This window comes from Actinomadura sp. 21ATH (assembly GCF_041951345.1).
Taxonomy (GTDB): Bacteria; Actinomycetota; Actinomycetes; order Streptosporangiales; family Streptosporangiaceae; genus Spirillospora.
This window is the reverse complement of record NZ_JBGNUR010000007.1, coordinates 55,376-111,992: the sequence shown is the minus strand read 5'-3', so window position 1 is coordinate 111,992 and position 56,617 is coordinate 55,376. Positions and strand designations below refer to the sequence as shown.

Annotated in this window: 50 protein-coding genes (2 of these 50 cut by a window edge); 28 read left to right on the top strand and 22 right to left on the bottom strand. The window is 74.4% G+C overall.

The features are described 5' to 3' along the window. The 4 genes in view from ACA361_RS21910 to ACA361_RS21895 are tightly spaced (each overlapping or abutting the next) and all read left to right on the top strand, a layout consistent with a single transcriptional unit that may run on beyond the window. On the top strand, positions 1 to 1,199 hold the 3' portion of the coding sequence (locus ACA361_RS21910) for a spermidine/putrescine ABC transporter substrate-binding protein (RefSeq protein ID WP_375014446.1). Its footprint begins 130 nt before the window's first position; the window shows 1,199 of its 1,329 coding nt (coding positions 131-1,329); its start codon lies off the left edge, out of view; it ends in the stop codon at positions 1,197 to 1,199. Beyond that, entirely contained in the window at positions 1,199 to 2,062 is an 864-nt protein-coding gene (locus ACA361_RS21905) for an ABC transporter permease (RefSeq protein ID WP_375014444.1), read from the top strand. Before ACA361_RS21910 ends, ACA361_RS21905 begins: the two co-directional genes overlap by 1 nt. Further along, the gene (locus ACA361_RS21900; RefSeq protein ID WP_375014442.1) at positions 2,059 to 2,868 is read left to right on the top strand and encodes an ABC transporter permease; all 810 of its coding nucleotides are present in this window, start codon (positions 2,059 to 2,061) and stop codon (positions 2,866 to 2,868) included. The genes ACA361_RS21905 and ACA361_RS21900 overlap by 4 nt, the downstream gene beginning before the upstream one ends. Then, the gene (locus ACA361_RS21895; RefSeq protein ID WP_375014440.1) at positions 2,865 to 4,262 is read left to right on the top strand and encodes an NAD(P)/FAD-dependent oxidoreductase; all 1,398 of its coding nucleotides are present in this window, start codon (positions 2,865 to 2,867) and stop codon (positions 4,260 to 4,262) included. Before ACA361_RS21900 ends, ACA361_RS21895 begins: the two co-directional genes overlap by 4 nt. A gap of 4 nt (positions 4,263 to 4,266) precedes the next feature. Here ACA361_RS21895 and ACA361_RS21890 read toward each other — a convergent pair whose 3' ends face one another. Continuing rightward, on the bottom strand, positions 4,267 to 4,875 hold the full coding sequence (locus ACA361_RS21890) for a DUF6461 domain-containing protein (RefSeq protein ID WP_375014438.1): 609 nt from the start codon (positions 4,873 to 4,875) through the stop codon (positions 4,267 to 4,269). Positions 4,876 to 4,996: 121 nt separating this feature from the next. Between ACA361_RS21890 and ACA361_RS21885 the strand changes: the two genes are divergently transcribed. Both ACA361_RS21885 and ACA361_RS21880 read left to right on the top strand, forming a co-directional pair. Next, positions 4,997 to 5,677, top strand: coding sequence for a hypothetical protein (locus ACA361_RS21885; protein WP_375014436.1), 681 nt, complete (start codon positions 4,997 to 4,999; stop codon positions 5,675 to 5,677). Beyond that, positions 5,674 to 6,813, top strand: a complete 1,140-nt coding sequence (locus ACA361_RS21880) for an XRE family transcriptional regulator (RefSeq protein ID WP_375014434.1) — start codon at positions 5,674 to 5,676, stop codon at positions 6,811 to 6,813. Before ACA361_RS21885 ends, ACA361_RS21880 begins: the two co-directional genes overlap by 4 nt. 40 nt (positions 6,814 to 6,853) lie before the next feature. Here the strand turns inward: ACA361_RS21880 and ACA361_RS21875 are convergent, their stop codons facing one another. Beyond that, the gene (locus tag ACA361_RS21875) at positions 6,854 to 8,053 is read right to left on the bottom strand and encodes a serine hydrolase domain-containing protein (RefSeq protein ID WP_375014433.1); all 1,200 of its coding nucleotides are present in this window, start codon (positions 8,051 to 8,053) and stop codon (positions 6,854 to 6,856) included. Between the two features lie 90 nt (positions 8,054 to 8,143). Next, a complete protein-coding gene (locus tag ACA361_RS21870) occupies positions 8,144 to 8,662 on the bottom strand; it encodes a PH domain-containing protein (protein WP_375014431.1) in 519 nt (172 codons plus the stop codon). Between the two features lie 169 nt (positions 8,663 to 8,831). On the opposite strand from ACA361_RS21870, the gene ACA361_RS21865 reads away from it, so the two are divergent. After that, entirely contained in the window at positions 8,832 to 9,545 is a 714-nt protein-coding gene (locus ACA361_RS21865) for a hypothetical protein (protein WP_375014429.1), read from the top strand. Here the strand turns inward: ACA361_RS21865 and ACA361_RS21860 are convergent. From ACA361_RS21860 to ACA361_RS21825, 8 genes are all read right to left on the bottom strand, one after another. After that, positions 9,503 to 10,687: a hypothetical protein gene (locus ACA361_RS21860; RefSeq protein WP_375014427.1), complete on the bottom strand. Its 1,185-nt coding sequence runs from the start codon at positions 10,685 to 10,687 to the stop codon at positions 9,503 to 9,505. The genes ACA361_RS21865 and ACA361_RS21860 overlap by 43 nt on opposite strands. Positions 10,688 to 10,813: 126 nt before the next feature. Beyond that, the gene (locus tag ACA361_RS21855; RefSeq protein WP_375014888.1) at positions 10,814 to 11,647 is read right to left on the bottom strand and encodes a glutamate ABC transporter substrate-binding protein; all 834 of its coding nucleotides are present in this window, start codon (positions 11,645 to 11,647) and stop codon (positions 10,814 to 10,816) included. A 65-nt stretch (positions 11,648 to 11,712) separates the two neighbouring features. Next, entirely contained in the window at positions 11,713 to 13,149 is a 1,437-nt protein-coding gene (locus ACA361_RS21850) for a hypothetical protein (protein WP_375014425.1), read from the bottom strand. Positions 13,150 to 13,250: 101 nt separating this feature from the next. Further along, positions 13,251 to 13,997 (bottom strand): FHA domain-containing protein, encoded by a 747-nt coding sequence (locus tag ACA361_RS21845; protein ID WP_375014423.1) that lies wholly within the window; start codon positions 13,995 to 13,997, stop codon positions 13,251 to 13,253. A 2-nt stretch (positions 13,998 to 13,999) separates the two neighbouring features. After that, a complete protein-coding gene (locus tag ACA361_RS21840; RefSeq protein WP_375014421.1) occupies positions 14,000 to 15,340 on the bottom strand; it encodes a VWA domain-containing protein in 1,341 nt (446 codons plus the stop codon). Further along, entirely contained in the window at positions 15,337 to 16,536 is a 1,200-nt protein-coding gene (locus ACA361_RS21835; protein WP_375014419.1) for a protein phosphatase 2C domain-containing protein, read from the bottom strand. Before ACA361_RS21835 ends, ACA361_RS21840 begins: the two co-directional genes overlap by 4 nt. Further along, positions 16,533 to 19,046, bottom strand: a complete 2,514-nt coding sequence (locus tag ACA361_RS21830; RefSeq protein WP_375014417.1) for a tetratricopeptide repeat protein — start codon at positions 19,044 to 19,046, stop codon at positions 16,533 to 16,535. The genes ACA361_RS21835 and ACA361_RS21830 overlap by 4 nt, the downstream gene beginning before the upstream one ends. Then, complete coding sequence (locus ACA361_RS21825; RefSeq protein ID WP_375014415.1) at positions 19,043 to 20,224, bottom strand: hypothetical protein; 1,182 nt, start codon at positions 20,222 to 20,224, stop codon at positions 19,043 to 19,045. The genes ACA361_RS21830 and ACA361_RS21825 overlap by 4 nt, the downstream gene beginning before the upstream one ends. A gap of 149 nt (positions 20,225 to 20,373) precedes the next feature. Between ACA361_RS21825 and ACA361_RS21820 the strand changes: the two genes are divergently transcribed. Then, entirely contained in the window at positions 20,374 to 20,859 is a 486-nt protein-coding gene (locus ACA361_RS21820; protein ID WP_375014411.1) for a helix-turn-helix transcriptional regulator, read from the top strand. 217 nt (positions 20,860 to 21,076) lie between these two features. Here the strand turns inward: ACA361_RS21820 and ACA361_RS21815 are convergent, their stop codons facing one another. From ACA361_RS21815 to ACA361_RS21805, 3 genes are read right to left on the bottom strand one after another with little or no spacing between them, the layout of a single operon-like run. Next, positions 21,077 to 21,961 carry a lysophospholipid acyltransferase family protein gene (locus tag ACA361_RS21815; RefSeq protein WP_375014408.1) on the bottom strand — a complete coding sequence of 295 codons (885 nt, stop codon included), beginning with the start codon at positions 21,959 to 21,961 and terminating at the stop codon, positions 21,077 to 21,079. 25 nt (positions 21,962 to 21,986) lie between these two features. Beyond that, positions 21,987 to 22,730, bottom strand: a complete 744-nt coding sequence (locus ACA361_RS21810; RefSeq protein ID WP_375014406.1) for an SDR family oxidoreductase — start codon at positions 22,728 to 22,730, stop codon at positions 21,987 to 21,989. Positions 22,731 to 22,740: 10 nt separating this feature from the next. Then, positions 22,741 to 23,391, bottom strand: coding sequence for a class I SAM-dependent methyltransferase (locus tag ACA361_RS21805; RefSeq protein WP_375014404.1), 651 nt, complete (start codon positions 23,389 to 23,391; stop codon positions 22,741 to 22,743). Between the two features lie 31 nt (positions 23,392 to 23,422). Here ACA361_RS21805 and ACA361_RS21800 point away from each other — a divergent pair, with 31 nt between their 5' ends. Beyond that, the gene (locus ACA361_RS21800) at positions 23,423 to 24,226 is read left to right on the top strand and encodes a TrmB family transcriptional regulator (RefSeq protein WP_375014402.1); all 804 of its coding nucleotides are present in this window, start codon (positions 23,423 to 23,425) and stop codon (positions 24,224 to 24,226) included. Positions 24,227 to 24,270: 44 nt separating this feature from the next. Here the strand turns inward: ACA361_RS21800 and ACA361_RS21795 are convergent, their stop codons facing one another. From ACA361_RS21795 to ACA361_RS21785, 3 genes are read right to left on the bottom strand one after another with little or no spacing between them, the layout of a single operon-like run. Further along, positions 24,271 to 25,389, bottom strand: a complete 1,119-nt coding sequence (locus ACA361_RS21795) for a glutamate--cysteine ligase (protein WP_375014400.1) — start codon at positions 25,387 to 25,389, stop codon at positions 24,271 to 24,273. A 28-nt stretch (positions 25,390 to 25,417) separates the two neighbouring features. After that, positions 25,418 to 26,326, bottom strand: coding sequence for an aminoglycoside phosphotransferase family protein (locus ACA361_RS21790; protein ID WP_375014886.1), 909 nt, complete (start codon positions 26,324 to 26,326; stop codon positions 25,418 to 25,420). A gap of 35 nt (positions 26,327 to 26,361) precedes the next feature. Further along, complete coding sequence (locus ACA361_RS21785; protein WP_375014398.1) at positions 26,362 to 27,963, bottom strand: PucR family transcriptional regulator; 1,602 nt, start codon at positions 27,961 to 27,963, stop codon at positions 26,362 to 26,364. A 100-nt stretch (positions 27,964 to 28,063) separates the two neighbouring features. Here ACA361_RS21785 and ACA361_RS21780 point away from each other — a divergent pair, with 100 nt between their 5' ends. Next, positions 28,064 to 29,335: an aspartate aminotransferase family protein gene (locus ACA361_RS21780; RefSeq protein ID WP_375014396.1), complete on the top strand. Its 1,272-nt coding sequence runs from the start codon at positions 28,064 to 28,066 to the stop codon at positions 29,333 to 29,335. After that, the gene (locus tag ACA361_RS21775; protein ID WP_375014394.1) at positions 29,332 to 30,822 is read left to right on the top strand and encodes a CoA-acylating methylmalonate-semialdehyde dehydrogenase; all 1,491 of its coding nucleotides are present in this window, start codon (positions 29,332 to 29,334) and stop codon (positions 30,820 to 30,822) included. Before ACA361_RS21780 ends, ACA361_RS21775 begins: the two co-directional genes overlap by 4 nt. Here ACA361_RS21775 and ACA361_RS21770 read toward each other — a convergent pair. Further along, entirely contained in the window at positions 30,758 to 32,230 is a 1,473-nt protein-coding gene (locus tag ACA361_RS21770) for a phospholipid carrier-dependent glycosyltransferase (protein WP_375014392.1), read from the bottom strand. The two genes, ACA361_RS21775 and ACA361_RS21770, sit on opposite strands and share 65 nt — an antisense overlap. A 422-nt stretch (positions 32,231 to 32,652) precedes the next feature. Here ACA361_RS21770 and ACA361_RS21765 point away from each other — a divergent pair, with 422 nt between their 5' ends. The 3 genes from ACA361_RS21765 (at position 32,653) to ACA361_RS21755 (ending at position 36,488) form a co-directional block, all read left to right on the top strand. Further along, positions 32,653 to 33,024, top strand: coding sequence for a hypothetical protein (locus ACA361_RS21765; protein WP_375014390.1), 372 nt, complete (start codon positions 32,653 to 32,655; stop codon positions 33,022 to 33,024). Positions 33,025 to 33,396: 372 nt separating this feature from the next. After that, entirely contained in the window at positions 33,397 to 34,674 is a 1,278-nt protein-coding gene (locus ACA361_RS21760) for an ABC transporter substrate-binding protein (protein ID WP_375014388.1), read from the top strand. 659 nt (positions 34,675 to 35,333) lie between these two features. Then, complete coding sequence (locus tag ACA361_RS21755; RefSeq protein WP_375014387.1) at positions 35,334 to 36,488, top strand: sensor histidine kinase; 1,155 nt, start codon at positions 35,334 to 35,336, stop codon at positions 36,486 to 36,488. Positions 36,489 to 36,539: 51 nt separating this feature from the next. Here ACA361_RS21755 and ACA361_RS21750 read toward each other — a convergent pair whose 3' ends face one another. Further along, a complete protein-coding gene (locus ACA361_RS21750) occupies positions 36,540 to 37,520 on the bottom strand; it encodes a trypsin-like serine peptidase (RefSeq protein ID WP_375014385.1) in 981 nt (326 codons plus the stop codon). A 193-nt stretch (positions 37,521 to 37,713) separates the two neighbouring features. On the opposite strand from ACA361_RS21750, the gene dxr reads away from it, so the two are divergent. The 8 genes from dxr (at position 37,714) to ACA361_RS21710 (ending at position 48,139) form a co-directional block, all read left to right on the top strand. Continuing rightward, positions 37,714 to 38,961 carry a 1-deoxy-D-xylulose-5-phosphate reductoisomerase gene (gene dxr / locus ACA361_RS21745; RefSeq protein ID WP_375014383.1) on the top strand — a complete coding sequence of 416 codons (1,248 nt, stop codon included), beginning with the start codon at positions 37,714 to 37,716 and terminating at the stop codon, positions 38,959 to 38,961. 43 nt (positions 38,962 to 39,004) lie between these two features. After that, positions 39,005 to 40,210: an RIP metalloprotease gene (locus ACA361_RS21740; protein ID WP_375014381.1), complete on the top strand. Its 1,206-nt coding sequence runs from the start codon at positions 39,005 to 39,007 to the stop codon at positions 40,208 to 40,210. 114 nt (positions 40,211 to 40,324) lie between these two features. Next, positions 40,325 to 41,518 carry a flavodoxin-dependent (E)-4-hydroxy-3-methylbut-2-enyl-diphosphate synthase gene (gene ispG, locus ACA361_RS21735; protein WP_375014379.1) on the top strand — a complete coding sequence of 398 codons (1,194 nt, stop codon included), beginning with the start codon at positions 40,325 to 40,327 and terminating at the stop codon, positions 41,516 to 41,518. 318 nt (positions 41,519 to 41,836) lie between these two features. Next, positions 41,837 to 43,429, top strand: a complete 1,593-nt coding sequence (locus ACA361_RS21730) for an alpha/beta fold hydrolase (RefSeq protein ID WP_375014377.1) — start codon at positions 41,837 to 41,839, stop codon at positions 43,427 to 43,429. A gap of 163 nt (positions 43,430 to 43,592) precedes the next feature. Beyond that, the gene (locus ACA361_RS21725; protein WP_375014375.1) at positions 43,593 to 45,218 is read left to right on the top strand and encodes an alpha/beta hydrolase; all 1,626 of its coding nucleotides are present in this window, start codon (positions 43,593 to 43,595) and stop codon (positions 45,216 to 45,218) included. Positions 45,219 to 45,331: 113 nt separating this feature from the next. After that, positions 45,332 to 46,174, top strand: coding sequence for a GNAT family N-acetyltransferase (locus ACA361_RS21720; protein WP_375014373.1), 843 nt, complete (start codon positions 45,332 to 45,334; stop codon positions 46,172 to 46,174). A gap of 23 nt (positions 46,175 to 46,197) precedes the next feature. Next, a complete protein-coding gene (locus ACA361_RS21715; RefSeq protein WP_375014371.1) occupies positions 46,198 to 47,088 on the top strand; it encodes a hypothetical protein in 891 nt (296 codons plus the stop codon). Between the two features lie 142 nt (positions 47,089 to 47,230). Next, on the top strand, positions 47,231 to 48,139 hold the full coding sequence (locus ACA361_RS21710; protein ID WP_375014369.1) for a hypothetical protein: 909 nt from the start codon (positions 47,231 to 47,233) through the stop codon (positions 48,137 to 48,139). A 21-nt stretch (positions 48,140 to 48,160) separates the two neighbouring features. Here ACA361_RS21710 and ACA361_RS21705 read toward each other — a convergent pair whose 3' ends face one another. After that, positions 48,161 to 48,583 (bottom strand): DUF3037 domain-containing protein, encoded by a 423-nt coding sequence (locus ACA361_RS21705; RefSeq protein WP_375014367.1) that lies wholly within the window; start codon positions 48,581 to 48,583, stop codon positions 48,161 to 48,163. A 17-nt stretch (positions 48,584 to 48,600) separates the two neighbouring features. Beyond that, entirely contained in the window at positions 48,601 to 49,428 is an 828-nt protein-coding gene (locus ACA361_RS21700; RefSeq protein WP_375014365.1) for a HipA family kinase, read from the bottom strand. A 45-nt stretch (positions 49,429 to 49,473) separates the two neighbouring features. On the opposite strand from ACA361_RS21700, the gene ACA361_RS21695 reads away from it, so the two are divergent. Further along, a complete protein-coding gene (locus tag ACA361_RS21695) occupies positions 49,474 to 50,136 on the top strand; it encodes a cyclase family protein (RefSeq protein WP_375014363.1) in 663 nt (220 codons plus the stop codon). A 29-nt stretch (positions 50,137 to 50,165) separates the two neighbouring features. Then, positions 50,166 to 50,999: a TIGR03619 family F420-dependent LLM class oxidoreductase gene (locus ACA361_RS21690; protein ID WP_375014361.1), complete on the top strand. Its 834-nt coding sequence runs from the start codon at positions 50,166 to 50,168 to the stop codon at positions 50,997 to 50,999. Here the strand turns inward: ACA361_RS21690 and ACA361_RS21685 are convergent. Next, a complete protein-coding gene (locus tag ACA361_RS21685; protein ID WP_375014359.1) occupies positions 50,992 to 51,570 on the bottom strand; it encodes a DUF4870 domain-containing protein in 579 nt (192 codons plus the stop codon). The genes ACA361_RS21690 and ACA361_RS21685 overlap by 8 nt on opposite strands. Positions 51,571 to 51,817: 247 nt before the next feature. On the opposite strand from ACA361_RS21685, the gene ACA361_RS21680 reads away from it, so the two are divergent. The 4 genes from ACA361_RS21680 to ACA361_RS21665 all read left to right on the top strand — a co-directional run. Further along, on the top strand, positions 51,818 to 52,702 hold the full coding sequence (locus ACA361_RS21680; protein WP_375014357.1) for an alpha/beta fold hydrolase: 885 nt from the start codon (positions 51,818 to 51,820) through the stop codon (positions 52,700 to 52,702). A 102-nt stretch (positions 52,703 to 52,804) separates the two neighbouring features. Further along, positions 52,805 to 54,901, top strand: a complete 2,097-nt coding sequence (locus ACA361_RS21675; RefSeq protein ID WP_375014355.1) for a tetratricopeptide repeat protein — start codon at positions 52,805 to 52,807, stop codon at positions 54,899 to 54,901. Between the two features lie 58 nt (positions 54,902 to 54,959). After that, positions 54,960 to 55,958: a hypothetical protein gene (locus ACA361_RS21670; RefSeq protein WP_375014353.1), complete on the top strand. Its 999-nt coding sequence runs from the start codon at positions 54,960 to 54,962 to the stop codon at positions 55,956 to 55,958. A gap of 155 nt (positions 55,959 to 56,113) precedes the next feature. Continuing rightward, a protein-coding gene (locus tag ACA361_RS21665) for a PaaI family thioesterase (RefSeq protein WP_375014351.1) crosses the window boundary here: on the top strand, positions 56,114 to 56,617 show its 5' portion. The gene runs 141 nt beyond the window's last position; 504 of the gene's 645 nt are visible here — the first part of the coding sequence; it begins with the start codon at positions 56,114 to 56,116; its stop codon lies beyond the right edge, outside the window.

Genomic DNA, 56,617 nt, shown 5'->3' with positions numbered 1-56,617 from the left:
CGCCCGGCCCGCATGCCGCCGCGCGGCGGGACTTCCTCCGCCTGGCGGGGCTGGCCGGCGCCGGCGCGGCGCTGGCGGCCTGCGGCGTCGAGGGGCAGGGCGGCAAGCAGAAGGTCACCACGTCGGACGTGCAGAAGTACTGGTCGGGGAAGGCCCGGACCGGCACGCTGCGCTGGGCGAACTGGCCGGGCTACATCGAGGACGACCGGGCGACGCTCAAGGCGTTCGAGAAGGCCACCGGCATCAAGGTGACCTACCGCGAGGTCATCCAGGAGACCGCGCAGTGGTTCGGGCGCATTCAGGCGCCGTTGTCGGCCGGCCAGTCGATCGGTTTCGACCTGATGGTCATGACCAATGGAATCCAGCTGGAGAAGCTGCGGCAGCTCGGCCATCTGGCGCCGCTCGACCATTCCCGGCTGCCGGCGTTCGCGGCCAATGCGGGCGCCGAGTACAAGAACCCGTCGTACGATCCGGGCAACGCGTTCACGATCCCCTACATGTCGGGGATCACGGGAATCGCGTACAACACCAGGTACGTCAAGGACGAGATCACCAGCATCGCCCAGCTCTTCGATCCCAAATACAAGGGCCGCGTCGGGATGATGCGCGATTCGCAGGAGCTCGGCAGTTTCGGGATGTTCCTGCTCGGCGTCGATCCCGAGAGGTCGGGCCCCGCGGACTGGCGGCGGGCGGCCGATCGGCTGCGGCGGCAGCGCGACGCCGGGATCGTGCGCAAGTACTACGAGCAGGATTACGTCGACGCCGTCAGCAAGGGCGACGTGTGGCTGACGATGGCCTGGTCGGGGGACGTCTACAGCCTCGCCGGACCGGACGTGGAGTTCGTGGTGCCCGAGGAGGGCGGCACGCTGTGGACCGACAACCTGTGCATCCCGCGGACGGCCGAGAACCCGGTCGACGCGCTCGTCCTCATGGACTACCTGTACAAGCCGGAGAACAACGCGCCGCTGACCGAGTTCATCAACTACATCACGCCCGTACCGGCGGTCAGGCCGCTCATCGAGGCGCACGCGCGCGAGGCCGCGGGCGAGGAGAAGGCGGACCTGGAACGGCTCGGCAGCAGCCCGCTGGTCTTTCCGGCCGAGGCCGACCTGAAGCGGCTGCGCCATTACCGGCGGCTCACGCAGCCGGAGGAGGCCGAGTACCAGAAGCTGTTCGAGCCCATTCCCAAGGGATCGTGATGGCGGGCCGCTCCCGCCGGCTCGCCCCGTACCTGCTGGTCCTGCCGAGCTGGCTGTGGCTGCTGGCGCTCTTCGCCGTCCCGCTCGCCCTCATGGTCTCCCTCTCGCTGCAGACCGGGAATCTCGTCGACGGGTTCCGGCAGACGTTCCGGTGGCAGAACTACACCGACGGGCTGCACACGTACGGCGACGCGTTCATCAGGTCGCTCTGGTACGGGCTGCTGGCCACGGCCCTGTGCGCCGCGCTCTCCTATCCGGCGGCGTACTGGATCGCGTTCCGCGGCGGGCGGCGGAAGACGATGTACCTGCTCCTTCTCCTGCTGCCCTATTTCGTCTCCTACATCCTGCGGACGGTGTCCTGGAAGCTCGTGCTGACCGACAACGGGCCGGTCCTGGGGCCGCTGCGCGGCGCGGGCCTGCTCCCGGACGGCTTCCACGTGCTCGACACCGGCGCCGCCGTGGTCACCGGCCTGGTGTACGCCTTCCTGCCGTTCATGGCGCTGCCGATCTACGTGGCGCTGGAGCGGATGGACCCGCGGGTCGTGGAAGCGGCGTACGACCTGTACGCCTCGCGCGTCCAGGCGTTCCTGCGGGTGATCCTGCCGATCTCGCTGCCGGGCGTGCTGGCGGGTGTGATCATGACGTTCGTGCCCGCGTCCGCCGACTACGTCAACGCCGAGGTGCTGGGCGGCCCCGGCGACACCATGATCGGTAACGTGATCCAGTCCGAGTACTTCGACACCGGCGCGTACCCGACGGCCTCGGCGCTGTCGTTCACGCTGATGGCGATCCTGCTGCTCGGGATCTTCGCGTACGCGCGCGCCCTGGGCACCCGGGACGTCCTGGAGGCGGCGCGCCGATGAGACGCGGACGAGCGGCGCGGCCGGGGCCGGCCGCGGGCGGCGGCGGCCGGATCCTGCGGATCTACACCTGGCTGCTGATCGGCTGGCTGGCGCTGCCGGTCGCCGTCATGATCCTGTTCGGGTTCAACGACACGAGCGGCAAGCAGAACTTCCGCTGGGAGGGCTTCACGCTGCGCTGGTACGCGGAGCTCTTCGACCGCCCGGACCTGACGACGGCACTGGTCAACTCGCTGACGATCGCGCTGCTCAGCACCGCGGCCAGCACCGTGCTCGGCACGCTGGCCGGGCTGGCGCTGGGCCGCTACCGGTTCCGCGGCCGGGGCGCGACCACGCTGCTGATGTTCATGGCGATCTCCTGCCCGGAACTGGTGATGGGCGCGTCGCTGCTGTCGATGTTCGTGACGTTCGGCCTGCCGCGCGGGTACGGGACGATCCTCGCCGCGCACGTGATGTTCTCGATCGCGTTCGTCGCGGTGACGGTGCGGGCGCGGGTGAGCGTGCTGGATCCGGCCGTGGAGGAGGCGGCGCGCGACCTGGGCGCCGGGCCGTGGACGCGGTTCCGGCTGGTCACGCTGCCGATGATCAGGCCCGGGGTGGTGTCGGGGGCGCTGCTGGCGTTCGTGCTGTCGGTCGACGACTTCGTGATCACCGACTTCACCAGCGGCGGCACGCTCACGTTCCCGCTGTGGGTGTACGGCTCGACGCGCACCGGCACGCCCCCGCAGGTGAACGTCATGGGCACGCTGATCTTCGCCGCCGGGATCCTGGTCGCGATCCTGTCCGCCCGCCGGGGGAGGCGCGCGTGAACGCCCGGAAAGCGGTCGCCGGCGCGCTGCACGAGCCGTACTGGCTCGGCGACCCCGCGCGCCCCGAACCGGAGCCCGCGCTGCACGGGACCGACGCCTGCGACCTCGCGGTCGTCGGCGGCGGCTACAGCGGCCTGTGGACGGCGCTGCGCGCGAAGGAGCGCGATCCGTCCCTGGACGTGGCCGTCCTGGAGGGCGGCCGGATCGGCGGCGCCGCGTCCGGGCGCAACGGCGGCTTCTGCGCGGCCAGCCTGACCCACGGGATCCGGAACGGGGCGGACCGCTGGCCGGACGAGCTCCACGAGCTGGAACGGCTCGGCTGGGAGAACTTCCGGGCCATCGCGGAGACGCTCGTCCGGTACGGGATCGACGCGGAATGGGAGGCGGCCGGCGAACTCCACGTCGCCACCGCCGAATGGCAGCTGGAAGGGCTCGCGGAGGACGCCGAACTCGCGTTCGAGCACGGCTGGGAGCCCATGCTGATGAGCGCGGAGGCCGTCCGCGCCGAAGTCGACTCGCCCACCTATCTCGGCGGCCTTTGGGATCCCGACGGGGTCGCACTGGTGAATCCCGCGAAGCTGGCCTGGGGATTGGCGGACGCGTGCCGTTCCCTGGGCGTCCGTATCTACGAGCGGTCGCCGGTGACGGGCCTCGACGAGGACGTTCCGCTGCGCCTCTCCACGCGGAACGGCCGGCTCGCGGCCCGCCGGGTGGCGCTCGGGACCGGCGCGTTCCCGCCGCTGCTGAAGCGGATGCGGCGCTACGTGGTGCCCGTGTACGACTACGCGATGGCGACCGAGCCGCTTTCCGCCGCCCGGCTGGAATCGCTCGGCTGGAAGCACCGCCAAGGCATCGGGGATCGCGCGAACCTCTTCCATTACTACCGGCTGACCGCCGATGACAGGATCGTTTGGGGCGGCTCCGACGCCGTCTACCATTTCGGCGGCCGGATCGGTGACGGGCTGGAGCGGCGCGGCGCCGCGTTCGAGGCGCTGGCCCGCGATTTCCTCACCACGTTCCCGCAACTCGAAGGGCTCCGGTTCAACCATACCTGGGGCGGTGTGGTCGACACCTGCACCCGTTTCTGCGCCTTCTACGGAACGGCGTACGACGGCCGCCTGGCCCATGCCTCCGGCCACACCGGGCTCGGCGTGGGCGCGACCCGGTTCGGCGCGGACGTCATGCTCGACCTGCTGGGCCTGCCGGAGGCCGACCCGGCCCGTGCCCGCCTGGCCATGGTGCGCGACCGGCCCGTCCCGTTCCCGCCCGAGCCGTTCCGGTACGGGGCGATCGAGCTGACCCGGCGCGCGATGGCCAGGGCCGACCGCCGCGCGGGTCACCGCGGCCGCTGGCTGCGCGCCCTGGACCGCTTCGGCGTCGGCTTCGGTTCGTGAGTCCTCAGGCGACGGGGGCCAGGCCGCAGAGGAATGACGCCTCCGTGAGGATCTCCGGAGTGAGCCGCACGCCGGTCAGACGCTCGGCGAGCGCGAAGGCGGCGGCGCCGCAGTCGAGGTTGGAGTCGTCCCCGTCCAGCAGGTCGAACCCCGCCTCCCGCATGGCGTCGAGCAGGGCGTCGGGCGTGCTGCCCCACCGGTGCGAGGGGAACAGCGGCTCGAACGTGAGGCGGACGTCGCCGTCCTCGACCCAGTAGAAGTTGCCGGCCGCGTTCACGTTGCTGAAGTGCGACACCAGCCGGGAACCGGCCGACAGCGGGACGACCGCCTCCTCGGAGGCGCCGAGGTAGCCGTTCGGCTCGACGGCGAGCGCCCACTCGCCGACCGCCGTCACGCCGACGACCAACTCGCGCCCGGCGCGTTCGGCGTAGCCGTCGTAGGAGAGCCTCGACAGCGCCTCGACGCCCTTCACCTGCGGCCCGCCCGTACGGGCGCCGAGCCGCGCGAGCACCTGCGCCGGGGTCAGCCCGCGCACGAGCGTGAAGCAGTACGCCTCCGCCAGGTCGGGGAAGCGCTCTTCGAACCAGGCGTAGTCAGCCGCGGTCGGTGCCATGACCGGATGCTGCCAGATATCACTGACAAATATCACCGGCAACGTTCCGCGACCGCGTCCACCCGCGACACGGCACTTCAGTTTCGCGCGCGAGTCACCGCCGGCGTCTATAGTCCCGTGCATGTCCGAAGATCTCGACGCCTGGAACGCCCTCCATCCGAAGGGCCTCCTGCACGGGCTCCGCGAGGCGCACCGGGAGGCGACGCTGGCGGTGTTCGGCGGGCTGAGCCGGTCGGCGGGGTTCACCGACCGCTCGTACGGCTACAGCTCGTTCGACGTGCTGGCGTCGCAGATCGACCGCGTGTTCCGGGGCGACCCGGCGATCGTCCGCGACAACCTGAACGGCTCGCCCGGCTGGCGGCACGGGCCGTACCGGATCCTGCTCAAGCGGCACGAGTTCGGCGCCGTCCGCGCCATCCGCTGGGACCGCGACAGCGCCACCAAGCAGATGGTCGCGCGGCAGGACTACGCGGGCGACCCGCAGCTGGCGCTCGACCTCGGCGACCTGCCGGGCGACCCGGACGGCGCGCCCGGCACGGTCACGCTCGTGCTCGCGCACAGCGCCAGCGAGGAGCCGCTGGAGCTGGAGCTGTTCCTCGGCCGGCCCCGGCACAACGCCGACGGCGGCGACCCCTGGTTCTGGCTGATCCGCCTGGACGAGGACGCCCTCGGCCCCGATCCGCGGCGCAGGCCCGCCGAGCCCACGCTGCCGCTGTGGACCGGCGACGAGTCCGAGGCCGACGTCCCCATGCGGCTCCGCACCGGCTCCGCGACCGCCACGAGCACCGAAAAGGCCCAGTGAACGAGCGCACCCATGACCGGATCGCCGAGGCCCGCCTGCTGTTCGACTGCGAGCGGCTGACGCTGGCCAGGCGGCTGCGCGGGCTGCGCAAGAACCAGCTCGCGCAGGCCGTCGGGACGACGCCGACCGCGATCGGGCAGTACGAGGCGGGCGTGCACCGCCCCTCGGAGAGGTCGCTGTCGCGGCTGGCGATCGCGCTGGGCGTCCCGGTCGAGTTCTTCCACGCGGGCCGCAGCCCGGTCACGCTCGACTCCGCGCACGCGCACTTCCGCTCGCTGCGGTCGACGACGCAGATCGAGCGCGACCAGGCCCTCGCGTACGGGCGGATCGCGGCCGACATCGTCGGCGCGCTGGAGGACCTGGTCGAGTTCCCGCCCGCGGAGCTGCCCGAGCATCCCGTCCAGCCCGACGAGATCGCCGGGCCCGGGCCGGCGGAGGCCGCCCGGCTCGCGCGCAAGGAGCTGCTGGGCGGCGAGCCCGGCCCCGTGCCGCACATGGTGCGGCTGCTGGAGAAGAGCGGCGTGATCGTGCTGATCCTGCCGCCGTCCACCGAACGCGTCGACGCGTTCAGCATCGGCGCCCACCCGCGGCCGATGGTGATGTTCAACCCGGCCAAGGCGGACTACTGGCGCAACCGGTTCGACGGCGCGCACGAGCTGGGCCACCTGGTCATGCACGCCGACGCCGAGCCGGGCAGCAAGGTGATCGAGGACCAGGCGCACCGGTTCGCCGCCGAGTTCCTGATGCCGGAGGCGGAGATCGCCGCCGAGCTCCCCGCCACCGCCGACTGGTCCCGCCTGGCGGCGCTGAAGGCGACGTGGGGCGTGAGCATGGCGGCGCTGCTCTTCCGCGCCCGCACGCTCGGCATCATGAAGGAGGCCACGTACCGGAACGCCATGAGCGCGATGGCGGCCCGCGGCTGGCGCCGCCGGGAGCCCGGCCCGTCCAGGCCACTCGAAGCGCCCACCATGCTGACCGGCGCCCTGGAACTGACCGCGGGATCCGGCGTCGGCCGCGACGCCCTGGCCGAGCGCGCCCGCGTCACGCGCGCCGACCTCGACCTCCTCGTCCCCGGCCGCCCCCGCCCCTCGGTGCCCGTCCGGGGGGACGACCCCCCGGTCCCGCCGCCGGACTGATCGGCTCCCGCACTCCGCCGGGACTCCGTTCCGCCGCCGGTCAGCCGTCCAGCGCGGTGTAGACCGACGTCCAGAAGTCGAGCCAGACCGGGTTGTCGGCGGGGAACTCCAGGCGCTGCGTCAGCAGGATGCCCACCAGGTCCTCCTCCGGGTCGGTGTACCAGGAGGTGCCCATGCCGCCGTCCCAGCCGTACCGGCCGGGCGTGTCCCACACGTTCTCCCGGCGGAGCCCGACGGCGACGCCGTGGCCCCAGCCGTTCACGCCGCCGAACGACTGCCGGCTCTGCTCCGGCGTGAGCCTGTCGGACGTCATCAGCTCCACCGAGCGGCGCGACAGGATCCGGGTGCCGCGGTACGCGCCCCTGCCGCGCAGCATCCGCGCGAACGCCAGGTAGTCGTCGGCGGTCGAGACCAGCGCGCCCGCCCCGTCCGGGAACGCGGGCGCGCTCGCCCAGGCGCTGCCTTCGCGCGGGTCGTGGAGCTCCAGCGTGCCGCCCTCGGCGGCGCCGTACGCGGCGGTGAAGCGGCCGATGTCCGCGGCCGGGACCTGGAAGCCGGTGTCCTTCATGCCCAGCGGCTCGAAGATCCGTTCGCGGAGGAAGTCGGGGAACGGCCGCCCGGACGCGCGCTCGACGAGGATGCTCTGGAGGTACGAGCCGATGTTGTACGTCCACCGCTCGCCGGGCTGGTCCACGAGCGGCAGCGTCGCGAGGAGGCGGAGCCACTCGTCGGGCGCGTGCGGCAGCGCGGGGTCCGGCGGCCCGAAGCCGGAGATGCCCAGCTCCTGCGCCGCCCGGAAGAACGGGTACCCGAACGCGGCCTCGTCCAGGATCATGCCGAGGCCGAGCCGGAAGTCCAGCACGTCGCGGACCGTGATCGGGCGGCGGGCCGGGACGGTGTCGCCGATCTCCGCGTCCGGCGCGCGCAGCACCCGGCGGTCCGCCAGCTCGGGCAGCAGCCGGTCCACCGGCTCGTCCGGCCGCAGCAGGCACTCCTCGACCAGGATCAGCGCCGCCACCGCCGTGATCGGCTTGGTCATCGAGCTGATCCGGAAGATCGTGTCGCGCCGGACCGGGGGGCCGCCGCCGAGCTCGGCGGTGCCGACCGCGTCGACGTGCGTCTCGCCGTGCCGCTCGACGACCGTGACCGCGCCGGGGAGCCGGCCCGCCTCGACATGGCCGGCCATGGTCCGCCGGAGCCGCTCCAGGCCCGCCTTGCCGAAACCGTTTCCGCCGTTCATCCGCGCGCTCCGTTCGCTCACTCGCCCGCCGGTCCGTTCCTCGTCCGTCATGGGGGCAGACCGCGGGGAGGCGCGGAACTCATCGGCGGGCTAGTCGGGGGACCCGTCCTCGGCGCCGAAGATGACCGAGGAGACCTCCAGGTAGAGCTGCTCCGGGTACGGCATGAAGCCGACGTTGCGCAGCGCCTGCTTCTGCCCGGCCGACTCCATCTCGAACTCGCCGTACCCGAGCATCTGGCCGACCAGCGAGCGGTTCATCTTGATGTCGGTGACCTTGGCGAGCGGCATCATCGCGACGTTCCGGTTGAGGACGCCGTTGATGACCATCACCCGGTGCTCGGTGACCAGGAAGAACTCCACCGACCAGGCGATGACCTTCCACAGCAGGTAGCCGAGGGTCGCCAGCCACGCCCACCAGATCCACATCACGCTGACGAGGGTGGCGGCGAAGCCGCACAGGATCAGGCCGCCGACCACCAGCACGAGCGCGGGCAGCAGCACCGCGGGGTGGCGGCGCACGGCGATGACGCGCCCCTCGTGCGGCATCAGGTACTTGTCGACGGTCCGCGAGCTGGTGTCGCGGTAGACCATCAGGTCCTGCACGTTCATCTGGCCAGCCGCTCCCGCCGCCTCACGTCGCGTCAGACGCTCCCAGCGTACCGCGCCGCCTCCCGGCATGCCCGGCACGACGTCCTTGCCTGAACGCCCGTGTTCGTGGCGTTACGCGGTGATGACGCTGGACTTGTGCCGATGGCTCCCGCGACCGAGGATGGGCGCCATGGAGGCTGCCGAGACGGGCGACGCGGGAACGGCGGATACGGCAGGCAAGACGGATAGAGCGGGTACGGCGGGTACGGCGGATCGGGCGGCCGCCGGGGGCGAGCGGCCGCGGGGCGACAGCGGCGCGTTCGTCCAGGACGTGACGGGACGGCCGGTGTGGCGGCTGCTCCTGCGCGCGCTCGGCGTGTTCCTGCCCGGCTGGCACCAGCCGTCCGGGGCGCTGCGGGTGCCGGGCGGGCCGGCCGCCGCGCAGGGCGCGTACGGGTTCGGGCCGCCGGCGTTCCTGGACGGCGACTCCGGCTTCGGGCTGCAGCTGCCGCGCCGCCGCCGCGGGCTGGAGCCGGCCCGCGAGATCTACGTGCGCGGCCGCGAGGACCCCAGTTTCGGCATCGTGATCGCCGGGCCGGCGGCGGCCATCGGCACCCGGGTCGTGGACGCGGGCGAGCTGCTGCGGTACGCGCGCCGGCTGACGTTCGAGGAGCTGCTCGACACCGCCGACGCGGACTCGGTGCCGTACGCCGTGCGGGCCGCCCGCGCGGTCGAGAACGTCGTCTTCCTGGACCGCGCCGCCGGGTTCGGGCTGTGCGCGGAGATCGACGCCGAGACGCGGGCGCCGCTGTGCCCGGTGTTCGTCCGGCTCGGCGCGTCCGGGGAGCGCACCGTGCGGGCCTACGGCGCGGCGGCCGCCCAGCCGGTGAGGTCCCAGAGCTGATGCGACGGGAGCCGGCGCAGCCGCACGGTGGCGGCCGCCGGGTCCCAGAACACGTCGTCGTACTCCAGCTCCAGCGACTGCGGCGGGGTCAGCACCGCGCACATCAGCTCGTCCCGGGTGCGCACGGCCATCAGCGGGCCGATCTGCGCGACCGCGCCGCTGGACTCGTACAGCGTGCGCAGCAGGGCCTTCAGCGCCACCTCGTCCTCGGGCGCGCGGGGCGGCTCCACCCCCGGCGGCAGCGCCCCGGCCCCGGCCCGCGCCAGGCCCGCGCCGTTGTGCCGCAGGTCGGCGCCGGTCGAGATCAGCAGCGCGGTGAAGCCGCCGATGAGGTCCTCGACATGCTGCCCGGCGAGGAAGTAGCGGCGCTGCTCGGCGGTTCCGGGCAGCGGCCCGTCCGCCCCGTCGGAGGTCCGGAACCTGATGTCGAGCCGCGCCGCCCGCACGCACCGCTCGTACATCTCGATGAGGATGTCCTCCAGCTGCCCGTCCCGGGTCCACAGCCGCCCCGTCGCGCGCACCGCGGCGCCGTCCGCGTGCGCGCTGCGGCCGGTGAGCGCCGCGGTGACCGACTCGTCCAGCTCGCCCTCGGTGAACTGGAGCAGTTCGGAGACGACGTCCTCGACCTCCTCCAGCGTGCGGGTCAGGGTGCGCTGGAGCTCCAGCATCTCGGTGCCGCCGCGTTCGAGGTCGGCGAGCCGGTCCAGGGCCGCGTCCACCTTGCCCTCGACCGCCGCGGTGCCGGCCCGGGTGACCGACCGCACCGAGGTCTCCACCTCGCCGAGCTTGCGGCGCAGCGCGGCCAGCGTGATCCGCTGCTTCTCCAGGTCCTGCAGCCGGCCGGCCTGCGCCCGCAGGTACTCGCCGGCCTGGTGGACGAGCGCCGCCAGCTCCTCGACCTGGTCGGACTGCGAGCGCAGCCGCGAGTCCAGCGCCGGCAGCGTGTCCCGCTTCACCTTCGACAGCTCGGCGGTGAGCTGCTCGCCGACCGCGACCAGCACGTTGTTCTGCTTGTTGACCTGCGCGTTGAGCTCGTCGATCCGCCGGACGAACGCCTGCTGCTGCTCCTTGCTCCGCCGTCCCGCGTACAGTTCGAGCGCGCCGACCGCGAGGCACATCACGACCAGGATCACCGTCGTCATGAGACTCCTCGTAGCAGGGCCGTGACCGCGAACGGGTTTTGATCGCGACCATAACTTACGATCATGAGCCGGTTCCGGTACTTACGTAACCGACTGATCTCGGTGACGGTGAAGCCCAAAACAGTGTCAGTCACAGCCCTCGAACTGCGGGACGGTGGTCGTCACCCTCAGCCCGGCGGGCTCGAACCACTTCTTCAGCAGCGCGGCCGCGGTGCCGTCCTGGTACATCCCGGTGATCGCCTTGTTGACGGCCGCGCACCCCTCCACGTCGCCCTTGCGCAGGCCGATCCCGTACGGCTCGTCCGAGATCGGCGCGTTCACCATCCGCAGCGCCGGCCCCGAGCCCGACGCCGCCGCCCGCGCGGCGAGCCCGGTGAGGATCAGGTCGTCGGTGGAGACCGCGTCCAGGGCGCCGGCCGACAGCTTCGCCACGCAGTCGGCGTAGTCGGCGCCGGGCACGGAGAGCACCGGGACGTGCCGCTCCTCGCGCACGCGCGTGAACGAGACCGACCGGTCCACCCTGCACAGCCGCTTGCCGGCCAGGTCGCGCACGTCCTTGACGGACGCGGCGTCCGGCCGCCGCACGAGGATGTCCTGGTGGGCGACGTAGTACGGGCCCGCGAAGGTCACCTCGGTCTTGCGCTGCGGCGTGACGGAGTAGCTGGCGACCACGAGGTCGACCGTGCCGTCGGCCAGGAAGTCCGCCCGCTGGTCGGAGGAGACCTTCCGGAACGTGACGTTCCCCGCGTCCACCCCGAGCCTCTTGGCGATCTCGCGCGCGACGTCGGCGTCGAAGCCCTCGTACCGGCCGTTCGCGCCGCGCGAGCTCAGTCCCGGCTCGCCGTCCTTGACGCCGATCACGAGCGAGTCCCGGTCCGCGACGGAACCGTCCGCGCCCGCAGCGGCGCCGCAGCCCGCCAGCGCCAGGACGGCCGCCCCGGCCGCCAGCGCGTGGCGCACCCTCAAGCTCGTCCCCAATCCGGTCCTTCCCGTCGTCGCCCGCCGATCTCCGCCGCGGCCCGCAGTCACCGGTACTCGGCCAGCCGGGGCCGGACGCCCGCCAGCACCAGGCCGATGATCACCAGTCCGGCGATCGGCACGCCGGCGTTCCAGCCCCGGGTGCCCTTCTCGCCGTCGTCCACGGCCTTCGTGAACGCGTCGTGGTGGATCTTGAAGAGCCGCTGCATGGACGCGTCGTAGGCGGTGAAGTCGCGGTCGGAGGAGAAACCGCCGGTGCCGCCGCCGAGCCGGGCCGCGATGGCGCGGTCGGACTGCCCGGCCCGCACCAGCGCGCGCACCCGCGAGTCGCTCTGCTGGAACGCCCGGTACCTCCGCAGCACATCGCGGTACGCCCCCGGCTGGCCCGGCAGCGCGCCGTAGCCCGCCTCGCGCCCCAGGAAGCCCAGGAACCGCTGCCTCTGCGGGTCGAGGTTCGGATTCCCCAGGTCGCGCTGGATCGCCTCGTTGTAGCGGTCGAGGTTGTCGGCGGGCCGGTACAGCACCGACTGCGACTTGCTCAGGTACACCTGCTCGTAGGTGTCGGCGCGGCCCGGGTCGAGCAGGAACCGCGTCTCGTCGGCGTTGGCGCTGGTGCTGATCGCCCGCGCCCGCGACAGCGACAGCAGCGAGTCGAAGCCGTCGCCCTTGGCCGTGCGGAGATGGTCCATCTGGCCGTTCAGCATCACGGCGCTCGCGCCGGCCAGGACAAGCGTCAGCAGCGCCGACAGCGCCAGCGCCGGGTTGAGCATCCGGCGGAACCGGGCGAACAGGTAGAGCTGGAGCGCGGCCAGGAGGCCGAGCGCGATGGCGCCGAACACGTAGACGAGGACCTGGCCCGCCATCACCGCGCCGCGCTCGGACTCGTACGTGTGGCGCACGAGCGTGCCGTTGTCGAGCGTCAGGTTGTACGCCTTGGGCAGCAGGTCCAGCTTCATCAGGTCGGTCGCCTGCCGGTAGTAGGCGATGACCTCCGCCGGCGGCGGGCCCGCCGCGTGGTCCGCGCGCTCGTCGAGCAGCAGCGCCTGGCCGGCCAGCCGCTCGTACCGGGCGAGCGCGTTGAGCGACTCGCGGGCGGTCTCGTCCTCGGTGGTCTCGTCGGCCAGCTTGGCGGCCTTCAGCAGCGCGTCCCCGGCCGCCAGCCGGCTCGCGTCGAAGCGCCGCAGCGCGTCGTCGCGGCGCATCCCGAGGTCCTGCGTGCGGCCGATCAGCAGCGCGTTGGCCAGCTGCGCGTCCATGTTCGTCAGGTGGAAGTACAGGTTCCCGGTCGCGATCACCTGCGGGCCGGCGTCCTGCCCGATCACCCGGACGCCGTCGCGGGCGTTGCCGACCGACACCGCGACGACCGCCAGCAGCGCGGCCACCGCGACCAGCACGGCCGCGGTGAGCGCCCGGACCCGGCCCGCCACCGTGCGCGGGACGAACCCGAACCGGCGGCCCGGCGGCGCCGCGTCGGGCCTGCGCACGCCGCCGCGCCGCGGTCGCGGCGCCGGCGCCGTTCCCCGGGCGGTGGACGGGGAAGGCGGTGCGGACGGGGGAGCGCCGGGCGGCGCGGGCTGTACGGCCGTCATGGCGCCTCGCCCTTCCTGAGCGTGATGGTGGTCCACACTCCGACGTGGATCCGGTCGCCGTCGCCGACCGGGACCTCCACGTTGAGCGGGATGGCCGAGGTGGAGCCGTTCAGGGACGTCCCGTTCGTGGACCCGGGGTCGACCAGGACCCACGAGCCGCCGGGGCGGGCGAGCAGCACCGCGTGGATGTGCGAGACGCCCGGATCCTCCGGCGCGACCCGCAGGTCGATCTCGGGGGTGATGCCGCGGGACGCGCTCCGCCGCCCGATGCGGACCTGCTCGCCGCCGATCGGCACCCGCCGTTCCGGGCAGTACGGCGGGAACGCGATCACGCCGGAGTCCGGTTCGAGCGAGGCGACGACCGCGTCGTAGTAGGCGCGGTCGGCGCTGACGACCGCGACCCAGCCCGGGCCGGCCGGACCCGGCGCCGCTGCCGGTGCCGGTGCCGATTCGGGCGCGGCCGGTTCCGGGACGGGCGCCGGAGCCGGGGCCGGTGCGGACGGCAAGCCCGCGGGCGTGGGTACGCCGCCGCCGGTGGCGAAGTCGTACCCGCACTCCTCGCAGAACCGGTCGCTGGCCGGGGTGCCGCAGTCGGGGCACGGCGTCCCCGCGCCGCCCGCCGCGGGGCCGGACGGCGCGGCACCGGCCGAGGGCGGCGCGGCCGGAGGACCGCCGATGCGCTCGCCGCACACGTCGCAGTAGTCGCCGGACGCGGACGCGTGGCCCGCTGGACACGTAGCCATGCTCAGCCCTCGCCCGTGCCGGGCGGGTTGGGATGGGAGGAACCTCGGGTGCGCACGGTCTTGGTGGAACGGGTGTCCAGCTCCATCTCGTCGACCTTGTTGACGTTCTTCTTCAGCCGGACCGTCCCGGTGACCGGGTCGACCACGTCCACGACCTTGCGCAGCATCGTGGTGATCGCCTCGTTGCCGGCCTCGTCGGCCAGCTTCACGGCGCGGCCGAGCCGGGCGGTGGCGGTGTCGAGGTCGCCGTCCTTGCGGGCCTGGAGGCCCTCCTGGATGACCTCGGCCAGCTCCGCCTGCCCGGTGTAGTGCGCCACCCGCGCGTTGATCCGGGTGGACTGCGCCTCGTCGTCGGTCCACTGGGCCAGCACGTTGCCGGTGGCGAGCACCTGCGGCTCCTGGCCGGCCGGGCCGGGCACCATCAGCTTGACCCAGGCCGCGCGCAGCTCCTTGCCGACGTCGCCGGGCGGGACCTCGACGCAGATGTGGTAGTCGCGGCTCTCGGCGCCCCACGCCCCGAGCGGGTAGTCGCCCGCCTGCGCCGCCGCCTCCACCCGCCTGCCGGTGAGGTCCTCGACCGAGGGCATCACCTGCTTGACGTACCGGAGCTTGGCGGCCTGCGGCGTCCAGACCCGCAGCATGACGTCGGCGACCGCCTTGCCCATCGCCGCCTCCGTCATCGCCTGGAAGTCGGCGACCAGGTCCTGCGGGTCGGCGACGATGTCGACGCCGCCGAGCAACGCGGAGGAGATCTTGCGGAGCTCCGCGACCTCCCAGTCGGTGCCCACGCCGCGGCAGTCGCAGACGAAGCGGCCGGAGCAGCGGAACAGGACCGCGTCCAGCTCCTCGGCCGTCTCGTGCTGGTTCTTGCCGTCGGTCAGCAGGATCGCGTGCCGGACGCCCTCCTGGTGGGCGTCGAACAGCTCGTCGGCCAGCCGCAGCCAGGAGCCGATGGCGGTGCCGCCGGACGCCTGGAGCCGGCTCAGCGCGTGCTTGGCGTCCGCCCGCGTCTTCGCGTCCGCCCGGACGAGGACCGCGTTGCCCGGGTAGACCATCTTGGCGCTGTTGGCCCCGGAGATCACCGCGAAGTGCACGCCGTCCCGGATCGTGTCGATCGCGGTCTGCGCGGCGGCGATCGCCGAGCGGAGCTTGGTGTCGGGATAGGACATCGAGCCCGAGGTGTCGATGATGATGACCTCGGCGGCCCCGGCCGCCGTCGCCGCGCCCGGGCCCGCGGGGGAGCCGGTGCCCTCCACGGAGACGATGGCGTGCACTTCGCGGCCGCCCTCGGGCAGGAACTTGTTCTGGTCGACCTTGATGGTGAACTGCGGCTGCTCGCTCAACGCTCGCGCTCCTGGCTCGACGAGGGGGAAGGGGGGAGGGGGATCACGGCGACCGTGATGTTGTCGCGCCCGCCGGCGTCCAGCGCCCGGCGGACCAGTGCCCGCGCGGCGCCGAGCGGGTCGGCCGCCGGATCGGCGGCGGCGCCGGCCAGCGCCGCGGCCAGGTCCTGCGCGCGGGGCAGGTAGTTCCAGAGCCCGTCGCTGCACACCAGCAGCGTGCCGGGCGAAGCTGAATCGGCGGTGAACGCGGCGACGTGCGGCCGGACGTCCTCGGCGTCGGCGCCCAGCCAGCCGGTGATGACGTGCGCGTTCGGGTGCGCCTCCGCCTCCGCCTCGGTCATCGTCCCCTGGGCGACCATGTACGCGGCCCAGGAGTCGTCCTCGGTCAGAGCGCGGGACGCGCCCAGCTTCGCGTCGCCCGCCATGTCCGCGGTGTCGGCCAGATCGGCGGTGTCCGCGGGGTCCTCCGACTCACCGGCGGCCGCCGGATCCGCGCCGTTCCCCTGCGGGGGCCGCGGGGGCCGCGGGGGCAGGGTGTCGAGGGGCGAGCCGTCGCCGGACGCGGACAGCCAGTACGCGCGGCTGTCGCCGACCCAGCCGACGGTGACCCGCCCCGGGCCGGTCACCGCGGCGACGAACGTGCAGGACGGCGCCTCGGCGGGCGAGGCGGCCAGCGCGGCGACGGCGGCGGCGGCCCGCGCCACGGCCGCGCGCATGGCGTCCTCGGGCGCGGTGCCGTTCCGCAGCCGCGCGGCCAGCTCGGCCACGCCGGTCTCGGCCGCCGCGCGGGACGCCTCCTCGGGACGCGGGGACGACCCCACGCCGTCCGACACGACCACCGCGACGCCGCCGGGGACCTCCGCGAGCGCGATCGCGTCCTCGTTGCGGGCGTACCGCTTGCCGCGGTCGCTCGCCCCGGCCGCGGCCGAGCCGGGCAGCTCGATCTCCACGTGGTCGCGCTCGGCCGGCTGGCGCAGGCCGCACTGCTCGCAGTAGCCGTCGGCGTCGATCGTGCCCGTTCCGCAGCCGACGCAGGCGGGCCCGGCCGGGGCCGCCGGCACGGGAGCCTGGGGCGCGTCCTCGCCGCCCGGCGTCAGCCGCCGCCCGCACGCCTCGCAGTAGTCCTCGCCGGGGAAGACGAGCTCGCCGCAGGACGGGCACTTCAGCTCCGCGGCCTTCGCCGCCTCGCCCGTCACAGCAGCGTCCTCGGCCGCACGGCGTTGGCGCAGTCGACGAACCACCGCCGGTCCTCGCGGTCGGTGGCGCGCCGGGCCAGCGAGCGGTAGGTCGCCTCCAGCCGCACCCGCAGCGGGGCGTCCAGCAGGGGCGCGCCGAGCACCGTCCCGCCCTGGGGCCGCCCGCCGCCGGCGCCGGACGCCGCGTGCTCCACCCAGTCCAGCGCGGCCTCGAACACCTCCGCGGCGAGCCGGTCGTGCCGGTCGCCCTCCAGCCCCAGCGCCTCCAGCCGCTCCCCGGCGCGGCCCAGTTCGGCGGCGGTGACGTCGCCGGGGGAGCGGCCGCGCACGGCGGCGGCCATGGCGGCCACCTGCGCCGCGTGGAAGTGGATGGACGTCGAGGGCACCGAGTCCAGCGCCGCCGTCGCCGCGGCCCGGTCCCCGGCGTCCAGACGCACCCGGGCCAGGCCGAAGGCCGCGCCGATGTACTGCCGGTCGGTGCGCCAGACGGTCTCGTACAGCGCGGCGGCGTCCCGCGGCGCGCTCAGCTCCAGGCAGTAGGCCAGCGCCAGCTTCGGCGCCGCCTCGCCGGGCAGCAGCGCGTACAGGTCGTCGAAGAGCGGGGCGGCCTCGTCCGGGCGGCCCTCGGCCAGCGTCGCCAGCGCGCGGTACCACGCGGTCCGCCAGTCGCCGGGCGCCTCGGCGTCGAACGCGTCCAGCAGCGCCCGTGCCTCGTCGTACGCGCCGAGCTCGATCCGTACGCGGGCCAGCGCCAGCCGCACCTCGGGGGTCTGCTGCGGCGCGGCCGCCAGGGCGCCGGCCATCCGGGCGGGTTCGAGCGCGGTGAGCCCGGCCAGGAACCCGGCGGCCGGGTCGCCGCCGCTCACCAGCGGCACCGGCAGCGACACCGCGGCCTCGGCCCGCAGGACGCGCGGCAGCACGTCGGCGCGGTCGATCAGCCGTTCCGTGGTGATGCCGGGCACCGACCGCTCCGGCCCGAACAGCCCGGACGGCGCGGGCCGCTGCTCGCCGTCCTCGGCCGCCAGCACCTCCCGCAGCACGCCGGTGAGCTGCTCGGCCATCTCGGCGGCGTCCTGGAACCGGCGGGCCGGGTCCTTGTGCGTGGCGCGCCGCAGCAGCCGGTCGTACGACGGGAACCGGGCCAGCACCGGCACGTCGGCGGCCGGCGGCAGGCTGTCGGCCCACGTGGACGTGTAGCCCTTGAACGGGAAGCTCAGCACCGCGAGCGCGCGGCCCACCGTGTAGAGGTCAGAGCTGATCGAGGGGCCGGCGTCGGCGATCTCCGGTGCCTGGTAGCCGACGGTGCCGTAGATCGCGCCGTCCTGGTCGTCCAGCCGGCGCACCCCGCCGAGGTCGATCAGCCGCAGCTGCTCCTCGGACTGGATCACGTTGTCGGGCTTGAAGTCGCAGTAGACGAGGCCCTGCGCGTGCAGGTAGCCGAACGCCTGGAGCACTTCGAGGCCGTACGCGATGGCCTGCCCGACCGGCAGCGACTGCTCGCCGGTCGCGCTGCGGCGCTGCTGGAGGATGTCCTTCAGCGACGCGCCGCCGACGTACTCCATGACGATGTAGCCGGCGCCGCCGTGCTGCACGAAGTTGTAGATCTTGACGATGTTGGGGTGCTCGACCTCGGCCAGGTAGGCGCGCTCGGCCGTCGCCGCCGCGAGCGCGTCCGCGTCGCCGGTGTCGAGCAGGCCCTTGAGGACGACCCAGCGGTCGTTGACGTTGCGGTCGAGCGCGAGGTAGATCCAGCCGAGGCCGCCGTGCGCGATGCAGCCCAGCACCTCGTACTGACCGCCGACCAGGTCGCCGGCGGCGAGCTTGGGCGTGAACGAGAACGCCGTCCGGCACTTGGCGCAGAACCCCTCGGTACGGCCCGGCCGGCCGTCGCGGCTGCGGCCGACCGGCTCGCCGCAGTTGCTGCAGTAGCGCCGGTTCTCGGCGACCTGCGGGTCGCTGAGGACGGCCGTGGACGGGTCGCGGTACGGGACGCGCGGCACCTCGACGAGCCCGGCGCCCAGCATCCCGCGCCGTCCCGACGAGCGCGACGACCCCGTGCGGGTGGATCCGGTACGGGTGGATCCGGTGCGCCCGGAGCCCGTGTATCCGGAGCCCGTGTGCGCGCCGCCGGACGAGCCGGAGGCCGGGGTGCCCGCCGACCTGACCGACGGCGGCATCCCGCACACGTCGCAGTAGCCGTCGACGATGGCGCCCGTGCAGCCGGACTGGGTGCACCGGGACGGCGAGGAGGGCGAGGGGGACGAGGGGGACGAGGAGGACGGCGGCGGCGCTGGAGACGCGGCCGCGGCCGGCGCGGCGGCGGGGGAGCCGCAGACGTCGCAGTAGCCGTCCGCGATCGTTCCCGAGCAGCCGGGCTCCGAGCAGGCGCCCGGCGCGGGGCCCGCGCCCGCCGCCGCCGGATCGGGATTCGCCGTGGCCGCCATGCCGCATACGACGCAGTAGCCGTCTTCGACGGTTCCGCCGCAGCCCGGCACCGTGCACTGGTTCATCGGCCCTCCGCCCGCTCCGCGATGGCCTGCTGGTAACCCGACAGCATGACGGTCGCCTTCCTGAGGTCACAGGGGGAGGTCCACAGCACCGCGCGGGCCTCCTCGTACATGCGGCCGAGCCCGGCGTCCTCCGCCAGCCCCAGCCGCCCGGCCTTCGCCTTGTAGGCCAGCAGCCGCCCGCGCAGCTCCTCGCGGCGGTCCAGCAGGCCGGTGACGAGGCCGAGGTCGCCGCGCGCCCGCTGGAGCGCGTCCCGCGCGGCCCGGTCGAGATCGGTCGCGCGGTCCGCCAGCTCGCCCCAGCGGTGCCGGTCGCGCAGGCCGTACAGCGCCGCCAGCCGGTCGTCGAGCGTCGCGGCCAGCGCGGTCGGGGCGGGCAGGGCGGGGGAGGCGATCTTCTCCAGGACGCGCTCGCGGGCGCGGCGGATCTCGTCCTCGGTGTCGCGGACGAGGCCGACCGCGTCCCGCACCTTCCGCATCCGGTCCTCGAACCCGGCGCGGAACCGCGCGGCCTCGGCGAGCCGCTCGCGCAGCGCGGCCAGCTCGCGCGCGGCCGCGTCGAGCCCGCCGGTCCCGACCGCGAGCGGGTCGGAGCGGACGGCGGCCGCCAGCGTCCGCACGTTCTCGCTGACGCGGTCGTACTCCGGCTCGGGCGCGCCGAGGCCCGCGACCAGCTCGCCGGCCGCGCGCAGGTCCCGTTCGACCTCGTCGAGCCGCGCCAGCAGCGCGGACCAGACGGTGTCGACGGCGGCGACCGTACGGGCCGCCTCCTCGTACATCGGCGTCATCCGCGCGACCACGTCCCGGAGCGTCACCCGCTCGCCGCCGGGCGCCGCCAGCAGCGTGCGGCGCTCCAGCGGGACCTCCTCGGCGGGCAGCTCGACCGACGGGCCGCTGAGCAGCCGGGTCAGCTCGGCGAGCTGCGCAGCGCCGGGGCGTGCGTGCCGGGCGCGGAGCTCCTCGGCGGCGCCGAGCGTGCGCCCGTACAGGTCGAACAGCGTCCACAGCGCCGACATCCCGGCCAGCAGCGCGGCCCGCCGCGCCGCCGTCTCGCCGGTCAGCTCCGCGCCCTCCAGCAGCCGGTAGCCGTGGTGGGACTCGAGTTCCAGCAGGGCCGCGCCGATCCGCTCCTTCTCGTCCCGGAGCTCCGCGAGGGCGCGGTCGACCTCGTCGCGGTTCATCGGCGGACGACCTGACGCTGACCCAACTCTGCCCCTGTATCCCCCGGTACGAGCAAATGGTGGTGATCAGTGTTCACCATGCGCAGAGCCTTCTCAAGAGGGCCCTCGCGGGCCTGCAAAATGTCAGTGTTCGAACGTATTATCGAATCATGGCGAACGTTGCGACGCACCGCACCGATCTCACCGCGGCGGAGATCGCCGCCCTGGCGCTCTCCCTCGCCCACCTGGGCACCGGGCCGCAGGCCGCGACCGCGCGGCGGGCCCTGCGCACCCTGCTCGACATCGACGCCCACGACGACGTCGTCACCGCCACCCTCGGCACGCTGACCAGCACTCTCGACGCCTCCACCGCCGACCGCGCCCGCGTCATCGCCGCGGCCGTCACCGAGCACCGCGTCGTCCGGCTCTGCTACGGCGACGCGGGCGCCAACGTCACGATCCGCGAGGTGGAGCCGGTCACCTGCCTCGTCCACCGCGACCACTGGTACCTCGTCGGCTGGTGCCGGATGCGGCGCGGCATCCGCGCCTTCCGCTTCGACCGCATCCTCGCGGTCGAGTCCACCGGCCTGCTCGCCCGCCCGCGCCGGGCCGACAACTACCTGCCCTTCCAGCGCCGCGCCACCGCCGCGGCCTGACCGCCCCGCCGCCCGGTCCGGTTGCGCGAGCGGGCCGGGCGGCGGATCCGGCCGCCGCCGCGGGCCGCCCACCCCCGGGGCGCCCCGCGGCGGTCCGCGCCCGCCCCCGCGCCGGGCGGGCGCGGCTGGCCGGAAGTGGACGCCGGCCGGTCTCCCTTGATGGGGGGAGACCGGCCGGCGCCCGCCTGACCGGTGCCGCCGCGCCCCTCGCGGGCGGTCAGCGCGAGATGACCCGCGGGACGACCCGGGGGAGCAGCCGGCTGCCCCGGGCCATGCCGCGCCCGATGCGTCCCAGGGGCGTGCGCGACGGATCCGCCGCCTGCTCGGCGCGCAGGTCGCCGATGATGCCCTCCACGGCGTCGCGGACCAGGTCGCGCACCTCCCGCACGGCGCGCTCGTCGCCCGCCCGGCCCGCCCACGGCGCCGTGTCGATCGGCTCGCCGAAGCGGTAGTAGAGGCGCTCGGGACGCGGGAACGGCGTCAGCCCGATGCCGCGCGACAGCGGCGGGACGACGTCGTCGCGGTGGCCGCGCTCGCCCAGCACCGTACGGCCCAGGGCGCGCGCGGGCGCGAGCAGCGGGCTGCCCGGGTCCACCACCGTCGTGAACATCTCCTCGACCCCGACCGTGCCGAACGGGACGATCGGGCAGCCCGCCTCGATCGCCATCCGGGCGAAGCCGAGCCGCCGCCCCCACTGGAGCCGGTAGCGCTCGCCGCGGTCGCGGGTGGCCTCGCGGGCGCCGCCCGGGAACACCACCACGATCTGGCCCGCGTCCAGCAGCGCGCGGCAGTTGGCGCGGGTGCCGTCGACCGAGCCGCCCAGGTCCATGATCCGGCGCCACACCGGGACCTGCCAGTGCAGGTGGTCGGCCAGCGAGCGGACCCACACCCCGCGCCGCCGGTGGATCTCGAAGAAGATCAGCGGCGCGTCGATCACGCCGTACACCGTGTGGTTGCCGGCCAGCAGCGCCGGCCCGTGCCGGGGCACGTTCCGCAGCCCGTGGAAGACCGGCGAGGTCCACGCGCGCCAGGGCGCCAGCGCCAGGTTCGCCGCGCGGATCAGATGCTCGGACGGGGGAGTCCAGTCGGCAGGGGAGGCCATGGCGCGCCATCGTAACCGCGCGCTTTCACAGCAGCGCGGCGTACTCCCCGCCGTCGACCTGGAGCGCCGCCCCGGTCACGAACCCCGCCTGCGCCGAGCACAGGAACGCCACGCACGCCCCGAAGTCGGCCGGGTCGCCCACCCGGCCCGCCGGGATGCCCGCCGCCACCTCGTCCAGGTCGTCCGCCAGCGACCGCAGCCGGTCGGTCGCGTGCGAGCCGGGGAGCAGCGAGTTCACCGTCACGCCGTCGCCGGCGACCTCCCGGGCCAGCGTCTTCAGGAAGCCGGTCGCGCCCGCCCGCGCCGTGTTGGAGAGGATCAGCGACGCCGCCGGCTGCCGCACCGTGATCGAGGTGATCGCCACGATCCGGCCCCAGCGGCGCTCGCGCATCTCCGGCACGGCGGCCTTGCACATCGCCACGACCGACATCAGGTTGAGGTCGAGCGCCGGCCCGTACGCCTCCACCGGCGTCGACGCGAAGTCGCCCGCCGGCGGCCCGCCCGCGTTGGTGACCAGGACGTCCACGCCGCCGAGCGCGGCCCGGGCCTCCTCGACGAACCCGGCCGCGCCCGCCGGCGTCCCCACGTCCGCGACGATCGGGTGCACGTCCCCGCCGAGCCGTCCGGCCGCCGCGTGCAGCCGCCCGCGGTCGCGCCCGCAGACGGCGACGCGCGCGCCCTCGTCCAGCAGCGCCTTCGCCGCCGCGTACCCGAGCCCGCCGCTCGCCGCCGCCACCGCCGCCCGGCGGCCCTTCAGTCCGAGATCCACTCTCCGCAGGCTAGTACGCGTCCTCGTAGTACGAGTCGACCGCCGGCTGCCCGGTGTAGTTGGGCCCGGCCTGGTCGTCGGCGCCCAGGTAGCGGTACGGGAACCGCACCGCCCGGCCGCCGCGCATCGAGACCCGCCGCCGGGCGGTGTCGTAGGCGAACCCCTGCCGCCGCAGCTCGGCGGCGAGCCGCCGCGGCGTGCCGCCCGCGACCCGGACCGAGCGGACGTCCAGGTTGGCGACGAGCAGGCCGTCCTCCGTGAGCCACGACGCGGCCCGTTCCAGCACGCCCAGCTTGTCGCCCACGTAGTGCAGCCCGTGCACGGAGGTGATGAGATCGAACCGCCCGTCTGGCTCCCAGGCCGTCACCGACGCCGTCACCAGCACCGGACCCGCCGGCCGCCGCGGGACGAAGTGCCCGGCGAGGTCGACGCCGACGATCTCCGTGCGGCCCTCCGCCAGCGCGGCCGCCTCGTCCAGCGCCCGGCCCGTGCCGCAGCACAGGTCCAGCCAGCGCCCGCGCCGGGCCAGCTCGGCGGCGATGTCGAGGCCCAGCTCGCGGCCGTAGCCGTTGGATCCCGCCAGCGAGCGTTCGCGGTTCATGGCGCAGTTGGCCACCACCGCGGACCGCTCCAGCGCCTCGTCGTCCAGGTATCGGGTCACCCGGGCATTCTCGCCGCCGGGCGCGAGTAGCATGGCGCCGGTGCGCGACGTCCTCGAACACCTCCAGCGGCTCGGCATGTCGGGGTACGAGGCCAAGGCGTACGTCGCCCTCGTCGCCGCCGGCCGGCCGGTCAACGGCTACGAGGTCGCCAAGCGCTCCGGGGTGCCGCGCAGCACCGTGTACGAGACGCTCGGCAAGCTGGTCGCGCGCGGCGCGGCGTACGAGCGGCGCGGCGGGGCCGGCGCCACCGAGTACCTGCCGCTCCCGCCCGAGGCGCTGATCGAGCGGCTGCGCCGCGAGTTCGACGGCTCGCTGGCCGCGCTGGAGGACGCGCTGCCCGCCGTGGCCGCCGAGCCCGAGGCCCACCCGCTGCACAACCTCACCGACGCCGACGCCATGCTCGCCCGCGCCGGCGACGTGATCGCGGCCGCGTCCCGCGACCTGTTCCTGTCCGCCTGGCCGCAGGAGCTGGACCGGCTGGCGCCGCAGGTCAGGGCCGCCGCCGGCCGCGGCGCCGCGGTCTCCGCCATCACGTACGGCGCGACCGACCTGCCCGGCGACGTCCGCGAGCACCGGCACGCGCGGGCCGTACTGGACGACCTCGGCTACCGGCTGATCGTCGTCGTCGGCGACCGCCGCGAGGCCGTCGTCGGCGGCTTCGGCGGCGGCACCGCCTGGGGCATCTACACCGCCGACCCCGCCGTCGCGCTGATGGCCGCCGAGTACGTCCGCCAGGACATCGCGCTCCAGACCCTCGCCGACCACATCGGCCCGGCCGAACTGGACCGCCTCCTCGCCGCCGACCCCGGCCTGCGCCGCCTCCTCCGCCGCTGACGGAGCCGCCGGCGGCGCCGCTGGCAGGGCGGCTGGCAGGGCGGCTAGGAAGCGCTCGTGCGCCGGACGGCGTCCGTCACCACGTCGCTCATCCGGCCCGTGTCCGCGTACACGGCGCGCTGCCGCCGGGCGCCGGTGCCCTCCTCCAGCAGGCGGCCGAGCCCCAGCTCCGCCGTCTCCAGATCGCCGTGGTCCTCCAGCGCGCCGGCCACGTGCGCGAGCAGCGCGTCCAGGACCTCGCGCGCCGGAACGGCCCGGTGCGCGAGCGGATGCACCAGGTCGCCGTCCAGGCCGGAACGGCTCGCCCGCCACATCGCCAGCCGCAGCAGGTCCGTCCGCACCGGATCGGGCCGCACGCCCGCGCGCCACTCCCGGGCGGCCGTCTCCACCAGGCCCCGGACCAGCGCCGCGAGCAGGGCGGCGTCCCGCGCGTTCAGGCACACGTCGGCGACCCGCACCTCCACCGTCGGGTAGTGCCGCGACAGCCGCGCGTCGAAGTAGACCATGCCCTCGTCCAGCAGCGCCCCGGTCGCCAGCAGCCCGCCCACCGCCGCCCGGTAGGCCGCGACCGACCCGAACGGCTCCGTCGGCCCGCTGGACGGCCACCGACCCCACACCTGCTGCCGCCAGCTCGCGTACCCCGAGTCGGTGCCCTGCCAGAACGGCGAGTTCGCCGTCAGCGCCAGCAGCGGCGGCAGCCAGGGCCGGATCCGGTCCAGGACCGCCACGCCCTCCTCCGGCGACTCCACGCCCACGTGCACGTGGCAGCCGCAGGTGAGCTGCTCGTCGGCGGTCATCCCGTACTCGTCGGCCATCTTCCGGTACCGGCGCGACGGCGTCAGCGCCGGCCGCACCTCCATCGGGCACGTCGCCAGCGCCGCCACCGCCGAGCCCGCCCCGGCCGCCGCCACCGACGCCGCCTGCCGCACGTCCCTGATCTGCCCGCACAGCTCGTCCAGCGACGAGCACGGCAGCGTGCACGTCTCCAGCTGCTGGCGCTGGAGCTCGGTCTCCAGCAGCCCCGCGTTCCCCGCCCCGGCCAGCGGCACCCCGCCGTGCTCGCGCGCGAAGCGGATCACCGCGTCCGCCACGGCACGCGGCCGCCCGCCCGCCGGATCCACCAGCAGCAGCTCTTCCTCGACTCCGAACGTCCGCGCTGTCACCGTCCCGTTCTGCCCGAACGGAGCCGACTTACGACCAGTACGGCAGCAGCGCCTCGCCGATCGCCAGCTGGACCGGGCTCATCTCCGGCTCCCCGTCCTCGGCGTCCCACAGCGTGTTCTGCAGGACCCGCCCCAGCGTCCACCCCGCCGCCCGCGCCCGGTCCAGGCCCAGCGCGTCCACCATCAGGTCGAACCGCCACCGGACGGCCCGCGCGACGTCGCCCCGCGCCGCGATCTCGTCCCAGCGGTTGTCGAGCGCCGGCATCAGGTCGAACCCCGGGTCCCCGGCCAGCGGGTTCGGGTCGATCGCCAGCCAGGGCTCGCGGGTGCCGGCGAGCACGTTCTCGTAGTGCAGGTCCCAGTGCAGCAGCCGGTCCCCGCCCTCATCGGCCAGCTCCGCGACCGCTCCCGCGCACGCCTCCAGGATCCGCCGCCGGTCCGGGAAGGCCGCCACGGCCTCCGGCACCTGCCGCACCATCGCGTGCGCGATGTCGGTGAGCCGCCGCATCCCGTCCGGCGCGGGCCGCGCCACCAGCCGCCCGAGCAGCCCGGCCAGCAGCTCCAGCGCCCGCGCGTCGTCCTCGACCGCCATCAGCGACCGCTCCGCGTCGAGCCGCTCCAGCAGCAGCGCCCCCGCCGCCGGGTCCTCGTCGAGCAGCCGCACGGCGCCCTGCCCGTCCCAGGCCCGCAGCGCGCCGCCCTCGCCCTCGCTCTCCTCGTTCACCAGCCGGACCTTGAGCACGGCCGGCGTCCCGTCGCCCCGGACGACGGGCACCACGAGCCCCGCCATCCCGTGCCGCGGCTCCCCGTCCGGCTTCAGCCCCCAGAACTCCAGGCACCCGTCCACCAGCCCGGGCAGCGCCGCGATCCAGGCCCGCCCCGCGTCCCCGTTGAAACGCGCCTGGTACTCCGCCAGCCGCCCCGGAATCTCGATCATTCCCACGCCGGGAGCCTATGCGCGCCGGGGCGGGGTCAGGGGCGTTCCTGGCGGAGGGAGTCGAGGGCCAGGAGCGCGACGTGGAGGGAGAGGCAGGAGTCGACGTCGTGGAGGCTCGTGCCCAGGACCCGCTCGATGCGGCGGAGGCGCTCGTAGAAGGCGGGGCGGGAGAGGTGGGCCCGCTGGGCGGCGACGGCCTTGTTACGGCCGGTGTCGAGGTAGAGGCGCAGGACGCCGGTCAGGTCGGCGCCGCGGTCGGCGTCGTACTGGAGGAGGGGGCCCAGCTCGCGCTCGACGAACGTCTGGATGCGGGCGTCGTCGCGGAGGAGGTGCAGGAGGCCGCGCAGGCGGAGGTCGGGGAGGCGGTAGTAGGGGCGGTCGCCGGAGGAGCGGCAGGCGACGTCGGCGACCTGTTCCGCCTCCAGGAACGAGCGGCGCACGTCGCGGATCGAGTCGACGACGGAGCCGGCGGCCATCACGGCGGGGGACTGGGCGTGGACGCGGGTGGCGACGGCGCCGAGGGCGGTCTCGGCGTCGGCGCGGGCGGGCAGGGAGGCCAGGACGCCGACGCGGGAGCCGGGGCCGCCCTCGTCCAGGACGCCGACCAGGGCCGACAGGCGGGCCTCCTTGCAGGCGGCGGCGGTGGTCTCGGCGAGTTCGGAGATCTCGGCTGGCTGGGCGGGCGTCCGGGGGCGGACGACGACGCCGAGGAGGCGGCGGCCGGACAGCGGGACGCCGAGGGCGCGGGCGCGGGCCGCGGCCTCCTGGGGGTCGGAGTAGGCGTGCTCCAGGATGCGGGCGATGATCGTGCCGTGCGCCTGGCGCTCGACGCTCTCGGCGTGCCGGTCCAGGAGGCGGCCGAGGGCGAGGGTGGTGGCGGCGCGCTCGATCAGCACGGTCTCGCGCGGCGTGGGCGGGGCGTCCAGCGTGATGATGAGGCGGCCCCAGTCCTCGCCGCGGGCGCCGACCGTGGTGACCAGCCAGCCGGACGCCTCGTCGTAGCCGGTGCGGCGGCCGGGCCGGACGGCGCGGGAGCGGGTCTCCCAGGCGGAGAGGAGCTCGGCGGGGTCGCGGCCGTCGGCGTCGGCGGCCAGCACCTGGTGGGACAGGTTCTCCAGGACGACCGGGCGGCCGCCGAGCGCGGCGACCTGCCGGACGACCTCGTCGGTGGAGGCGCCCTCGACCGACAGCCGGGTGAAGATCTCGTGCAGCCGTTCGGAGGCGCGCAGCTCGGCGAACTGGTCCTGGACGATCCGCGCGTGCACGGACTCGGTGATGTCCACGAACGCGGGCTCGTGCGCCAGCATCACCACCGGCAGCCCGTGCTCCTCCGCGGCGGCGAGGAGGGCGGGCGGCAGGCTGGAGGCGTACCGCCGGCCCAGCTCGACCATCAGGCCGCTGACGCCGACCTCGGCCAGCTCGGCGATGTAGGCGCGCAGCCGGGCGGGCTCGTCGGGCAGCGCGATGCCGGTGGTGAGGACCAGCTCGCCGCCGTGCAGCAGGTGGGCGATGTCGGTGACCTCGGCGACGTGCACCCAGCGGACCCGGTTGCCGAGCCGGTCGCCGCCGGCGACCACGTGCGGCTGGCCCCGGCGCACCGCGTCGAGGCCGAGGACGTCGGCCAGCGTCGGAAGCATCGTTTACACAGTGTAAATCCTGCACAGCGTCAAACCCCGGAACGCGATGCTGACAGTGTGAAGCTGGCCGGGGGCGGGGGCCGGGGTGAGACTGGGGGGCATGTCAGCCAGCCTGCTGCAGCGCCACCGGGCGGTCATGCCGTCGTGGCTCGCGCTCAACTACGCCGAACCGATCGAGATCGTCTCCGGCAAGGGGAGCCGGGTGACCGACGCGCAGGGCAAGGGGTACCTCGACTTCTTCACCGGAATCCTCACCAACATGATCGGGTACGACGTCCCGGAGGTCCGGGAGGCGGTGGAGCGGCAGCTGGCCACCGGCGTCGTGCACACCTCGACGTCCTACCTGATCGGCGGCCAGGTCGAGCTGGCGGAGAAGATCGCGCGGCTGTCCGGGATCCCGGACGCCAAGGTCTTCTTCACCAACTCGGGCACCGAGGCCAACGAGGCCGCGCTGCTGCTGGCCACGTACGCGCGGCGCACCGACCAGGTGCTGGCGATGCGGCAGAGCTACCACGGCCGGTCGTTCGGGGCGATCGGCGTCACGGGCAACCGGGCCTGGACGAACGTGTCGTACTCGCCCGTCCACGCCCACTTCCTGCACGGCACCGACCGCCACCTGCCGCAGTTCGCCGGCATGTCCGACGCGGCGTACACCGAGGCGTGCGTGCAGGACCTGCGGCACGTGCTGGCCACGGCGGCGGGCGGCGACGTCGCCGCGCTGATCGCCGAGCCGATCCAGGGCGTGGGCGGGTTCACGATGCCGCCGGACGGGCTGTACGCCGCGTACAAGGAGGTCCTGGACGAGTACGGCATCCTCCTCGTCTCCGACGAGGTGCAGACCGCGTGGGGCCGCACCGGGCAGGGCTTCTTCGGCATCGAGAACCACGGCGTGACACCGGACGCGATGACGTTCGCCAAGGGGCTCGGGAACGGTTTCGCCGTCGGCGGCGTGGTCGCGCGCGCCGAGCTGATGGACGCGCTGCCCGCGGTCGGGCTGTCGACGTTCGGCGGCAACCCGGTCTCGATGGCGGCCGCCAACGCCACCCTGGACTACGTGCTGGAGCACGACCTCCAGGCCAACGCCGCCAAGCAGGGCGACGTGATCATCGGCGGGCTGCGCGCCGCCGCCGAACGCCTGCCGGCCGTCCGCGACGTGCGCGGCAAGGGCCTGATGTTCGCCGTCGAGCTGGCCGGCGCCCGCGCCGCCGCCGCCCTGATGGAGGCGTGCCGCGAGCGCGGCCTGCTGGTCGGCAAGGGCGGCCTGTACGGCAACGTCGTGCGGATGGCGCCGCCGCTGAACCTGACCGACGCCGAGGCCGCCGAGGGTCTCGCCATCCTGACCGCCTCCCTCGAAACCCTGGACGCCTCATGAGCAAGCACGTCACCCACTGGATCGGCGCGAAGCCCTTCAACGGTTCATCCGGCCGGCAGGGCGACCTCTACGAGCCCTCCACCGGCACCCTGGCGGGCACGGTCGACTTCGCCGGGCCGGCCGAGGTGGACGCCGCGGTCGCCGCGGCGAAGGCGGCGTTCCCCGCGTGGCGGGACGCGTCGCTGGCGCGGCGCGCGAAGATCATGTTCCGCTTCCGTGAGCTGGTGGACGGGCACCGCGACGAGCTGGCCCGGATCATCTCGTCCGAGCACGGCAAGGTGGTGCCGGACGCGGCCGGCGAGGTGGCCCGCGGCCTGGAGGTCGTCGAGTTCGCCTGCGGCATCCCGCACCTGCTCAAGGGCGGGTTCTCGGAGAACGTGTCGACGGGCGTGGACGCGTACTCGATCCTGCAGCCGCTCGGCGTCGTCGCCGGGATCACCCCGTTCAACTTCCCGGCGATGGTGCCGATGTGGATGTTCCCGGTGGCCATCGCCTGCGGGAACACGTTCGTGCTGAAGCCGTCCGAGAAGGACCCGTCGGCGTCGGTGCGGCTCGCCGAGCTGTGGGCCGACGCGGGGCTGCCCGACGGCGTCTTCAACGTGCTGCACGGCGACAGGGCCGCGGTGGACGGGCTGCTGCACCACGACGACGTCAAGGCGGTCAGCTTCGTCGGCTCGACGCCCGTCGCCCGCCACATCTACGAGACCGCGGCCCGTACCGGCAAGCGCGTGCAGGCGCTCGGCGGCGCGAAGAACCACATGGTGGTGCTGCCCGACGCCGACCTGGACCTGGCCGCGGACGCGGCGGTCTCGGCCGGGTTCGGCTCGGCCGGCGAGCGCTGCATGGCGATCTCCGTGGTCGTCGCCGTCGGCCCGGTCGGCGACGAGCTGGTCGCGAAGGTGAAGGAGCGCGTCGCCCGGCTGAAGGTCGGCCCCGGCGACGACCCCGGGTCCGACATGGGGCCGCTCGTCACCCGCGCGCACCGCGACAGGGTCGTCTCGTACCTGGACGGCGGCGTCGCCCAGGGCGCCGTGCTGGCCGTGGACGGGCGCGAGAGCGTGCCGCCCGGCGACGGCTTCTGGCTCGGCCCGACCGTGCTCGACCACGTCACGCCCGAGATGGACGCCTACCGCGACGAGATCTTCGGTCCCGTCCTGTCGGTGGTGCGCGCCGGGTCGTACGAGGAGGCGATGGACCTGCTCGACGCCAACCCGTACGGGAACGGCACCGCCGTCTTCACGAGCGACGGCGGTGCCGCCCGCCGCTTCCAGAACGAGGTGGAGGTCGGCATGGTCGGCGTCAACGTGCCGATCCCGGTGCCGATGGCGTACTACTCGTTCGGCGGCTGGAAGGCGTCGCTGTTCGGCGACAGCCACGCGCACGGCATGGAGGGCGTGCACTTCTACACGCGCACCAAGGCGGTCACGGCACGGTGGCCGGATCCGAGTCACGGCGGGGTGCGGCTGGGCTTCCCGACGAACGGGTGACGACCGGCCGCCGGGGGCGCAGGGGGAGCCGGGCGCGCGTGACGGCGAGCCCGGCGGCCAGGCACGCGAACGGCATCGCGGGCACCACGTACCGGTAGTCGAAGTCCGCGCTCGCGATCGGGAACACCAGCAGCGTCGCCGCGCCGCCCCAGGCCAGCAGCGCGGCGCGGCGGCCGCGGGCGGTCGCGATCCCGGCGGCGCCGAGGGCGAACAGCAGCCCCAGCGCGGGCCCCGGCAGGTGGACGGACTCCTGGTAGGCGACCATGCGGTCGGCGTGCGGCCGCACGACCCGGTTGGGGTGGACGGAGCGCTCGTAGCGGACCGCGTCCGTCATCGCCGTGCCGCCCTCGCCGCCCCAGCCGCGCCCGCCGGGGAAGATCTGCGGCTGGTCCTGGAAGTGGTAGAGCGACTCGGTCGCGGCCGTGGGGTGCGGGAAGCGGTTCGGGCTGAACGCCTTGCCCAGGCCGTCCCCGACCGTCCGCAGGTAGTCGCCGGGCTGGGCGAGGATCGCGCGGACGGCGAAGTCGCGCAGCGTCGCGTTGTGCTCGGGGTCGGTGACGTTCTCGTACAGGATCCGGGGCGGTGCCTCCGACCGCCAGATGAGGTGCCCGGGGGCGTGGCCGGCCGCTCTCAGCTCCGGGTCGAGGCAGAGCGCCTCCTGGTGGGGCGGCGGTCTCATCCGCGCGCAGTCGGCGAACGGGGCGGTGCGCCCCCACAGGTAGAGGCCGTCGCTGGTGGTGAGCGAGTACGAGCCGAGGACCGAGTGGAACCAGACGGCGTACGCGACGAGCGGGGCGGCCGCCGCCGCGCCGAACACCAGGGCCGGCCGCCACCCGCCGCGGCGGAGCAGCAGGAACAGCAGGGCGAGCGGGATCAGCGGCGCCCCGGCCGACCGCACCAGCACGGCGTACCCCAGCAGCAGCCCGGCGGCGAGCGCCATCCACCAGGCGGGGCCGCGCGGCTCCGTCCCCCCGGTACGGGACGGCAGCGTCCGCCACAGGAGGAGCGCCAGCGCGGCGGCGATGAGGAACGTGAACAGCGCCTCCGCCATGAGCAGGTGCTCGAGCTGGATCTGGTACGCGTCGTACAGGATCGGCAGCGCGCACAGCGTCGCGCCCCAGCCGGGCAGGCCGGCGCGCCGGAGCAGGGCGTACACCAGCACCGCGACCGCCAGCCCCATGAGGTGCTGGAGGACGGCCACCAGGGCGAGGCTGTGCGCGGGTTCGAGCAGCCGCAGCAGGAACGAGTAGCCGATCGTCTTGCTGGGGGAGGGCTCGGGGCGCAGCGCGCGGCCCAGGTAGAAGTAGGAGTCGCCGGTGAACCACAGGACGCCGGGGTGGCCGAGCGTGGCCACGCAGCGGACGGCGGCCCCGCCGAGGAGCGCCACCACGAACGGCAGATGGGACACGCCCGGACGAATCGCCCATATTCCACTAAATATGGTTGAAAGGCGCCGCGCGGCAGGCGGGCGCGGGGAATCGTTCTCGGTCACAAGGGGCATCACCCTAAGCGCCACCGGTGACCGGAAGGTGAACGCCGCGTGGCCCGGCCGCGACCGAGCGTGCCGAATGTGACGGCCGTTGTCCGCGGGGCGCAAGGGTCACGGCCCCAGCGCCCGCGCGCAGGTCGGCCGCCGGAATTTTCTTCCGCCCGCAGATTTCCGTCGTCAATTTCCGTCGCGGCGGGTCCGACAAATAATAGCTACAAGTGTTGACTGCTTCTGTGGCGTTCGCCACAATCTGATTGTCTCTTTTAAATGGAGACGCAAATAAAAAAGGCCGCGGCCCGGGATCGGGCCGGGGCGGACGGGGTCCGCAGGAGAGTCGCGCCATGACCGCAGACGACCACCACACGGCCGAGGCCCAGGCGCTCGGCCGGCGCTTCCCGGGGTGGACCGTCTGGTTCGGGCCCTTCACCCGGCGCTGGTGGGCGCTGCCGCCGCGGGAGCGCGACGGCGGGTTCGTCGAGGCCGAGACCCCCCAGACGCTCATCGCACGGATCGAGGTGGTCCAGCACGCCGACGACCCCACCCAGCCCGGCGAACCCGCCCGGCCGGCGACCGGCGACGGTCTCCGCCCGGCGGAACGGGACCCCCGGCAGGACGCGTGGCGGCCCTCGAATCTCCTCCGTCTCGAGGGCATCACACCGTCATCGTTCGGCCGGGTACCGGCGATCGCGTGGCCAGGCAGCACTGCAAGGTGATCCGCTGTTCCCCAACCTCGCCACGCCCGCCGGTGCCGCCGCGGCCCCGGGACGGACAGTAGCCCGCGCCATATCCCTCTCCAGCAACCTCCGTGTATGGCGCGGACGCCAGCACCCGCTGTCCCCCCGGGCCGCGGCGGTCTCTTTTCCTCCGCGCGGAGGACGGCCGTCCGCAAATGGCCGGAAAATGCATTGAGGAATGGCTGAAAACGGCACGGTGACGGTTGGGGGGACGGTCGTGGCGAAACCCGCGGCGGCGTGAGATCCGCCGGATGCGGGCCGTGCCACGGCGGCGGAGACGCTACGCTGCGCCGACGGGGCGTCCGCGACGGGGACGGCCCGGTGGGCGAGGCGAGCGGGAGCGACATCCACATGAGGCTGAGGGCCAAGGTGCCGGTGGCGGTGCTGGCCGCGGGGGCGGCGGTCCTGGCGCTGGGCGGCGCGTGCAGCGGCGGCGAGGACGCCGGAGAGGCGGACCGGCCGGCCGGGGCGGTCCGGGTGGCGAGCACGCTCGGCCCCGGCGAGGGCTCGCTGAGCCTGGTGACGCTGGCCGACGACCTGGAGAACGGCGGCAAGGACCCCCGGGTCGACTGGGTCACGCCGTTCGAGGAGCGCACCGGCTGCAAGGTCAGCTGGAAGGTCGCCGACGGCGTCCAGGAGATGACCGACCTCATGCAGAACCCGGGCCGGACCTACGACGGCGTCGCCGCCCCGCCCGAGGTCGCCGGACAGCTGATCGACAACGGCCACATCACCCCGGTCAACCCCAACCTCGTGGACGGCTACAAGAAGCTCGAACCGCGGCTGCGCGACCTCCTCAAGGAGGACGGCAAGGTCTACGGCGTCCCGTACGTGTGGGGCTCCAACCTCCTCATGCACGACACCCGCGCGACCGCGGCCCCGCAGAACTGGGCCGCGCTCTTCGACCCCGCCCAGGCGAAGCGGTTCTCCGGCCGGATCATCATGCGGGACAGCCCGCTGGCGATCGCCGAGGCCGCGCTCTACCTGAAGGGCGAGCGGCGCAAGCTGAAGATCGGCGACCCGTACTCGCTGACCCGCAAGCAACTGGACGCGGCCGCGAAGGTGGTCGCCGAGCAGCGCCCGCACGTCGCGGCGTACTGGGAGAAGCCGGCCGAGGCGGTCAGCGCGTTCGCCGGCGGGCGGGCCGCGCTGGGCCAGGTCTGGCCGTACCAGGTGGACGTGCTCACCCGCGCCGGCAAGCCCGTCCAGGGCGTGGTGCCGTCCGGCGGGGTCACCGGCTGGATGAAGGCGTGGATGATCGGCGCCCGCGCCGAGCACCCGAACTGCATGTACCAGTGGCTCCAGTGGACCTCGTCCCCGGACGTCCAGCAGCAGGTGGCCGAGTGGTCGGGCGTCGCCCCGGCCAACCCGCAGGCGTGCTCCGGCGACCGCCTCGGCGCCGGCTTCTGCGACGCCTACCGCGTCGGCGACCGCGGCTACCTCGACAAGGTGATCTTCGCGCACACGCCGTCCCGGCAGTGCGGCCGGGACCGCGACGGCAAGCGCGACTGCACCGACTACGCCGAGTGGACCCGGGCCTGGAACGAGGCCACGAGCGCGGAGAGCGAGCCGGCGGGCAAGCCGTCCGGCAGGCCCGCGAGCACGCCGGCGGGCAGGCCGGCGAACTGAGCCGCGAGGACGTTAAATAGGCGCGCCCGGCCGCCCCCAGCCGGGCGCGCCTTGACGGGTGGTCCCGGGCCTCCCCCCGATGGCCCGGGTCACCCTTCCTCCTGGAGAGATCTCCCAGTCGCCGGCCTCCTCGGAGACCGGCGCCACCGGAGCCCGCCGGGTCGGCGGGCGTCCGGCTCGGGTGGTCGGCCCCGGCGGGCGGGCGGGCCCGCGGGGAGCCGGAAGGGCGGGTGCGCAATCGTCGCACGCGAACACCCCTTGGCCGTCGGGCAGCAGCCCCACGCGCAGTCGCGGCCGCGGCCACTTCTTGTGGCAGACGACGCAGGCGTCGCCCTGGCGCTGCGCGGCGCTCAGCACGCCGGCATCGAACCGCGGTTCGCCCGTCTGGCTCATTGCCCTTCTCCCCTGTACGGCGGGAGCCGACATCACAGGATCCTTTATAGGCGCTGAAAAGTGATGCTCCTGTTACTCCCAGTGAAAATGGCGGCAAAGGACCTGGTACGGGCATCCGCGGCCGGATCATGGACGGGTCATGGCCGGGCCGGGACGATCATCGACTGCCGTTCGCCCAGCCCCGCTTGGGGATCGCGGCGCGGGCGGGGCGGGACCCGGGTCCGGACTTTGCCTTCCATTTGGCGCTATGGACATACAAAGGAGGCATGCGGGTACGAGATTCCGCTCGCCTCCCGTGGGCGTCCGCCGTTCCGCTTCCGGGCGCGCCCGCGGCGGCGGGCGAACGCCTCCCCGGGGACGCGGTCCTCGCCGTCGCGCTGGCCGGGCTGTGCCTGGTCCTGATCGTGCTGCTCGGCGCGGGGATCAGGGCGTACCGGAGCGCGGCCGCCCGCGCCCGGCGCCGCCGCGGGGAGATACGGGCGCTGGCGGCGGAGGCGGCCGAGGCCGCGGCGGTCGGACCGCTGGGCAGCGCGCGGGTGGCGGTGCCGGGCGACGACGACCTCGCCCTGCTGGCCCGCACGTTCAACGCGACCCTGGACCGGCTGGAGCGCCTGTTCGACCAGCAGCGCCAGTTCGCCGCCGACGCCTCGCACGAGCTGCGCACGCCCGTCACCGGCCTGCGCACCCGGCTCGAGGTGGCGCTGGCCGACCCGGACGGCACGGACCTGGTGGGGACGCTGCGGGACGCGATGGGCGACGCCGAGCGGCTGCAGCGGATAGTGACCGACCTGCTGGCGCTGACCCGCATCGACGCGGGGTCGGCGCCGGTCGCCATGCCGCTGGACCTGACCGGCCTGGTGCGCGCGGAGCTGTCGGGCCGCTCGGACCGGGTGCCGGTGCGCAGCCGGCTGGAGGAGGGCGTGGCGGTGCGGGTGAACCGGCTCCAGATGTGCCGCGTGCTGGTGAGCCTGCTCAGCAACGCCGAGCGGTACGCGCGCGAGGGCATCGAGGTGTGCCTGGCCGCGGACGCCGGCGAGGCGGTGCTGGAGGTCCGCGACGACGGGCCCGGGATCGCCTCGGGCGACCGGGAGCGGATCTTCGAGCGGTTCGCCCGGGTGGACTCGGCGCGCAGCCGGGCCGCCGGCGGCAGCGGGCTGGGCCTGGCGGTCGCCCGCGAGATCGTGATGGCGCACGGCGGCCGCCTGTACGTGGGGCCCAGCGAGCGCGGCGCCCGCCTCATCCTGCGGCTGCCCCTCCACCGGGACGGGGACGGCCCAGCGGCCGGCGATCTCGCGGTGGACGGCGCGGCGCTGGACGGCTCCGCGGCCTGCGGCGCCGGTGAGGCGGCCGTACCGGGACGGCCGGAGCGCGGGGTGCTCCGGCCGCCGGTACCGGCCGCGTCACGAACGGAACGCGAGTGACCGAGTCTCCCTCACATCGCGTGATCGAGTCCGCTCTTTCCGTTGATCCGGCTACGCGGACTGCGCCCTGTTGTAGAGGTTCTGCGCGTCGGCGCCGAAGTAGGGGCCGAACATGTACATCGGCAGGAAGTTGTACTTGAAGCTGTTGACCGAGTTCTGGACGCCGCTGCCGGTCGCCTCGTCGAAGCCGAGGAACCACGGGCCGCCGCTGGAACCGCCGGTCATGTCGCAGGCCAGGCCGATGCCGCTGCTGAGTAGCGGGTCGTTGATGGCGCGGCCGCTGCAGTAGGTGAGCGTGGACCCGTCGTAGGGGGCCGCCGCCGGGTAGCCGAAGGCGTACATGGTCTGGCGGCGCGGCTGGTTGAACGCGATGCCCTGCCCGCCGACCGCGTCGACGAGGGCGCGGCCGTCCAGGGGGTTGACGACGGCGGCGCCGACGTCGTAGCTGATGTCCTCGGTCGCGGTCCACTGCGGGGTGGCGAGGGTCTGCCGGGCCGTCCAGGTGCCGTGCGGCCGGTCGCCGTCCTTGTAGCCCGGCACGAACACCCAGTTCGTGTGCCAGGCGCCGTCCAGCTTCACGCAGTGCCCGGCGGTGATCACCGTGCTGCGGTTGGCGCTGGTGACCGCGTCGCCGGAGCAGGACGCGTCGCGCCCCTGGTAGGTGAAGAAGACGCGGCCGGCGGTGCGGGCGACCGCCCCGCCGCCCGTCCAGGTGTCGCCGGTGCTGGGCAGGGCCCGGGCGGAGGGCGGCAGCACCTGCTCCAGGCCGCGGCGCACGGCGTCCCCGCCCGACCGCTTCTCCGCCGCGCGGAACAGGCGTTCCATCGGGGTGGCCGACCTCATGCGGTCGCGCGTCCAGTAGCCGGTGACGCGCTTCTGCGCCGCCTCGCCCGCCGCCTGCGTCCGTGCCTGCGGCGAGGGGGACGGCGCGGCGGGGGCCGCCTGCGCGGGGGCGGCGAGCAGCGGCAGCGCCAGTACGGCGCCGCCCAGAGTGGAGAGAACCATGACCCTGGGGCGGAGGGAGCGTTTCATGAGATCTCCGAAGTGTCCGGGGGAGGGCGGAATGGAGTATCCGTCCGTGAGCGGACCGTAATTTCGTGTTCTGTCGGGCGGCTAGTGGCAGACATCGCCAAAGGACCGGGTCCCGTTCCGCACCTTTGGCCGTCGCCGCAGGTCGCGGCGCGCGCGGCGGCCGGCCCCGGCGATGGCCGACAATGGGCGGGTGATGCCTTCTACGCGCGCCGGCGCCTCCCCGTCCCCGCAGCCACCCGCCCGCCGCGACGTGGCGATCCTCGGCTCGACCGGATCGATCGGCACCCAGGCCCTCGACGTGATCCGCCGCAACCCGGAGCGGTTCCGGGTGACCGGGCTGGCGGCCGGCGGCGGCCGGGTGGACCTGCTGGCCGAGCAGGCGCTGGAGTTCCGTCCCGAGGTGGTCGCGGTGGCCCGCGCGTCCGCCGCCCAGGACCTCCAGCTGGCCTTCTACGCCGAGGCCCGCAAGCGCGGGTACGCCGCCGGCGAGTACGCCATCCCCAAGATCGTGGCAGGCCCCGAGGCGGTCGCCGACGTCGCCGCGATGCCCTGCGACGTGGTCCTGAACGGCGTCACCGGCGCGCTCGGGCTGGCCTCGACGCTGGCCGCCCTCGACGCCGGCCGCACGCTCGCGCTCGCCAACAAGGAGTCGCTGATCGTCGGCGGGCCGCTGGTCAAGGAGCGCGCCCGGCCCGGCCAGATCGTCCCGGTGGACTCCGAGCACTCGGCGCTGGCCCAGTGCCTGCGCGGCGGCCGCGCCGACGAGGTGCGGCGGCTGGTGCTGACCGCCAGCGGCGGCCCGTTCCGCGGCCGTACCCGCGCGGAGCTCACCGGCGTGACGCCCGAGCAGGCGCTGAACCACCCCACCTGGGACATGGGCCCGGTCGTCACGATCAACTCCGCGACCCTGGTCAACAAGGGCCTGGAGGTGATCGAGGCGCACCTGCTGTTCGACGTGCCGTTCGACCGCATCGAGGTGATGGTGCACCCGCAGTCGGTGATCCACTCGATGGTGGAGTTCACCGACGGCTCGACGCTCGCCCAGGCCAGCCCGCCGGACATGCGGCTGCCGATCGCGCTCGGGATGGACTGGCCGGACCGCGTCCCGGACGCCGCGCCCGGCGTCGACTGGACGAAGGCGCACACGTGGGAGCTGTTCCCGCTGGACGAGGAGGCGTTCCCGGCCGTGGCGCTGGCCGCGCGGGTCGGGGAGACCGGCGGCACCGCGCCCGCCGTCTACAACGCCGCCAACGAGGAGTGCGTGGAGGCGTTCCGCACGGGACGGCTGCCGTTCCTGGGGATAGTCGACACGGTCGCGCGGGTAGTGGATGAGCACGGCGCGGGCGGCTCAGACGGCCCGACCGGGCTGACGCTGGACGATGTCCTGGCGGCCGACGCGTGGGCCCGCGCCAGGACCAGGGAGATCACGGGCCTGGCCTGACCGGCCGGCCCCGCCGGGCACGCGGCTGCCGAGGGGAGGGCGGATGGCCTTCCTCCTCGGCGCGCTCGCGTTCGTCGCCGCGCTGCTGGTGTCGGTCATGCTGCACGAGGCGGGGCACCTGCTGACCGCCAAGCGGTTCGGTATGAAGGCCACGCAGTACTTCGTCGGCTTCGGCCCCACGCTGTGGTCCCGCCGGCGCGGCGAGACCGAGTACGGGATCAAGGCGATCCCGCTCGGCGGCTTCGTCAGGATCGTCGGCTACACCTCGCTGGAGGAGATCGACGAGGCCGACCGGCCGCGCGCCTTCTACCGGCAGCCCGCCGGGCGCCGCGCCATCGTGATCGGCGCCGGCGTGGTGATCAACTTCGTGTTCGCGTTCCTGCTGCTCATGCTGATGGCGATGGCCATCGGCATCCGCGTGCCGGGCACCGCCACCGCGACGGTCGACCAGGTCAGCCCGTGCGTCCCGGCGAACACGCAGGCCGCCTGCCGCGAGGGCGACCCGCCCTCGCCCGCCGCCGCGGCCGGGCTGCGCGCCGGGGACCGGGTGACCGTCTTCAACGGCACGCGCGTCGCCGACTGGGCGCAGCTGCGGAGCGCCATCGGCGCGGCCCGTCCCGGCCGGACCGTCCCGATCGTCGTGGAACGGCCGGCCGGCGGGACCGCGCGGCAGGTCACGCTGCACGCGCGGCTGGGCTCGGCGGGCGGCGAGCCGTTCCTCGGCATGTCGTCCAGGGTCGTCGGCGAGCGCTACGAGCGGGCCGGCCCGGTGAACGCGGCCGTCTTCGCCTCCCGCGTCATCGGCCGCACGGTCGCCGGCATCGGGGAGGCCCTGGCCGGCCTGCCCGCCGCGATCCCCGACCTGTTCTCCGCCGACCGCGGCAGCACCCCCGGCGGGCAGGTCGGCAGCGTCGTCGGCGCGACGGACGTGTCCGGCCAGATCTTCGCCTCCGACGGCTCCTGGCAGGACAAGCTCGTCCTGTATCTGTCACTTGTCGTCTCGGTGAACATCTTCCTGGGAGCGCTCAACGTCATCCCGCTGCTCCCGCTGGACGGCGGGCACCTGGCGATCGTCGCGTACGAGCGGTCGCGCGCCCTCGTGGCCCGGCTGCGCGGCCGCCCCGATCCGGGCACGGTGGACATCACCAGGCTGATGCCCGTCACGTACGTGGCGGTCCTGCTGCTGATCGGCCTCGGCCTGCTGCTCATCCTCGCGGACCTGATCAATCCGCTCCGCCTACCTGAATAGTTCACTCCCGGTAATCGATCGGCAGCGAAATGTATCCGGGTGTGACCGCCGTCCGCGTCACGCCATGGCCCCGGGGCGCTTAGGGTAGGCGAAGGGTCATTTTTAGGGAGAGGGATGAGCGTTTCACTCGGAATTCCGGCCGTCCGCGGCAAGGGGGACGAGCAGGGCGCGCCGCGCCTTGCGGTGCCGCGCCGCGCGTCCCGGCAGATCATGGTGGGCAACGTCCCGGTGGGCGGGGACGCCCCCGTCTCCGTCCAGTCGATGACCACGACGCTGACCGCCGACGTCAACTCCACGCTGCAGCAGATCGCCGAGCTGGCGGCGTCGGGCTGCCAGATCGTCCGGGTCGCCTGCCCCTCGCAGGACGACGCCGACGCGCTGCCGGCCATCGCCCGCAAGTCGCCGATCCCCGTGATCGCCGACATCCACTTCCAGCCCAAGTACGTCTTCGCGGCGATCGACGCCGGGTGCGCGGCCGTCCGCGTCAACCCCGGCAACATCAAGAAGTTCGACGACAAGGTCGGCGAGATCGCCAAGGCCGCGTCGGACGCGGGCGTGCCGATCCGGATCGGCGTCAACGCCGGCTCGCTGGACAAGCGGCTGCTGGAGAAGTACGGCAAGGCCACCCCCGAGGCGCTGGTGGAGTCGGCCCTGTGGGAGTGCTCGCTGTTCGAGGAGCACGGCTTCCGCGACATCAAGATCTCGGTCAAGCACAACGACCCGGTGGTGATGATCGAGGCGTACCGGCAGCTGGCCGCCGCCTGCGACTACCCCCTGCACCTGGGCGTCACCGAGGCCGGCCCGGCCTTCCAGGGCACGATCAAGTCGTCGGTGGCGTTCGGCGCGCTGCTGAGCCAGGGCATCGGCGACACGATCCGCGTCTCGCTGTCGGCGCCTCCGGTCGAGGAGGTCAAGGTCGGCAACCAGATCCTGGAGTCCCTCGGACTGCGCGAGCGCGGCCTGGAGATCGTCTCCTGCCCGTCCTGCGGGCGCGCGCAGGTCGACGTCTACACGCTGGCCGAGCAGGTCACCGCCGGGCTCAAGGACTTCCCGGTCCCGCTGCGGGTGGCCGTCATGGGCTGCGTCGTGAACGGCCCGGGCGAGGCCCGCGAGGCCGACCTGGGCGTGGCCTCCGGCAACGGCAAGGGCCAGATCTTCGTCAAGGGCGAGGTCGTCAAGACGGTGCCCGAGGCGCAGATCGTGGAGACGCTGATCGAGGAGGCGATGCGGATCGCCGAGGAGATGGGCATCGAGATCGGCGAGGACGGCACGGTCTCCGGCCCCGGCGCGGAGGTCGTCGTCAGCTGACCCGAGGCGCGCGGCCCGCTTCGTGCCCGCGCCCGCCCGCTTCACCGAAGGCCCCTGGGGAGACCCGGGGGCCTTTCGCCATGCACGCGACGGCCTGAGACGCCCGGACGCGGTGGAACGTTCGAGCCGTATTGCCGAGTTCCGCGAAGGTTGTCACGATTTCGCATCCACTGACGACAGCCCCTGCCGTTCTCGCGGGACCAAGCGCAACAATCTCCACCGATCGTACATATCGCTCTTACCGGAGCGGCTCCCACCGATCGCGCGCCCGACCCGCGGCGCGGGCGTTGGCGTGCCACCGGTGATCGAGGGGGTTCGGTGAAGAGGCTCGTTCTCATCACGGCGGCCACGGCGGTGGGGGTGGGCGGCACGGCCGCCGCCGTCTCCGCCGGCGTGGCGCCCGCGCGGACCGCGGCCCCGGCCGCGGCGTCGAGCATCGCCTGGGGCGCCTGCCCCACGGACGTGACCGGCGGCGCCTACCTGAAGAACGCCGAGTGCGGCCAGGTCGAGGTGCCGCTCGACTACGGGAAGCCGGACGGCCGCAAGATCTCCGTCGCGGTGTCCCGGGTGAAGGCCACCGACCGGGCCAACTACCAGGGCGTCCTGCTGGGCAACCCGGGCGGTCCCGGCGGCAGCGGCCTGTACCTGTCCGGCGGGCTGGCGTCCTGGCTGCCCAAGGAGGTCGCGGCCCGCTACGACATCATCGGCTTCGACCCGCGCGGCGTGGAGTCCAGCAAGCCCGCGATCAGCTGCGTGCCCGGCCATTCCGACCCGACGCGCCCGGACTACGTCCCCGCGAACGCCAAGGAGGAGAAGGTCTGGCTGGCCCGCTCCAAGGCGTACGCCGACGCGTGCCAGAAGAAGTTCGGCTGGATGCTGCCGCACATGCGCACCACGAACTCGGCCCGCGACGTCGACGCGATCCGCAAGGCGCTGGGCGCTCCGCAGATCAGCTACTACGGCTTCTCGTACGGGACGTACCTCGGCGCCACCTACGCCACCATGTTCCCCGGCAACGTGAAGCGGATGGTCTGGGACGGCAACGTCGACTCCCGCAACGTCTGGTACGAGGGCCAGCTCCGCCAGAACGAGGCGTTCGAGCGGAACATGAAGCTGTGGTGGGGCTGGGTCGCGAAGCACGACTCGATCTACCACCTGGGCACGACCGCGAAGCAGGTCGAGGCGACCTACTACAGGACCCGCGCGGCCGCCGAGAAGGCCCCGATCGGCGGCAAGATCGGCCCGTCCGAGCTGGACGACATCATGCTCAGCGCCGGGTACAACACCGCGTACTACATCCCGTTCGCGCAGATCCTCTCCGCGTGGGTGACCGAGAAGGACCCGGCCCCGCTGCTGGAGTGGGTCAGCGAGGGCGGCGGCGACAACTCCCTCGCCGTCTACCTGGCCGTGCAGGGCGTGGACGCGCCGTGGCCGCCCAAGTGGAAGACCTGGCACCGCGACGCGGCCCGCCAGTACGCGAGCGGAATCCGCTTCAACAGCTGGTCCAACACCTGGTTCAACGCGCCCATCCACTACTGGGGCGCCAAGGCCGGCAAGGCGGTGAAGCTGGGCGACGCGCGCGGGCGGGTCGCGCCGTTCCTGCTGGTGCAGTCCACGCTGGACGCCGCCACGCCGTACTCCGGCGGCCCGCAGATGCGGAAGCTGTTCCCGTCCGCGACGCTGCTCGCCGAGCGGGGCGGCAAGACCCACAGCAACACGCTCAACGGCAACGCCTGCCTGGACGACAAGGTCGCCGCGTACCTGGCCGACGGGACGCTCGCGCCCCGCAGGCCCGGGAACGGCGCCGACGTGTCCTGCGACGCGCTGCCCGCCCTGAACGACCCCGACCCCAACGCCCTCAAGGCCGCCGGGAAGGGGCAGGGCAAGGACGTCCTCATCGGCCGTCCGTAGCCCTCGCACGATGAGCCGGACCGCCGGTGCGCCGGGGAAGCGCACCGGCGGTTCGCCATATCGGGGGAGTACCGGAAGAAGCCGGAAAACCCCGGGTATCACGGGGAATCGCGCGAACCCGGGGGTGCGGGACGGGCGGCCCCCGGACCGGTAGAAAACGCTGGTGCCGAACGCCCTGAAGACGACCGCCGCCGGGATGGCCGCGGCCGCCGCCGCCCTCGCCGCCGCGCCCCTCTCCGCGCCCGCCGCCGCGCTGGACGACACCGCCGACACCGCCCGCACCGCCGCCGCCGCGGCGCCGCGGATCGCCTGGAAGCCGTGCCCGGCGAAGGACCGGCTCCTGGGAGGCGGCCTCAGAGGGCTGGAGTGCGGGGCCCTCCGCGTCCCGCTCGACCACGACCGGCCGGCCGGCGAGAAGATCACCCTGGCGCTGACCCGGGCCCGGCACACCGCGGCGCGCTCGCAGGGCGCGGTCCTGCTCAACCGCGGCGGCCCCGGCGCGCACGGCCGCGACATGCCGAAGCTCTTCACCGGCGCGCTGCCCAAGGACGTCGCGGGCCGCTACGACTGGATCGGGTACGACCCGCGCGGCGTCGGCGCCAGCAGGCCCGCCATGGTCTGCGACACCACCTACCAGGACCCGGGCCGCCCCAGGGCCGACACGATCCCCGCGAACCGCGCGGAGGAGGAAGCCTGGCGGGAGCGGGCGCGCAGGTACGCCGCCGACTGCGGCGCCAAGCACGGCCGGCTGCTCCCGCACATGGGCACCCGCGCCTGGGTGCGCGACCTGGACGCGATCCGCGCCGCGCTCGGGCAGGAGAAACTCCACTTCGCCGGCTACTCGTACGGGTCGTACCTCGGCGCCGCCTACGCGACCGCCTACCCGCGGCGCGTCGGGCGGATGGTGCTCGACAGCGTGGTCAAGCCCAGCGGCGTCTGGTACGCCAACAACCTCGACCAGAACGTCGCGTTCGAGAAGCGCATCGGGACGTACTTCTCCTGGATCGCGCGCCACCACGAGACCTACGGGCTCGGCGGCACCCGGGAAGCCGTCGCCGCCTCGTACGCCGAGGCGAGGGCGGCGCTCAAGGCCAGGCCCGCCAAGGGGAGGCTCGGCGCGAGCGAGCTGGACGACCTGTTCCTGATCAACGGCTACATCGACCAGACGTGGCCCGCGCACGCCCGCGCCCTCGCCGCGTACGCCCGCGAGAAGGACGCGGGCCCGCTGCTGAAGGAGTGGAAGCCGCCGACCTGGCTGGAGCAGAACAACTACGCCGTCTACAACGCCGTCCAGTGCCGGGACGCCGCCTGGCCCCGCGACTGGGAGACCTGGCACCGCGACAACTGGCGGCTCTACCGGTCCGGGTACCGCTTCGAGACGTGGAGCAACGCCTGGTACAACGCGCCCTGCGCGTTCTGGCCGGTCCAGGGCGGCCCCCGCCCGGACGTGCGCGGCGGCCCCGGAACGCCGCCGATCCTGCTCCTCCAGGCAACGGAGGACGCCGCCACGCCGTACGAGGGCGCCCGGGAGACGCACCGGCTCTTCCCGACCTCGCGGCTGGTCGTGCAGTCCGGGGGCGGGAACCACGGGATCACGATGAACGGCGACGCGTGCCTGGACGGCGCCGTGGCGGCCTACTTCCGCGACGGCACGCTGCCCGCCGCCCGCCCCGGCCCGGACGCGTCCTGCCCCGCGGGCCCGCCGCCCGCGGCCGGGAAGGCCAAGCGGGGCGGTCCCGCGGCCGGAACGGGCCACCGCGGCGGCGCGGCCGTTGATACCGCCCGGTAAGGGAGGCGGTTGGCGCGCGCTCGGAGGGAACGTCATAGGCTTGTGAGCGTGGTGCTGAAAGCCGAGACGACCATGCCGTCTCCCGTCCCGTGCCGGGTCCGGTAGCCATGCGGATGCTGGGGTCGTTGCCGGTACGCGTACTGGACGACCGGCACCGGGCGGAGGCGCTGGCCATTCTGGACGCCGACCCGGTCGCGAACGTGTTCGTCAGCTCCCGCGTCCACGCCGCGGGGCTGGACCCCCGCCGCCTGGGCGCCCAGATGTGGGGCTACATGCGGGACGGGCGGCTGGCGTCGCTGTGCTATTCCGGCGCCAACCTGGTGCCCGTCGCCGCCACCTCCGACGCCGTGCGGGCGTTCGCCGAGCGGGCGCAGGCCCAGGGCCGCCGGTGCTCGTCCATCGTCGGGCCGGTCGAGTCGGTCGGCGAGCTGTGGGACATGCTCGCCCCCTACTGGGGCCCGCCGCGGGCGATCCGGACGGCGCAGCCGGTGATGGCCACCTCGACGATGCCGCCCGTGGCCGCCGACCACCGGGTCCGGCCGGTGCGGATGGACGAGTTCGACATCGTCTACCCGGCCTGCGTGGCGATGTTCACCGAGGAGGTCGGCGTCTCCCCGAACTCGGGCGACGGCGGCGTCCTCTACCGGGCCCGGGTCGCGGAGCTGATCAGGGCGGGCCGGGCGTTCGCCCGGATCGAGGACGGCCGGGTGATGTTCAAGGCCGAGATCGGCGCCGTCACCCCGTACGCCTGCCAGGTGCAGGGCGTGTGGGTGCCGCCCGACCTGCGCGGCCAGGGGCTGTCGGTGAACGGCATGGCGGCCCTGGTGGAGGAGGCGCTGAGGTCGGTCGCGCCGTCGGTCTCGCTGTACGTCAACGACTTCAACACCCGGGCGCGCGCCACGTACCGGCGGGTCGGCTTCACCGAGATCGACACCTTCATGTCGGTGCTCTTCTAGGGGCGGGCCGCTAAAATCCGCCCGTGGAGTTCGCCGGGGCGCTGCGGCAGGCCATCCAGGCCAGCGGCCTGACCCTGGAGCGGATCCGCCACCGGCTCGCCCTGCGCGGCCTCACGGTCAGCGTGGCGTCGCTGAGCTACTGGCAGCGCGGCCGCAGCCGGCCGCGCTCGCGCGCCGTGGTCGCCACGCTGGAGGAGATCCTGCACGTCCCGGCGGGGACGCTGACCGCGCTGCTGGACGATCCGGTGCCGGCGACGGCCCCCGGGCGCGGCGCCCTGCCGCCGCTGCCGCCCGGCCCGCCCGAGAGCGCCCCCGGCCTGTGGGCCGACCCCGAGCGGTACGCGCGCGTGGTCGGTCAGCTGGATCGTTCCGGCGACCACCGCCTGGAACGGCTGAGCGTCCACGACGTCTACCGCCTGGGCCCGGACCGGCGGCCCCGCTCGCTGGCCGTGCGGGAGGTGCTGCGGGCGACCGGCGACGACATCGACCGGGTCGTGCGCGTCCACCCGGTGCGCGGCGCGGAGCCGGGGCTCACCGGGCTGCGCTACTGCCGTTCCGGCCGGGTCCGTGCCGAGGCGGCGGCCGGCCGCGACGGGGGCGACGGCCTCGCCGGCTTCGAGCTGATCTTCGACCGGGTGCTGGCGGCCGGGGACACCGCGGTGATCGAGTACGAGCTGGCCCGCCCGGGGGAGGGCTACGAGCGGCGGTTCCCGCGCCCGGTCCGCGACTATCTCGCCGTCGTGCAGTTCCACACCGAGACGCTCCCGGCGCGCTGCTACGGGTACGCGCGGGAGGGCGCGGGCGCGCCGCCGCGGCGGCTGGCGGAGCTGTGGATCGGCTCCTCGGGCAGCGCCCACCTGGCGCTGGGCGACGTGCGGCGAGGGATCGTCGGCGTCGAGTGGGAGTGGGACTGAGGCCGGCGGCGGGCCCCGGTGTTGTAGAAAGTTGCCCATTGGTTTTGTGAGCCGGTGGCCTTACATTGAGCCCGGAAGTTCCAACTGCTGTTGTCAAGGCCGATCACGGGGGCCGGCCGGACGCGATCCGGAGGCGATAGCGGTGCAGAGCGCCACGGAGGACGATCTCCTCCAGATGCTGCAGTACGGCCCGTTCAACGTCGCCCTGCACGCGGCGATCCAGGCCCGCGGTCTCAGCCTGGAGGCGCTGCGCCGCCGGCTGGAGGAGCAGGGCATCGCGGTCAGCCTGTCCACGCTCAGCTACTGGCAGCGCGGCCGGACGCGGCCCGAGCGCGCCGACTCGCTGCGCGCCGTGCGGGCGCTGGAGATGATCCTCGGCCTGCCCCGGCACTCGCTGGTCACCCTGCTGCGGCCGGGTTCCGAGCGGGCGGCCGGCCCGTGGCTGCCGGTGGAGGAGCTGTGCCCCGAGCCGGGCGTGCGCGATCTGATGGAGGAGATCGGCGAGCCGGGCGAGCGCCGGCTGACCGGCCTCAGCCTGCACGACCAGCACACCATCGGCCCCCGCCGGGAGCTGCGCGAGGTGCGCAGCCGGGCGGTGTACCAGGCGCAGCAGCGCGGTGTGGACCGCTGGATCGCCGTCTACCACCATCCGCACGGGCTGCTGCCCTCGTCCCGGACGGCCCGCGGCTGCCGGTTCGGCCGGGTCCGGGTGGACGCGGCCAGCGGGCTGATCGCGGCGGAGCTGCTGTTCGACCGGGCGCTCGGCCGCGGCGAGACGTACCTGCTGGAGTACGGCTTCGGGTTCGACGGCACGGGCCCGCCGGTGGCGGAGGAGGGCCGCGGGTTCCGCACTCCGCAGCACGAGTTCCTGATGGAGGTGCGCTTCCATCCGGCGGCGCTGCCGGCCCGCTGCTACCGCACCTGGCGCCCGGACGCGCAGACCGCCCTCAAGGACGCCGCGGACCTGCGGCCGTCCAGCTACCACAGCGTCCACTTCATCGAGTTCGGCGTGGCGGCCGGCTACCACGGCATGCGCTGGGAATGGGACTGAAGGCCCCGGGATCCTGGGGGGCTACTTCACCAGCAGGTCCAGCAGCCTGTCGAGCTCGGCGGCCGGGTCGCCGGTGAGGCCCGCGTGCACGGGCCCCGGCTGGACGATCGTGCTGCGCGGCGCGGTCAGCCAGCGGAACCGGCTGCCCTGCGGCTCGGCCGCCGCCTGCCCGGCCCGCTCTCCGCCGCAGCACAGCGCGTCCACCGCCCGCAGCGCGGCCCGCACGCCGTCCAGGTCGAGACCGGGGTCGAGGGCGCGCAGGCGCGGCTCGTCCAGGTGGCTCCGGCAGCCGAGGAAGTCGAGCGCCCGGCAGTACACGACGACACCGACGTTCATCGCCTCCCCCCGCTCGACCCGGGGCACGACGCGCAACGCGGCATACTCGAAAACGGTGTTCCCCGGTCGCCTGCGGGGCGCCTCCGGGCGCCCCTCCGGCTCCCTCATACTGCTGCCTTTCGGGCTCACTTGGGGCCTCCCAGCCAGCCGGGACGGTTGTCGCCGCGCCGCGCGCCGGTGTCGGGACGGCGGTGGCTGACCGACAGCTCGGGCAGCCACTCGCGCGGGGCGGCCGCGCGCCCGGCCAGCAGCTCGACGTAGGCGTCGCGGAGGGCGTCCACCGTGTCGAAGCCGGGCTCGTTCTCCAGCCACAGGTCGGGGACGAGGCCGACGACCTCGCGCAGCAGGTCCTCGGTGACCTTGGGGAGCAGCTCGGCCTCCGCGTCGGCGAGCTTGGCCGCCCAGGGGGTGAGGACGTGGTCGCCCACGTCGTAGGCGCCGGCGAAGACCTTCGCGGCGTTCCGCCAGGCGTGGTGGAAGTAGAGGCTGGCGCCGTGGTCGATCAGCCAGACGTCGCCGTGCCAGACCAGCATGTTGGGGTTGCGCCAGCTGCGGTCGACGTTGCCGATGAACGCGTCGAACCACAGCACGCGGGACGCGAACAGCGCGTCCGGCGACCAGCCCAGCGGGTCGAAGCCGAGCGAGCCGGGCAGGAAGTCGACGCCGAGGTTGCGCCCGGTGCTGGCCTTGAGCAGGTCCTGGACGTCGGGGTCGGGCTCGTGCCGGCCGATCACCGGGTCCAGCTCGATGATCACCTGGTCGGGCACCCGGAGCCCGAGCCGGCGGGCCAGCTCGCCCGCGATCACCTCGGCGATCAGGGCCTTGCGGCCCTGCCCGGCGCCGTGGAACTTCATCACGTAGGTGCCGAGGTCGTCGGCCTCGACGACGCCCGGCAGCGACCCGCCCTCGCGCAGCGGTGTCACGTAGCGGACGGCGGTCACAAGCGGCAGCACGCGCCAACGCTACCGGAGGCCGGGGACGGCGGGATAATCGGCGGCATGGCGGTTGAGCTGGTCGATCTGTCGGTCCCGGTCGTGTCGGGGATGCCGGTGTACCCGGGCGATCCCGAGGTGGTGGTCGCGCCCGCGCTCACGGTGACGAACTCCGGGGTGAACGTGCGGCGCCTGCACATGGGCTCGCAGACCGGGACGCACGTGGACGCCCCGTACCACGTGGACGACGGCCTGCCGGGCCTGGAGCGGCTGCCGCTCGACCGGTTCACCGGCCCGGCGGTGGTCGCCGACGCGCGCGGGCTGCCGCCCCGCGCGGCGATCGGGCCCGAGGTGCTGCCGGCGGGGCTGGCGCCGGGGACCGTGCTGCTGATCGCGACGGGCTGGTCGCGTCACTGGGGGAGCGCGGAGTACCTCGCGCATCCGTACCCGTCGGCCGAGACCGCCGAGGCGATCGTGGCGGCGGGCGTCCGGACGGTCGGGATCGACGCGCTGAGCGTGGACCGCACGCCGCCGCCCGGGGACGGGGACTTCTCGCTGGACGCGCACCGCGTGCTGTGCGGGGCGCACGCGGTGATCGCCGAGAACCTCACCGGGCTGGACCGGCTGCTGGCGGCGCAGGGCGCGGGCCGCGCGGTGGAGGTGTCGCTGTTCCCGATCCGGCTGGACGGCGACGGCGCCCCGGTACGGGCGGTCGCCCGGATCGGCTGAGCAATCGCTTGGTGGCTAGGGTGGCGGCCATGAGGCTGGGGATCACGCTGTTCACGACCGACCGCACCATCAGCGCGCACGAGCTGGCCGCCGCCGCGGAGGAGCGCGGGTTCGCCTCGCTGTACGTCCCCGAGCACACCCACATCCCGGTGTCCCGGCGGACGCCGCCGCCGACGGGCGTGGACCGGCTGCCCGAGGAGTACGCACGCACCACCGACCCGCTGATCGCGTTGGCCGCCGCGGCCGCCGTCACCGAGCGGATCCGGCTCGGAACGGGCGTGTCGCTGCCCGCCCAGCGCGACCCCATCGTCACCGCCAAGGCGATCGCCACCCTCGACCGGATCGCCGGCGGCCGTTTCACCCTCGGCGTCGGGTACGGCTGGAACGCCGAGGAGGCCGCCGATCACGGCGTCCCCTGGAAGCGGCGGCGCGCCGTGGTCCGCGAGCACGTGCTGGCGATGCGCGAGCTGTGGACGGCGGAGGAGGCGTCGTTCAAGGGGGAGTTCGTCGCGTTCGAGGCGTCCTGGAGCTGGCCCAAGCCCGCCGCGCGGATCCCGGTGCTGCTCGGCGGCGCGCCCGGCCCCACCCTGTTCGCGCACGTCGCCGAGTACGGCGACGGCTGGATGCCGATCGGCGGCGCCGGGATCCGCGCGGCGCTGCCCGCGCTGCGCGAGGCGTGCGCCGCCGCCGGGCGGGAGCCCGTCCCGGTCGTGCCGTTCGGGACGGTCCCCAGCCGGGAGAAGCTCGACCACTTCGCCTCGCTGGGGATCGAGGAGGTCGTCCTGCGCGTGCCCGCCGGGGAACGGGACGACGTGCTGCCCGTCCTGGACGAGTACGCGCGGACCTACCTCCCCGTCACTTGATCATGGGGAGGCAGAAGAAGGCGGGGAACCTGTAGTAGGCGCCCTTGCCCGCCTTCACCGCGCCCAGGATCAGGAACACCCACTGCCCGAGCCCGTCCACGACGTAGAGCAGGATCAGCGGCACCAGCCACACCGGGTTGTCGAACACGATCGCCAGCGGGATGAACGCCGCGCACAGCACGACCAGGTGGATCAGGATCGTGAGCTGGTAGTTGAGCGCCTGCGCCGCGTGGAAGCGGCTGAACGCCGACTCCCGCTTCTTGACGAAGTAGATGATCAGCGGTGCCAGGAAGCCGAGGAGCAGCGTCCCGAGGTAGGCCATCATCGCCCACGTGGTGTCCTCACCGGCGACCGGCTGACCGGGGCCGTACGGGACGCCGGGCGGGCCGTACCCGTAGCGCGGGTCGTACGGCGGCGGCTGCCCCCCGCCGGGAGGCTGGGCCCCGCCGGGCGGCGGCCCGTACCCCGGAGGCGGCTGCCCGTATCCGGGGGGCTGACCGTACCCGGACGGCGGGGGCGTGCCGGGAGGCTGCCCGTAGGGCGTGTCGTACGGCGGTGGCTGGTCTGTCACTGCTCATCCCATCGTCCTGCGGGAGCTCGTTCCGGCAATCTATCCGAACCGGGCGAAGCGGACCGGCGTCCCGCCTGAAACGGAGGGCTCATGCCGACGGTCGGATCCCGCGCGCGGCCGCGATGGTGAAGGTCATATCCGGGCGCCGCGGCCTGGCGGCGCCCGGAAAATCACGAGCGCGGAACGCGCCCGCCCTGGTATCCCTGCTGGGACGCCGCATCGACCATCTGGACGCGACCGAACCTCCATGAGCATTCGCATCACCGCCCCCGACCGCCTCGGAACGACCCGGCTGCCCGACGGCCGCGAGCTCGCCTGGAGCGAGTGGGGGCCGCCGGGCGCGCCGCCCGTCCTGCTGTCGCCGGGCGCCGCCACGACCCGCCGGCTCGGCACCGCCGCTCTCGACGGGCTCGACGGGCTCGGCGGGCCCGGCGGGCACGGGGTCCGGCTCATCGGGCTGGACCGGCCCGGGCTGGGCGCCTCGACGCCCGCGCCCGGCCGGACGTTCGCGGATTTCGTCCAGGACGTCCGGGACCTGTGCGCCCTGCGCGGGCTGGGCCGGCCGGCCATGGCGGGCAACTCGCAGGGCGCCCCGTTCGCGCTGGCCTGCGCCGCCGCCGGAGCCGTGAGCGCGCTGGCCGTCGTCGCCGGCTCCGACGAGATCGCCGCCGATCCGGCCGCGCTGCCCGCCGGACTCCGCGACCTCGTCGAGCTGACCGCCGCCGACCCGGCCGCGGCGGAGGAGACGTTCGCGCGCTTCACCCCGCGGGCGATGTGGGACATGGTCATGGCCTCGTCCCCGGAGTCCGACCTCGCCGTCTACCGGGACCCCGGCTTCGCCGCCGCGTACCGCGCGGCCCTGGAGGACGCCTTCGCCCAGGGCCCGGCCGGGTACGCGCGCGACACCGTCCTGGCCATGGGGCGCTGGCCCTTCGACCTCGGCGCCGTGGCCGTCCCCGTCGACCTCTGGTACGGCGCGGAGGACACCGCGCACTCGCCCGACAACGGGGCCGCCCTCGCCGCCCGCATCCCGGGGGCGCGGCGCCATCTCGTCCCGGGGATCGGCGGCGCGGTCCTGTGGACCCACACGGGCCCCATCCTGCGCACCCTCATGGAACGGGCCGCGGGCTAGGACGGGCGGACCGGCCGGATCGGGGGCGGATCGCGGAACTCTCTGGGAACCGTCGGTGGGCGGGCGCATACTGAAGGGCACAGTCGGCAGGGAGGCCAGAGGGTGGGCGGGACCCAGAGCGACGTTCCCCCGGAGACGACCGGCTTCGTGGGGCGGGAGCGGGAGCTGCGGGAGGTGCGCGAGGCCCTGGCGCGGACGCGGCTGGTCACGCTGACCGGGCCGGGCGGCGTCGGCAAGTCCCGGATCGCGCTGCGCACCGCGCGCGAGATCGCCGGGCGCTTCCCCGACGGCGTCTGCATGGTGGAGCTGTCCGGCGTGCGCGACGGCAACCTGCTGGCCGACACGGTCGCCGAGGCGATGGGCGTGCGCGACGGGTCGGCGCCCTCGGCCGTCGGCCTCCTCACCCGGGCGCTGCGCGGCAAGCGGTTCCTGCTCATCCTGGACACCTGCGAGCACCTCGTCCCCGAGTGCGCCGCGCTGGTGCGGTCGCTGCTGGTCGACTGCCCGGGGCTGCGGGTGCTGGCCACCGGGCGGCAGCAGCTGGGCGTGGCGCGCGAGGCCGTCCTGGAGGTGCCGCCGCTCGCGGTGCCGGAGGCCGCCGACCCGCCCGGCGGCGGGCCGTCCGACGCGGTCGAGCTGTTCGCGCGGCGCGCCGCCGAGGCGGTGCCCGGGTTCACGCTGACCGACGCGGTGCTGCCCGACGTGGCGATGCTGTGCCGGCGGCTGGACGGCATCCCGCTGGCGATCGAGCTGGCCGCCGCGCAGCTGCGGTCGCTGCCGCTCGACCGGCTCGTCCGCCGGATCGACGGGCTGGTCTGGACGCTGGAGAGCGCCGTCTCCGAGGACGTCCGGCACCAGACCCTGCGCACCACGGTCGGCTGGAGCCACGAGCTGTGCGCCCCGCTCGAACGCCTGCTGTGGGCGCGGCTGACGGTGTTCGTCGGCGGGTTCGACCTCGCCATGGCCGTCGAGGTGTGCGGCGACGAGCGGCTCGACCCCGACGGCGTCGCCGCCTGCCTGTCCGGGCTGGCCGAGAAGTCGATCGTCCAGCGGGTGGCGGGCAACCGCTACGACATGCTCGACACGCTGCGGGAGTACGGCGCCGTCTGGCTGAACCAGGTGGAGGACGTCCGGCCGCTGCTGGCCCGGCACCGCGACTGCATGACGCGGCTGGCGCGCCGGGCCGCGTCGGCGTGGATGAGCGACGGGCAGTCGGCGTGGGTGCGGCGGATGGACACCGAGCGCGACAACCTGCGCGCCGCGCTGGAGTTCTGCTTCACCGTGCCGGGGGAGGCGCGGGCCGGGCTGGCGCTGGCGGGCGCGCTGTGGAGGACCTGGCTGTGCCGGTCGCGCTTCACCGAGGGCCGCTACTGGCTCGACCGCGGCCTGGAGCTGGTGACCGAGCCGGGGCCGGAACGCGCCGAGGCGCTGTGGCAGACCGCGTACCTGCGGACCAACCAGGGCGACTCGCCGGAGGCGCTGCCGCTGATCGGCGAGGCCCTGAAGTACTTCGAGCGGACCGGCGACACCGCCGGGTACGCGCGGGCGCAGCGCACGCTCGGCTCCGCCGCCACGTTCATGGGCGACACCGAGCGGGCCGACGACGCCCTCGACGAGGCACTGCGGATCATGACCGGCCGCGACCTGCGTCCCGACCTGGTCATGCTGCGCGTTCTCCGCGGCTTCCACCGCTCCCGCAGCGGCGATCCGGCGCGGGCGCTGGCCGAGTGCGACGAGGCGCTGCTGCTGCTCAAGGACGCCCCCACCGAGAGCTGGATCCGGTCGTGGGCGGGCTACGTCAAGGCACTGGCGTACTGGTTCATGGACGACGGCGGCCGCTGCGCCGGCGAGCTGCGCGCCTGCCTGGAGATGTTCCGGCGGATGGAGGACCCGGCCGGGCTCGCCAACTGCTTCGAGATGCTGGGCTGGCTGTCCGCCCGCGCGCACCGGTACGAGGAGGCGGCCGTCCTGTTCGGCGCCGCCTCCCGCTACCCCGAGAAGGTCGGCGTCCCGCGGCTCGGCGCGCCCGAGCTGGAGGAGGTGCACCGCGGGCTGGAGGACCGCGTCCGCGCCCAGCTGGGCTCGCGGCGGTTCGCCGAGCTGAACGGCCTCGGGACGTCCCTCGGCGTCGACGAGGCCGTCCGGCTCGCGCTGGGCGAGGCGCCGCCGGCCGATCCGCGAGCCGGTCCGCTCGGCTGATCCGCCCGGTCGGTCCGGCCGGGTGCCCGATGGCGGTGCCGGTTGCCATACTGCGGGGATGGTCGACGGATCGCTGCACAGCCTGCTCCGGGAACGCGTCCGCGTCGCGCTGGCCCGGGGCGAGGACGACTACGAGACCATCCTGGCCGACGCGCGCGAGAACCTGGACGGCACCGCCGGCGGGGAGGCGGTCGCGGAGCTGGTCCGGGCGGAGTTCGCCGCGTACCGCCGCGAGCAGCGCGAATGGGGCGGCGATCTGCTGGACGCCGAGCGCCTGCTGGCGGCGTTCCGCGATCTGGACCTGGCCGGGATCGTGGCCCGCGCCGACTTCACCTGCTGCCAGAGCTGCGGGACGAGCAAGATCGCCGGGGCGGTGCCGGGCGGCGCCGCCGTCCGCGGGTACGTGTTCTGCCACCGGCAGGACGTCGACGCCGCCGCCCGGGGCGAGGGCCTGTTCCTGTCGTACGGGACGTTCGGTGACGACTCCGGTGGCGCCGCGGGCGCGGGCGGCGCCGGCGCCGGTGCCGCCGAGATCGGCGAGCGGGCGGTGGCGGCGCTGCGCGGGCGCGGCCTGGAGGTCGAGTGGGACGGCGAGGTGACCACCCGCATCCACCTCCCGCTGACCTGGCGCCGCCGCCGCTACGCCCACCTGGCGCACTCCCCGGACACGCCGGACACGATGGACACGCCGGAGACGGAGGTGCCGGAGGCGGCGGCCGGGGCGCGGCTGGCCGTGACGTTCTGCGACTACACGCGCGACCGCGGCGAGGACGATCCGGTGCCGATGTCGTTCGAGGAGTTCCGCGGCCTGCTCTACGAGCTGGTCCCGGCCGGTGACAACTTCATCACCTGCCAGGGCCGGTCCGGCGCGGTGGTGCAGGGGATGTGGGACGAGGGCCCGCGGTTCTGGCTGGAGACGCCCGACCCCGACGCGGGCTGCTCGTACGGCCGGTACGCCACCCTCGACGAGGCGGCCGAGGTCGTCCGCGTCCTGGCCGCCGACGGCCGGATCGCCCTGACCGACCTCGGCGAACTGGAAACCGTCGACTGGACGTGACCAAAGCCACCTTCACAGCCACGATCCAGACATCCCCGCCCCATAGAATTTGGTTCGGTAGTGAAGCCCGAGCCGGGTGCGGCGCCGGGAGCGGCGGCCGCTGACCGGTCCCCGCCCCTCGCCGCCCGCGCGGGGCGCGAGAACGAGGGAGACCCATGAGCGGGGCCGGGGCGGCGATGGCGCGGGTGCATCTGGAGCGCGAGCAGCACTCGCTGGCGGAGTCGCAGGTCGCGGCGCTGGCCGTGCTGGCCGAGCGGGTGCGCGCGCTGAACGAGGTGGTCGTGCACACCGGCGCCGCCGAGGACGAGCTGGCCGCCGTGTCCGCCGAGATCGCCGCGCTGACCGAGCGGCTGTCGGCCGCGCCGCGCCGCCCGCACCCGCCGATCGCCCAGGCCGGCCGGGACGGCATCTTCCGCCAGCTGGCCAGCCCGGTGACCGGCCCGCTCAACCCGATCGCGCCGCCGCTCGACGTCGAGATCCTGCCGGACGGCACGGCGCGGGCCGAGTTCACGCTGAACGGCGTCTACGAGGGCCCGCCCACGTTCGTGCACGGCGGCGTCTCGGCGATGATCCTCGACCAGCTGCTCGGGATGGCGGCGTCCGCCAACGGCACGCCCGGCATGACCGCCACCCTCGAACTGCGCTACCGGCGGCCGACC

What these genes read in the sequence shown, in the direction of transcription:
- ACA361_RS21905 (WP_375014444.1), top strand. Translation starts at nt 1,199, where the DNA reads ATGGCGGGCCGCTCCCGCCGGCTCGCCCCGTACCTGCTGGTCCTGCCG.
- ACA361_RS21900 (WP_375014442.1), top strand. Translation starts at nt 2,059, where the DNA reads ATGAGACGCGGACGAGCGGCGCGGCCGGGGCCGGCCGCGGGCGGCGGC.
- ACA361_RS21890 (WP_375014438.1), bottom strand. Translation starts at nt 4,875, where the DNA reads ATGGCACCGACCGCGGCTGACTACGCCTGGTTCGAAGAGCGCTTCCCC.
- ACA361_RS21885 (WP_375014436.1), top strand. Translation starts at nt 4,997, where the DNA reads ATGTCCGAAGATCTCGACGCCTGGAACGCCCTCCATCCGAAGGGCCTC.
- ACA361_RS21875 (WP_375014433.1), bottom strand. Translation starts at nt 8,053, where the DNA reads ATGAACGGCGGAAACGGTTTCGGCAAGGCGGGCCTGGAGCGGCTCCGG.
- ACA361_RS21870 (WP_375014431.1), bottom strand. Translation starts at nt 8,662, where the DNA reads ATGAACGTGCAGGACCTGATGGTCTACCGCGACACCAGCTCGCGGACC.
- ACA361_RS21865 (WP_375014429.1), top strand. Translation starts at nt 8,832, where the DNA reads ATGGAGGCTGCCGAGACGGGCGACGCGGGAACGGCGGATACGGCAGGC.
- ACA361_RS21860 (WP_375014427.1), bottom strand. Translation starts at nt 10,687, where the DNA reads ATGACGACGGTGATCCTGGTCGTGATGTGCCTCGCGGTCGGCGCGCTC.
- ACA361_RS21845 (WP_375014423.1), bottom strand. Translation starts at nt 13,997, where the DNA reads ATGGCTACGTGTCCAGCGGGCCACGCGTCCGCGTCCGGCGACTACTGC.
- ACA361_RS21830 (WP_375014417.1), bottom strand. Translation starts at nt 19,046, where the DNA reads ATGAACCAGTGCACGGTGCCGGGCTGCGGCGGAACCGTCGAAGACGGC.
- ACA361_RS21825 (WP_375014415.1), bottom strand. Translation starts at nt 20,224, where the DNA reads ATGAACCGCGACGAGGTCGACCGCGCCCTCGCGGAGCTCCGGGACGAG.
- ACA361_RS21820 (WP_375014411.1), top strand. Translation starts at nt 20,374, where the DNA reads ATGGCGAACGTTGCGACGCACCGCACCGATCTCACCGCGGCGGAGATC.
- ACA361_RS21815 (WP_375014408.1), bottom strand. Translation starts at nt 21,961, where the DNA reads ATGGCCTCCCCTGCCGACTGGACTCCCCCGTCCGAGCATCTGATCCGC.
- ACA361_RS21800 (WP_375014402.1), top strand. Translation starts at nt 23,423, where the DNA reads ATGGCGCCGGTGCGCGACGTCCTCGAACACCTCCAGCGGCTCGGCATG.
- ACA361_RS21790 (WP_375014886.1), bottom strand. Translation starts at nt 26,326, where the DNA reads ATGATCGAGATTCCGGGGCGGCTGGCGGAGTACCAGGCGCGTTTCAAC.
- ACA361_RS21785 (WP_375014398.1), bottom strand. Translation starts at nt 27,963, where the DNA reads ATGCTTCCGACGCTGGCCGACGTCCTCGGCCTCGACGCGGTGCGCCGG.
- ACA361_RS21780 (WP_375014396.1), top strand. Translation starts at nt 28,064, where the DNA reads ATGTCAGCCAGCCTGCTGCAGCGCCACCGGGCGGTCATGCCGTCGTGG.
- ACA361_RS21775 (WP_375014394.1), top strand. Translation starts at nt 29,332, where the DNA reads ATGAGCAAGCACGTCACCCACTGGATCGGCGCGAAGCCCTTCAACGGT.
- ACA361_RS21765 (WP_375014390.1), top strand. Translation starts at nt 32,653, where the DNA reads ATGACCGCAGACGACCACCACACGGCCGAGGCCCAGGCGCTCGGCCGG.
- ACA361_RS21760 (WP_375014388.1), top strand. Translation starts at nt 33,397, where the DNA reads ATGAGGCTGAGGGCCAAGGTGCCGGTGGCGGTGCTGGCCGCGGGGGCG.
- ACA361_RS21755 (WP_375014387.1), top strand. Translation starts at nt 35,334, where the DNA reads ATGCGGGTACGAGATTCCGCTCGCCTCCCGTGGGCGTCCGCCGTTCCG.
- ACA361_RS21750 (WP_375014385.1), bottom strand. Translation starts at nt 37,520, where the DNA reads ATGAAACGCTCCCTCCGCCCCAGGGTCATGGTTCTCTCCACTCTGGGC.
- dxr (WP_375014383.1), top strand. Translation starts at nt 37,714, where the DNA reads ATGCCTTCTACGCGCGCCGGCGCCTCCCCGTCCCCGCAGCCACCCGCC.
- ACA361_RS21740 (WP_375014381.1), top strand. Translation starts at nt 39,005, where the DNA reads ATGGCCTTCCTCCTCGGCGCGCTCGCGTTCGTCGCCGCGCTGCTGGTG.
- ispG (WP_375014379.1), top strand. Translation starts at nt 40,325, where the DNA reads ATGAGCGTTTCACTCGGAATTCCGGCCGTCCGCGGCAAGGGGGACGAG.
- ACA361_RS21720 (WP_375014373.1), top strand. Translation starts at nt 45,332, where the DNA reads ATGCTGGGGTCGTTGCCGGTACGCGTACTGGACGACCGGCACCGGGCG.
- ACA361_RS21705 (WP_375014367.1), bottom strand. Translation starts at nt 48,583, where the DNA reads ATGAGGGAGCCGGAGGGGCGCCCGGAGGCGCCCCGCAGGCGACCGGGG.
- ACA361_RS21695 (WP_375014363.1), top strand. Translation starts at nt 49,474, where the DNA reads ATGGCGGTTGAGCTGGTCGATCTGTCGGTCCCGGTCGTGTCGGGGATG.
- ACA361_RS21690 (WP_375014361.1), top strand. Translation starts at nt 50,166, where the DNA reads ATGAGGCTGGGGATCACGCTGTTCACGACCGACCGCACCATCAGCGCG.
- ACA361_RS21680 (WP_375014357.1), top strand. Translation starts at nt 51,818, where the DNA reads ATGAGCATTCGCATCACCGCCCCCGACCGCCTCGGAACGACCCGGCTG.
- ACA361_RS21670 (WP_375014353.1), top strand. Translation starts at nt 54,960, where the DNA reads ATGGTCGACGGATCGCTGCACAGCCTGCTCCGGGAACGCGTCCGCGTC.